The organism is Enterobacter sp. Res13-Sevr-PEC09-46, assembly GCF_015672585.1.
GTDB classification, from domain to species: domain Bacteria; phylum Pseudomonadota; class Gammaproteobacteria; order Enterobacterales; family Enterobacteriaceae; genus Enterobacter; species Enterobacter hormaechei_C.
In genome coordinates this window covers 1-56,923 of record NZ_JADABR010000018.1, presented here as the reverse complement: position 1 = coordinate 56,923, position 56,923 = coordinate 1, and the positions used below count along the sequence as shown (strand labels likewise).

53 protein-coding genes, 4 tRNA genes and 1 rRNA gene (1 of these 58 cut by a window edge) are annotated in these 56,923 nt (G+C 56.1%); 25 read left to right on the top strand and 33 right to left on the bottom strand.

All coding sequences use genetic code 11. The annotated features are described in order from the left end of the window. A protein-coding gene (locus IMQ56_RS11930; protein ID WP_063407832.1) for a methyl-accepting chemotaxis protein crosses the window boundary here: on the top strand, positions 1 to 1,828 show its 3' portion. It extends 104 nt beyond the left edge of the window; the window shows 1,828 of its 1,932 coding nt (coding positions 105-1,932); its start codon lies beyond the left edge, outside the window; it ends in the stop codon at positions 1,826 to 1,828. Here IMQ56_RS11930 and IMQ56_RS11925 read toward each other — a convergent pair. Then, positions 1,825 to 3,447 carry an isovaleryl-CoA dehydrogenase gene (locus IMQ56_RS11925; protein ID WP_032670721.1) on the bottom strand — a complete coding sequence of 541 codons (1,623 nt, stop codon included), beginning with the start codon at positions 3,445 to 3,447 and terminating at the stop codon, positions 1,825 to 1,827. The genes IMQ56_RS11930 and IMQ56_RS11925 overlap by 4 nt on opposite strands. 195 nt (positions 3,448 to 3,642) lie before the next feature. Here IMQ56_RS11925 and IMQ56_RS11920 point away from each other — a divergent pair, with 195 nt between their 5' ends. Next, on the top strand, positions 3,643 to 4,917 hold the full coding sequence (locus IMQ56_RS11920; RefSeq protein ID WP_015572471.1) for an MFS transporter: 1,275 nt from the start codon (positions 3,643 to 3,645) through the stop codon (positions 4,915 to 4,917). Positions 4,918 to 5,008: 91 nt separating this feature from the next. Here the strand turns inward: IMQ56_RS11920 and rlmB are convergent, their stop codons facing one another. The 14 genes from rlmB to nnr form a co-directional block, all read right to left on the bottom strand. Next, the gene (gene rlmB, locus IMQ56_RS11915; protein WP_015572470.1) at positions 5,009 to 5,740 is read right to left on the bottom strand and encodes a 23S rRNA (guanosine(2251)-2'-O)-methyltransferase RlmB; all 732 of its coding nucleotides are present in this window, start codon (positions 5,738 to 5,740) and stop codon (positions 5,009 to 5,011) included. A 63-nt stretch (positions 5,741 to 5,803) separates the two neighbouring features. Beyond that, positions 5,804 to 8,245, bottom strand: coding sequence for a ribonuclease R (gene rnr, locus IMQ56_RS11910; protein ID WP_063867030.1), 2,442 nt, complete (start codon positions 8,243 to 8,245; stop codon positions 5,804 to 5,806). Positions 8,246 to 8,283: 38 nt separating this feature from the next. Beyond that, positions 8,284 to 8,709, bottom strand: a complete 426-nt coding sequence (gene nsrR, locus IMQ56_RS11905; protein ID WP_003855998.1) for a nitric oxide-sensing transcriptional repressor NsrR — start codon at positions 8,707 to 8,709, stop codon at positions 8,284 to 8,286. Between the two features lie 192 nt (positions 8,710 to 8,901). After that, positions 8,902 to 10,200, bottom strand: a complete 1,299-nt coding sequence (locus tag IMQ56_RS11900) for an adenylosuccinate synthase (RefSeq protein WP_003855997.1) — start codon at positions 10,198 to 10,200, stop codon at positions 8,902 to 8,904. Between the two features lie 103 nt (positions 10,201 to 10,303). Continuing rightward, the gene (locus IMQ56_RS11895; RefSeq protein ID WP_003855996.1) at positions 10,304 to 10,501 is read right to left on the bottom strand and encodes a DUF2065 domain-containing protein; all 198 of its coding nucleotides are present in this window, start codon (positions 10,499 to 10,501) and stop codon (positions 10,304 to 10,306) included. A 71-nt stretch (positions 10,502 to 10,572) separates the two neighbouring features. Continuing rightward, a complete protein-coding gene (gene hflC / locus IMQ56_RS11890) occupies positions 10,573 to 11,577 on the bottom strand; it encodes a protease modulator HflC (RefSeq protein ID WP_003855994.1) in 1,005 nt (334 codons plus the stop codon). Between the two features lie 2 nt (positions 11,578 to 11,579). Next, a complete protein-coding gene (gene hflK, locus IMQ56_RS11885; RefSeq protein WP_003855992.1) occupies positions 11,580 to 12,839 on the bottom strand; it encodes an FtsH protease activity modulator HflK in 1,260 nt (419 codons plus the stop codon). Positions 12,840 to 12,895: 56 nt separating this feature from the next. After that, positions 12,896 to 14,176 (bottom strand): ribosome rescue GTPase HflX, encoded by a 1,281-nt coding sequence (gene hflX / locus IMQ56_RS11880; protein WP_003855991.1) that lies wholly within the window; start codon positions 14,174 to 14,176, stop codon positions 12,896 to 12,898. 74 nt (positions 14,177 to 14,250) lie between these two features. Next, entirely contained in the window at positions 14,251 to 14,562 is a 312-nt protein-coding gene (gene hfq, locus IMQ56_RS11875; protein WP_003855990.1) for an RNA chaperone Hfq, read from the bottom strand. 85 nt (positions 14,563 to 14,647) lie between these two features. Further along, positions 14,648 to 15,598, bottom strand: a complete 951-nt coding sequence (gene miaA / locus IMQ56_RS11870; protein ID WP_017694676.1) for a tRNA (adenosine(37)-N6)-dimethylallyltransferase MiaA — start codon at positions 15,596 to 15,598, stop codon at positions 14,648 to 14,650. Beyond that, complete coding sequence (mutL, locus tag IMQ56_RS11865) at positions 15,591 to 17,435, bottom strand: DNA mismatch repair endonuclease MutL (protein ID WP_196064025.1); 1,845 nt, start codon at positions 17,433 to 17,435, stop codon at positions 15,591 to 15,593. Before mutL ends, miaA begins: the two co-directional genes overlap by 8 nt. Positions 17,436 to 17,444: 9 nt before the next feature. Further along, positions 17,445 to 18,785, bottom strand: coding sequence for an N-acetylmuramoyl-L-alanine amidase AmiB (amiB, locus tag IMQ56_RS11860; RefSeq protein WP_023295800.1), 1,341 nt, complete (start codon positions 18,783 to 18,785; stop codon positions 17,445 to 17,447). Between the two features lie 16 nt (positions 18,786 to 18,801). After that, a complete protein-coding gene (tsaE, locus tag IMQ56_RS11855; protein ID WP_023295799.1) occupies positions 18,802 to 19,263 on the bottom strand; it encodes a tRNA (adenosine(37)-N6)-threonylcarbamoyltransferase complex ATPase subunit type 1 TsaE in 462 nt (153 codons plus the stop codon). Next, positions 19,256 to 20,779: a bifunctional ADP-dependent NAD(P)H-hydrate dehydratase/NAD(P)H-hydrate epimerase gene (gene nnr, locus IMQ56_RS11850; RefSeq protein WP_196064024.1), complete on the bottom strand. Its 1,524-nt coding sequence runs from the start codon at positions 20,777 to 20,779 to the stop codon at positions 19,256 to 19,258. The genes tsaE and nnr overlap by 8 nt, the downstream gene beginning before the upstream one ends. Here nnr and queG point away from each other — a divergent pair. Continuing rightward, positions 20,778 to 21,917, top strand: coding sequence for a tRNA epoxyqueuosine(34) reductase QueG (gene queG, locus IMQ56_RS11845; RefSeq protein ID WP_196064023.1), 1,140 nt, complete (start codon positions 20,778 to 20,780; stop codon positions 21,915 to 21,917). The two genes, nnr and queG, sit on opposite strands and share 2 nt — an antisense overlap. A 270-nt stretch (positions 21,918 to 22,187) precedes the next feature. On the opposite strand, the gene IMQ56_RS11840 is transcribed toward queG, so the two are convergent. From IMQ56_RS11840 to orn, 4 genes are all read right to left on the bottom strand, one after another. Then, positions 22,188 to 22,263, bottom strand: a tRNA-Gly gene (locus IMQ56_RS11840). 45 nt (positions 22,264 to 22,308) lie between these two features. After that, positions 22,309 to 22,384 (bottom strand) — tRNA-Gly (locus IMQ56_RS11835). A gap of 45 nt (positions 22,385 to 22,429) precedes the next feature. Continuing rightward, positions 22,430 to 22,505, bottom strand: a tRNA-Gly gene (locus IMQ56_RS11830). A gap of 196 nt (positions 22,506 to 22,701) precedes the next feature. Beyond that, the gene (orn, locus tag IMQ56_RS11825; RefSeq protein ID WP_015572462.1) at positions 22,702 to 23,247 is read right to left on the bottom strand and encodes an oligoribonuclease; all 546 of its coding nucleotides are present in this window, start codon (positions 23,245 to 23,247) and stop codon (positions 22,702 to 22,704) included. Between the two features lie 107 nt (positions 23,248 to 23,354). On the opposite strand from orn, the gene rsgA reads away from it, so the two are divergent. The 3 genes from rsgA to mscM all read left to right on the top strand — a co-directional run bounded on the left by rsgA (position 23,355) and on the right by mscM (position 28,816). Then, on the top strand, positions 23,355 to 24,407 hold the full coding sequence (gene rsgA, locus IMQ56_RS11820) for a small ribosomal subunit biogenesis GTPase RsgA (protein ID WP_003855964.1): 1,053 nt from the start codon (positions 23,355 to 23,357) through the stop codon (positions 24,405 to 24,407). A gap of 97 nt (positions 24,408 to 24,504) precedes the next feature. Then, positions 24,505 to 25,473 carry an archaetidylserine decarboxylase gene (gene asd, locus IMQ56_RS11815; RefSeq protein ID WP_026080660.1) on the top strand — a complete coding sequence of 323 codons (969 nt, stop codon included), beginning with the start codon at positions 24,505 to 24,507 and terminating at the stop codon, positions 25,471 to 25,473. A 19-nt stretch (positions 25,474 to 25,492) separates the two neighbouring features. Next, on the top strand, positions 25,493 to 28,816 hold the full coding sequence (mscM, locus tag IMQ56_RS11810; protein ID WP_017694680.1) for a miniconductance mechanosensitive channel MscM: 3,324 nt from the start codon (positions 25,493 to 25,495) through the stop codon (positions 28,814 to 28,816). Between the two features lie 36 nt (positions 28,817 to 28,852). On the opposite strand, the gene yjeM is transcribed toward mscM, so the two are convergent. Both yjeM and epmA read right to left on the bottom strand, forming a co-directional pair. After that, on the bottom strand, positions 28,853 to 30,352 hold the full coding sequence (yjeM, locus tag IMQ56_RS11805; protein ID WP_196064022.1) for a glutamate/gamma-aminobutyrate family transporter YjeM: 1,500 nt from the start codon (positions 30,350 to 30,352) through the stop codon (positions 28,853 to 28,855). Positions 30,353 to 30,529: 177 nt separating this feature from the next. After that, positions 30,530 to 31,507, bottom strand: coding sequence for an elongation factor P--(R)-beta-lysine ligase (epmA, locus tag IMQ56_RS11800; protein ID WP_015572459.1), 978 nt, complete (start codon positions 31,505 to 31,507; stop codon positions 30,530 to 30,532). A gap of 310 nt (positions 31,508 to 31,817) precedes the next feature. On the opposite strand from epmA, the gene frdA reads away from it, so the two are divergent. From frdA to frdD, 4 genes are read left to right on the top strand one after another with little or no spacing between them, the layout of a single operon-like run. After that, positions 31,818 to 33,608, top strand: a complete 1,791-nt coding sequence (gene frdA / locus IMQ56_RS11795; protein WP_063158500.1) for a fumarate reductase (quinol) flavoprotein subunit — start codon at positions 31,818 to 31,820, stop codon at positions 33,606 to 33,608. Next, positions 33,601 to 34,335 (top strand): fumarate reductase iron-sulfur protein, encoded by a 735-nt coding sequence (gene frdB / locus IMQ56_RS11790; RefSeq protein ID WP_006810403.1) that lies wholly within the window; start codon positions 33,601 to 33,603, stop codon positions 34,333 to 34,335. Before frdA ends, frdB begins: the two co-directional genes overlap by 8 nt. Positions 34,336 to 34,345: 10 nt before the next feature. Continuing rightward, positions 34,346 to 34,741: a fumarate reductase subunit FrdC gene (frdC, locus tag IMQ56_RS11785; protein ID WP_017383964.1), complete on the top strand. Its 396-nt coding sequence runs from the start codon at positions 34,346 to 34,348 to the stop codon at positions 34,739 to 34,741. Between the two features lie 10 nt (positions 34,742 to 34,751). After that, a complete protein-coding gene (gene frdD, locus IMQ56_RS11780; protein ID WP_023295793.1) occupies positions 34,752 to 35,111 on the top strand; it encodes a fumarate reductase subunit FrdD in 360 nt (119 codons plus the stop codon). Positions 35,112 to 35,140: 29 nt separating this feature from the next. Here frdD and ampR read toward each other — a convergent pair whose 3' ends face one another. Continuing rightward, positions 35,141 to 36,016, bottom strand: coding sequence for a LysR family transcriptional regulator AmpR (ampR, locus tag IMQ56_RS11775; RefSeq protein ID WP_003855952.1), 876 nt, complete (start codon positions 36,014 to 36,016; stop codon positions 35,141 to 35,143). A 132-nt stretch (positions 36,017 to 36,148) separates the two neighbouring features. Between ampR and blaACT the strand changes: the two genes are divergently transcribed. Continuing rightward, positions 36,149 to 37,294 (top strand): ACT family cephalosporin-hydrolyzing class C beta-lactamase, encoded by a 1,146-nt coding sequence (gene blaACT, locus IMQ56_RS11770; RefSeq protein ID WP_196064021.1) that lies wholly within the window; start codon positions 36,149 to 36,151, stop codon positions 37,292 to 37,294. 158 nt (positions 37,295 to 37,452) lie between these two features. Next, complete coding sequence (locus tag IMQ56_RS11765) at positions 37,453 to 37,983, top strand: lipocalin family protein (RefSeq protein ID WP_023295791.1); 531 nt, start codon at positions 37,453 to 37,455, stop codon at positions 37,981 to 37,983. Here the strand turns inward: IMQ56_RS11765 and sugE are convergent. Further along, positions 37,980 to 38,297, bottom strand: a complete 318-nt coding sequence (gene sugE / locus IMQ56_RS11760; RefSeq protein WP_015572453.1) for a quaternary ammonium compound efflux SMR transporter SugE — start codon at positions 38,295 to 38,297, stop codon at positions 37,980 to 37,982. The genes IMQ56_RS11765 and sugE overlap by 4 nt on opposite strands. A 262-nt stretch (positions 38,298 to 38,559) precedes the next feature. Between sugE and IMQ56_RS11755 the strand changes: the two genes are divergently transcribed. Next, positions 38,560 to 39,159, top strand: coding sequence for a LuxR C-terminal-related transcriptional regulator (locus IMQ56_RS11755; RefSeq protein WP_196064020.1), 600 nt, complete (start codon positions 38,560 to 38,562; stop codon positions 39,157 to 39,159). A 37-nt stretch (positions 39,160 to 39,196) separates the two neighbouring features. On the opposite strand, the gene ecnB is transcribed toward IMQ56_RS11755, so the two are convergent. The 3 genes from ecnB to efp all read right to left on the bottom strand — a co-directional run bounded on the left by ecnB (position 39,197) and on the right by efp (position 40,207). Then, a complete protein-coding gene (ecnB, locus tag IMQ56_RS11750; protein ID WP_003855942.1) occupies positions 39,197 to 39,343 on the bottom strand; it encodes a lipoprotein toxin entericidin B in 147 nt (48 codons plus the stop codon). A 108-nt stretch (positions 39,344 to 39,451) separates the two neighbouring features. Next, on the bottom strand, positions 39,452 to 39,583 hold the full coding sequence (locus tag IMQ56_RS11745) for an entericidin A/B family lipoprotein (protein ID WP_015572451.1): 132 nt from the start codon (positions 39,581 to 39,583) through the stop codon (positions 39,452 to 39,454). Positions 39,584 to 39,640: 57 nt separating this feature from the next. Next, complete coding sequence (gene efp / locus IMQ56_RS11740) at positions 39,641 to 40,207, bottom strand: elongation factor P (protein WP_003855940.1); 567 nt, start codon at positions 40,205 to 40,207, stop codon at positions 39,641 to 39,643. Between the two features lie 40 nt (positions 40,208 to 40,247). On the opposite strand from efp, the gene epmB reads away from it, so the two are divergent. Next, entirely contained in the window at positions 40,248 to 41,276 is a 1,029-nt protein-coding gene (epmB, locus tag IMQ56_RS11735) for an EF-P beta-lysylation protein EpmB (RefSeq protein ID WP_032652269.1), read from the top strand. Between the two features lie 65 nt (positions 41,277 to 41,341). Here the strand turns inward: epmB and IMQ56_RS11730 are convergent, their stop codons facing one another. Beyond that, entirely contained in the window at positions 41,342 to 41,695 is a 354-nt protein-coding gene (locus IMQ56_RS11730) for a DUF4156 domain-containing protein (protein WP_003855938.1), read from the bottom strand. A 233-nt stretch (positions 41,696 to 41,928) separates the two neighbouring features. On the opposite strand from IMQ56_RS11730, the gene IMQ56_RS11725 reads away from it, so the two are divergent. The 3 genes from IMQ56_RS11725 to iadA are packed head-to-tail and all read left to right on the top strand — an operon-like array spanning position 41,929 to position 44,208. After that, entirely contained in the window at positions 41,929 to 42,576 is a 648-nt protein-coding gene (locus tag IMQ56_RS11725; RefSeq protein ID WP_015572449.1) for a nucleoside recognition domain-containing protein, read from the top strand. Beyond that, positions 42,573 to 43,034: a YjiG family protein gene (locus IMQ56_RS11720; RefSeq protein WP_015572448.1), complete on the top strand. Its 462-nt coding sequence runs from the start codon at positions 42,573 to 42,575 to the stop codon at positions 43,032 to 43,034. The genes IMQ56_RS11725 and IMQ56_RS11720 overlap by 4 nt, the downstream gene beginning before the upstream one ends. A 10-nt stretch (positions 43,035 to 43,044) precedes the next feature. After that, complete coding sequence (gene iadA / locus IMQ56_RS11715; protein WP_047728104.1) at positions 43,045 to 44,208, top strand: beta-aspartyl-peptidase; 1,164 nt, start codon at positions 43,045 to 43,047, stop codon at positions 44,206 to 44,208. A gap of 65 nt (positions 44,209 to 44,273) precedes the next feature. On the opposite strand, the gene groL is transcribed toward iadA, so the two are convergent. Beyond that, on the bottom strand, positions 44,274 to 45,920 hold the full coding sequence (gene groL, locus IMQ56_RS11710) for a chaperonin GroEL (RefSeq protein ID WP_015572446.1): 1,647 nt from the start codon (positions 45,918 to 45,920) through the stop codon (positions 44,274 to 44,276). Between the two features lie 39 nt (positions 45,921 to 45,959). Then, the gene (locus IMQ56_RS11705; RefSeq protein ID WP_003855929.1) at positions 45,960 to 46,253 is read right to left on the bottom strand and encodes a co-chaperone GroES; all 294 of its coding nucleotides are present in this window, start codon (positions 46,251 to 46,253) and stop codon (positions 45,960 to 45,962) included. Positions 46,254 to 46,431: 178 nt separating this feature from the next. On the opposite strand from IMQ56_RS11705, the gene yjeH reads away from it, so the two are divergent. Then, entirely contained in the window at positions 46,432 to 47,679 is a 1,248-nt protein-coding gene (gene yjeH / locus IMQ56_RS11700; RefSeq protein WP_196064019.1) for an L-methionine/branched-chain amino acid transporter, read from the top strand. 23 nt (positions 47,680 to 47,702) lie between these two features. Here the strand turns inward: yjeH and IMQ56_RS11695 are convergent, their stop codons facing one another. Continuing rightward, positions 47,703 to 48,167, bottom strand: a complete 465-nt coding sequence (locus IMQ56_RS11695; protein WP_003855925.1) for an FxsA family protein — start codon at positions 48,165 to 48,167, stop codon at positions 47,703 to 47,705. Between the two features lie 335 nt (positions 48,168 to 48,502). On the opposite strand from IMQ56_RS11695, the gene aspA reads away from it, so the two are divergent. The 5 genes from aspA to IMQ56_RS11670 all read left to right on the top strand — a co-directional run bounded on the left by aspA (position 48,503) and on the right by IMQ56_RS11670 (position 54,098). Then, complete coding sequence (gene aspA / locus IMQ56_RS11690) at positions 48,503 to 49,939, top strand: aspartate ammonia-lyase (RefSeq protein WP_015572444.1); 1,437 nt, start codon at positions 48,503 to 48,505, stop codon at positions 49,937 to 49,939. A 116-nt stretch (positions 49,940 to 50,055) separates the two neighbouring features. Next, positions 50,056 to 51,357 carry an anaerobic C4-dicarboxylate transporter gene (locus IMQ56_RS11685; RefSeq protein WP_032670729.1) on the top strand — a complete coding sequence of 434 codons (1,302 nt, stop codon included), beginning with the start codon at positions 50,056 to 50,058 and terminating at the stop codon, positions 51,355 to 51,357. Positions 51,358 to 51,470: 113 nt separating this feature from the next. Next, positions 51,471 to 51,794: a divalent cation tolerance protein CutA gene (gene cutA / locus IMQ56_RS11680; protein ID WP_003855908.1), complete on the top strand. Its 324-nt coding sequence runs from the start codon at positions 51,471 to 51,473 to the stop codon at positions 51,792 to 51,794. Further along, positions 51,770 to 53,473, top strand: coding sequence for a protein-disulfide reductase DsbD (locus IMQ56_RS11675; protein ID WP_196064018.1), 1,704 nt, complete (start codon positions 51,770 to 51,772; stop codon positions 53,471 to 53,473). Before cutA ends, IMQ56_RS11675 begins: the two co-directional genes overlap by 25 nt. A 49-nt stretch (positions 53,474 to 53,522) precedes the next feature. Further along, positions 53,523 to 54,098, top strand: coding sequence for a transcriptional regulator (locus IMQ56_RS11670; protein WP_017383972.1), 576 nt, complete (start codon positions 53,523 to 53,525; stop codon positions 54,096 to 54,098). On the opposite strand, the gene IMQ56_RS11665 is transcribed toward IMQ56_RS11670, so the two are convergent. Then, the gene (locus IMQ56_RS11665; protein WP_196064017.1) at positions 54,095 to 54,685 is read right to left on the bottom strand and encodes a LysE family translocator; all 591 of its coding nucleotides are present in this window, start codon (positions 54,683 to 54,685) and stop codon (positions 54,095 to 54,097) included. The genes IMQ56_RS11670 and IMQ56_RS11665 overlap by 4 nt on opposite strands. A gap of 37 nt (positions 54,686 to 54,722) precedes the next feature. Continuing rightward, positions 54,723 to 55,568 (bottom strand): AraC family transcriptional regulator, encoded by an 846-nt coding sequence (locus IMQ56_RS11660; protein ID WP_017383974.1) that lies wholly within the window; start codon positions 55,566 to 55,568, stop codon positions 54,723 to 54,725. 169 nt (positions 55,569 to 55,737) lie between these two features. Between IMQ56_RS11660 and IMQ56_RS11655 the strand changes: the two genes are divergently transcribed. Together IMQ56_RS11655 and IMQ56_RS11650 are read left to right on the top strand one after the other, a co-directional pair. Beyond that, positions 55,738 to 55,813: transfer RNA gene (locus IMQ56_RS11655), tRNA-Phe, on the top strand. Positions 55,814 to 55,926: 113 nt separating this feature from the next. After that, on the top strand, positions 55,927 to 56,544 hold the full coding sequence (locus IMQ56_RS11650; RefSeq protein WP_196064016.1) for a DUF2238 domain-containing protein: 618 nt from the start codon (positions 55,927 to 55,929) through the stop codon (positions 56,542 to 56,544). A 107-nt stretch (positions 56,545 to 56,651) separates the two neighbouring features. Here IMQ56_RS11650 and rrf read toward each other — a convergent pair. Then, positions 56,652 to 56,767: ribosomal RNA gene (rrf, locus tag IMQ56_RS11645) — 5S ribosomal RNA — on the bottom strand. Between the last annotated feature and the right edge of the window lie 156 nt (positions 56,768 to 56,923).

Here is a 56,923-nt window from a genome sequence, read left to right as displayed (position 1 = left end):
CAACGCCAGCCAGCAGCTTGAAGATCTTGCGGTTGAAGACCTGCACAACCAATCCACCGGCATGGTGGATATGGTTGAGATGTTCAACACCAGCCTGAGCGAAGAGGTTGAAAGCTATACCCGTCTGTTCACGACCTTTTTGCCACAGCCGCTGAACAGCGACAACAGCCAGAGCCGGACCATAAACGGGCTTACCGTTCCTCTGCTGAAAGGCGGCGAAACGGAGTTGCATGAAAACAATACGCTTTCTGATGACTTCCTGAGCCGAACGGGAGCCATCTCGACGCTGTTTGTCCGCAGCGGTAACGATTTTATCCGCGTGGCCACGTCGCTGCGCAAAGAGAATGGCGACCGCGCCATTGGAACCGTTCTTGATACCACCAGCCCGGCATTTGCGGCTGTCACCAAAGGGGAGGTCTATCGCGGCCTCGCGCTGCTGTTCGGCAAGCGCTATATCACGCAGTACCAGCCTGTTAAAAATGCGGAAGGCCAGGTTATCGGGATTATCTTTGTCGGCGTGGACATCACCCATTCGTGGAACGTCATGCGCGAGAAAATCCTTAACCGTCGTCTGGGCGAGAGCGGTCACTTCTTTGTACTGGATCGCAGCAGCGGCAAAACGCGCGGACAGTATCTGTTCCATGCCAGCGAAGAGGGCAAACTGCCCAACTGGGGCACGGCGACACAGCAGCAGCTTCTGAGTGATAAAGCCGGCACGCTGGAGCGCGTGAGCGCGGATGGCCGTACGCTCAAAGTCGCCTACACGCCGCTGCCGGGCTGGAACTGGACCATCGTGGGTGAAGTGGATAAAGCCGTACTGCTTTCAAGCGTCACCACGTTGCGCGATCGCTTCCTGATGGCGGGCGTGGTGCTATCCGCACTCTTCGCGGGCCTGTTCGTTATCCTCATTCGCCGGATGCTAACCCGCCCACTGCGCGCAGTGATCGCGCTTGCCCGGCAGTATGCCGCAGGCGATCTGCGCGCCAGCCTGCCGGTAACCCGCCAGGATGAGGTCGGCCAGCTGATTGATGCCATCAACGGGATCGGGGGCGGCCTGCAAAAAATTGTGTTGCAGGTCCGCGAGGCCGCAAGCGAAATCCATCTGGGGACTAACGCGCTGGCTTCAGATACCGGCGAGATCTCTGAACAGATCAACAAGCAGGCCAGCAGCGTTGAGGAGACCTCCGCCAGCATGGAGCAATTAGCCGCCACCGTGCAGCAAAATGCCGCCAACATGGAGCAAACGCAGCAGCTGGTGGGGGAAACCTCGCGCGCGGTGCATCAGGGTGGAGAGACGGTGACCCACGCTGTTTCCACCATGGATGATATTCGTGATGCATCGAAACGCATTGAAGACATTACCCGCGTGATTGAGTCCATCGCTTTCCAGACCAATATCCTGGCGCTCAATGCGGCGGTTGAAGCGGCGCGGGCGGGCGAGCACGGGAAAGGTTTCGCAGTGGTGGCGCAAGAGGTGCGCGCCCTGGCCGCACGCAGCGCCAACGCGGTAAAAGAGATTGAACAGCTGATTGGCGACACGCTGAACAAGGTGAGCGAAGGCCATGCGCTGTCTGAGCAGACGCGTCTGGCGATGGATGCCATCATTGTTCATATCGATAACATCAGCCAGCTTGTCACCGAAATCAACCACGCCTCCCGCGAGCAGTCTGCGGGGATTGGTCAGGTGAATCTGGCGATGACGCACATCGGTGAGGCATCGCACATCAATGCCGATCGCATCTCGCGCAGCGAGCAGACGGCACAGACGCTGCGCGAGAAGGGTTCACATCTCACCCGGCTGGTGAGCCTGTTCCAGCTGAAGGCTTAACCGACCCGGCCCGTGGCGCGCAGAAGCAGGTCGGTTTGCACCTGTTCGCTCATCAGCGTGCCGCCTCGGGTATCCAGCATCATGCGGCACCACGCCTGCGCCACGGGCGGCGATGCGTGCCGCAGCATCTGGCTTCCGGCCCCGAGTAAAAAGAGCTGCCGCGCGATCTCCCTGCCCTGCGCTTCCTGCGGTTTACGCAGCTTCTGCTGTAGCTGCCGCCAGCTGCGATCGAAGTGCCTGTCCTGACCTTTGACCTGCACGAAATCATCGGCGAGCAGGTCGAGAATGCCCGACTGCTTCGCCAGCACGCGCAGTACATCCAGGCACATAATATTGCCAGAGCCTTCCCAGATGCTGTTGACGGGCATTTCACGGTACAACCGCGGAAGTTCACTCTCTTCGCAATAGCCTGCACCGCCCAGCACCTCCATTGCCTCTGCCACAAACGGTATGCCCGCTTTGCAGACGCTGTATTTTGCCGCCGGAGTGAAAAGCCGCGCCCATGCGGCCTCCTGCGGGTCGGTGCGGTTGTCCCACGCCCGGGCGAGTCGGAACAGCAGTGCCGTGTGTCCCTCCAGCACCAGCGCCATACGGCTTAGCACGTCGCGCATTAACGGCTGGTCGATCAGATTTTTGCCGAAGGTCTGCCGCTGATGGGCATGATAAAGCGCCACCGAGAGCGCACGGCGCATCAATCCGTGGCTGCCAAGCGCACAGTCAAAGCGCGTCAGCCCGCCCATCTTCAGAATTTGCCGGACACCTTCACCCTCTTCGCCCAGCAGCCAGCCGTAAGCATCAAGGAACTCAGCCTCACTGCTGGCATTTGAACGGTTACCGAGCTTGTCCTTCAGACGCTCAAGGCGCACGGCATTACGTTGCCCGTCGGGTAAAAAACGCGGAACAAAAAAGCAGGAAAGCCCGCCCTTCGCCTGCGCCAGCACCAGATGCGCATCGCTCTGCGGCACGGAGAAAAACCATTTGTGCCCCACCAGCCGGTAACTGCCATCACTGCATTTCTCTGCTTTGGTGGTATTACTGAGTACGTCCGAACCGCCCTGCTTTTCCGTCATCCCCATGCCGATCAGCAGGCCGCGCTTTTGCGCCCCCGGCGCGAGATGGGGATCGTAGCGATCGCTCATCAGCGGCGTTAACCAGTTGTCAAACGGTTTGGGCAGCGACTGTAGCAACAGCGGCGTGGCGGCGAAGGTCATGGTCACCGGGCATAGCGTTCCCGCCTCCACCTGAGCATGCAGCACAAAACGCGCGGCCCGGGCGACGAACGATCCTTTCCGCGCCTCCTCCTCCCACGCCAGGTTGTGCACCCGGTTGGCGCAAAGCCCCTGCATCAGAAGATGCCATGCCGGATGAAAGCGGACGTCATCCAGCCTCGCTCCCGTGGCGTCATAACGCAGCAGCTCCGGCGGATTAACGTTCGCCAGCCTGCCCAGCTCCAGCGACTCCGCCGTACCCAACTGCTGTCCGATGCTGGCAAGAAGATCCACATCCCACTCAGCCCCTTCGCGCGCTACCGCATCGCGCAGGGCGCAATCAGAGAGAAAAAGGTTGCTGTTCGATAGCGGTGCAGGTTGATTAAAAACGGTATGTGTCTGCCAGTGCATGCTGTCTCCCTCCTTTCATTGGCAATAAAGGTAAGTATGGACAGAGGGCATGCACGCTGCATGGGAGGGGGGTCACACGATGACGATCGTGTTGATATCATTCGTGAAATAGCTCACAGAACATAAGAATAAACTATTTCATTACTTCACTAATGCTGAATAATTTATTCTTACCCCGTTTTTGTGAGGATCGTTATGCAACAGGATGCGCACAAGCGTGCATTAATTGCAGGCTCCATCGGTAATTTCATCGAGTGGTATGAATTTGCGGTCTACGGTTTTCTGGCAACGGTGATTGCCAGAAACTTCTTCCAGCTTGAGGGGGAAGCGGAGCTCACCAGCCTGATCCTCACCTGGGCCTCGTTCGCCATCGCTTTCTTCTTCCGTCCGCTGGGTGCGGTGGTCTTTGGCCGCATTGGCGACAGGATTGGCCGCAAACCGACGCTGATTATAGTGCTGGTATTGATGACGCTCGCCACCGCTGCCATCGGTATTGTGCCGGTCTACGCCAGTATCGGGATTGCCGCGCCGCTGATCGTTACGCTCCTGCGTATTCTGCAAGGACTGTTCGCGGGCGGTGAGTATGGCGGTGCAGTCTCATTGATGACGGAGTTCGCCCCGCGCGGCAAGCGCGGTCTTTACGGGGCATGGCAGTCCTTCACCGTGGCGCTCGGGCTGTTAGCGGGCGCAGGCATTGTCGCGTTGCTCTCTGCCCTGCTCTCCCCTGAAGCCTTGCACGACTGGGGCTGGCGCATTCCGTTCTTCCTGGCGCTGCCGATGGGTGCGGTCGCGCTATGGCTGCGGGTGAGCATGGAAGAGACGCCGAGCTTTGTGCAGCAACGGGAAAAACCGGTTGTTACTCAGGCCAGCACCGCCGCCACGTTCAAAACCATCCTGATGGGCATTGGCCGCGTGATGGTCTGGTCTGCGGCGGGTTATACCTATCTGGTGATTATGCCGACCTATCTGCAATCTGCGCTGCACACCGGTTTTAACCAGGCGTTACTGATTGCGGTGATTTCTAACATTGGGTTTGCGCTCACGATCATTCCGTCGGGCATGCTGAGCGACAGGATCGGGCGGCGCACGGTGATGATTATCGCCACCGTGCTCCTGCTGATCCTCGCCCTGCCGCTGCTGAAAATTTTGCAGGCGGAATCCAGTACGCTGGCAGTCAAAGCGATTGTGGTGCTGATTGCGGGGGGTCTGGTTGGGATGCTGGCAGGGCCGGGGCCGGCAATGCTGTCTGAGATGTTCCCGACGCGCGTGCGTTATACCGGGCTGGGGCTGGCCTATTCTCTGTCGAATGCGATCTTCTCGGGCTGTGCGGGGCTGATCATTACCGGGCTGATTAAAGAGACGGGCAATCTGGATATTCCGGCGTACTACGTGATGGCAACGGCGGTGGTGAGTATTTTCGCGCTGATGACGCTGAGAAAGGATGACCATTTACGGTCGTTAGAGGAGTGAGATTGTTGCCCGGTGACGCTACGCTTACCGGGCCTACGGTACCATGCTTTTGTAGGCCGGGTAAGGCGAAGCCGCCACCCGGCACAACAGGCTACCCGCGCTGACGCACCGCTTCAAACAGGCAGATACCCGTCGCAACAGAAACGTTCAGGGACGATACGCTGCCCGCCATTGGGATGCTGATCAGCTCATCGCAGTGCTCGCGCGTCAGACGACGCATACCTTCGCCTTCCGCTCCCATCACCAGCGCCATACGGCCGGTCATTTTGCTCTGGTACAGGGTGTGATCCGCTTCACCGGCTGTTCCTACGATCCAGATATTTTCTTCCTGCAACAGACGCATGGTGCGCGCCAGGTTAGTCACGCGGATTAACGGGACGTTTTCCGCCGCGCCGCAGGCGACTTTTTTAGCGGTAGCGTTAAGCTGCGCGGAGCGATCTTTTGGCACAATCACCGCATGCACGCCTGCTGCATCGGCGCTACGCAGGCACGCGCCCAGGTTATGTGGGTCGGTTACGCCATCGAGGATCAGGAAGAACGGGTTCTCCAGCCCGGCGATCAGATCCGGCAGATCGTTCTCCTGATACTGACGGCCTGGCTTCACGCGCGCGATAATGCCCTGGTGTACAGCACCTTCGCTTTTTTCATCCAGATACTGGCGGTTCGCCAGCTGGATCACTACGCCCTGCGCTTCCAGCGCGTGGATCAGCGGCATCAGACGTTTGTCTTCACGCCCTTTCAGAATAAAAACTTCCTGAAAACGCTCCGGCGCGCGCTCCAGCAGGGCCTGCACCGCGTGGATGCCGTAAATCATTTCACTCATTGATGGTTCTCGTAATAAATATTTTCCCTCTCCCGTTGGGGAGAGGGTCAGGGTGAGGGGAAATTACTCCGCCTGCTGTTTCTTCGCCGCGCGCTTCGCTTTGGTCGCGGCCGCTATTTTTTGGGTCTTGGTCGACGGTTTTTTCGCTTTACGAGCGTCTTTTTTCGCCGCCTTGGGCTTCTGTTTCTTCTCGCCACGGAAAGCACTGTCTGGCTCAAAGTTTACTCTTTTACCTGCCTGACGTCGCTTACCGCCCGCTTTACCGTTACCGCCTTTTTTCGCTTTCTCACGCTCGGTTTTGCCGACGTTACGCGGAGCACGCTCGCTGGAGATGAGGCTGAAGTCGATTTTACGGTCGTCCATATTCACGGCTTCAACCTTCACTTCCACCCGATCGCCCAGACGGTAGGTCTGACCACCGGATTCGCCGATCAGACGTTGTCCGATCTGGTCGAAGCGGTAGTAATCGTTATCGAGGCTGGAAACGTGCACCAGACCGTCGATAAACAGCTCATCCAGACGCACGAAGAAGCCAAAGCCGGTGACGCTGGCAATCACGCCTTTAAAGACGTTACCCACCTGATCCAGCATAAAGTCACACTTCAGCCAGTCCGCCACGTCGCGCGTCGCTTCATCCGCACGACGCTCGGTCATGGAACAATGCTGGCCCAGTTGCAGCATCTCTTCCATGGAGTAGTGATACCCTCCGGTTTCGGTCGTGTTGCCTTTATGACCCTGCTCGTGCGCCAGCAGATACTTGATCGCACGGTGCAGGGACAGATCCGGATAACGGCGGATCGGCGAGGTAAAGTGCGCGTACGACTGTAACGCCAGACCAAAGTGGCCCCGGTTTTCAGGATCGTAAATCGCCTGCTTCATGGAGCGCAGCAGCATGGTTTGCAGCATTTCCGCGTCAGGACGATCGCTGATGGATTCCAGCAGCTCGGCGTAATCGCGTGGCTCAGGCTTATTACCGCCAGGCAGCTCCAGGCCGAGTTCAGCCAGCACGGAGCGGAACGAGGTTACGGCTTCCGTGGTTGGCTTGTCGTGAATACGGAACAACGCAGGCTCTTTGGCTTTCTCAACGAAACGTGCCGCCGAGATGTTCGCCAGGATCATACACTCTTCAATCAGCTTGTGCGCATCGTTACGCTGAGTCTGTTCGATACGCTCGATACGACGCTCAGCGTTAAAGATAAACTTCGCCTCTTCACTCTCAAACGAGATCCCACCGCGCTCTTCGCGCGCCTGATCCAGCGTTTTGTAGAGGTTGTGCAGCTCTTCGATGTGTTTGACCAGCGGCGCGTACTGTTCGCGAAGATCCTGATCGCCCTGCAACATATGCCAGACCTTGGTATAGGTCAGGCGCGCATGAGAACTCATCACCGCTTCGTAGAACTTATAGCCCGTCAGACGTCCCTTGCTGGAGATGGTCATTTCGCAGACCATACACAGGCGGTCCACCTGCGGGTTGAGGGAACACAGGCCGTTGGAGAGCACTTCTGGCAGCATCGGTACAACCTGCGACGGGAAGTAGACCGACGTACCGCGGCTGCGCGCTTCGTTATCCAGCGGCGTGTGCGGACGCACGTAATAGCTCACATCCGCGATAGCCACCCACAGACGCCAGCCGCCACCGCGTTTTTTCTCGCAATATACGGCATCATCGAAGTCACGGGCGTCTTCACCATCAATGGTGACCAGCGGCAGATCGCGCAGATCCACGCGGCCTGCTTTGGACTCTTCCGGCACTTCTTCACGCAGGTTTTCAATCTGATCTTCAACCGCTTTCGGCCAGACATACGGAATTTCATGGGTACGCAGCGCCATATCGACGGCCATGCCGGTGCCCATGTTATCGCCCAGCACTTCGACGATTTTACCCACCGCTTTGGTGCGACGGGTTGGGCGCTGGGTGAGTTCCACCACCACCACAAAGCCCATGCGTGCGCCCATCACCTCTTCAGGCGGGATGAGAATGTCGAAGCTCAGACGGCTGTCATCCGGCACCACAAAGCCTACGCCCGCATCGGTAAAGTAACGGCCAACGATCTGGCTGGTTTTCGGCACCAGCACGCGGACCACGCGCGCTTCGCGGCGGCCTTTACGGTCTGCACCCAGCGGCTGCGCCAGGATCTGGTCGCCGTGAATACACATCTTCATCTGTTCGGATGAGAGGTACAGGTCGTCTTTACGGCCTTCCACGCGCAGGAAGCCGAAGCCATCGCGATGACCAATAACGGTGCCTTTCAGCAGGTCGAGGCGTTCTGGCAGCGCGTAGCACTGGCGACGAGTAAAGACCAGTTGCCCGTCACGTTCCATGGCGCGCAGGCGGCGGCGAAGGGCTTCAATTTGCTCTTCACCTTCAATGTTCAGTTCAACGGCAAGTTCTTCACGATTGGCGGGTTTTTCGCGTTTTGTTAAGTGTTCAATGATGAACTCGCGGCTGGGGATAGGATTCGCGTATTTTTCGGCTTCGCGTTCCTGGAAAGGATCTTGTGACATGTCGGTTCCTCCGTTGTCAGCTCCGGTGGAAATTTTCTTCATTCCACCAGCAATAATTTATAAAGCGGTTGATTCTCTTCAACCAAATCGGCCAGCGTGTAGTTATCCAGTTCCTTGAGAAAACTTTGCACGGCCTTTGAAAGCGCCTGTTTCAGGCGGCAAGCGGGCGTAATGTGGCAGAACGCGCTGCTACAGTTCACCAGAGAGAGCGGCTCCAGTTCACGTACCACATCGCCAATACGGATACTCTGCGCCGGTTTACCGAGACGGATCCCTCCATTCTTCCCGCGGACGGCAGCAACGTATCCGGCACGACTAAGTTGATTGATTATTTTGACCATATGATTACGGGACACACCGTACACCTCTGTGACTTCAGAGATGCTGGTCATCTTCCCATCGGGTAACGACGCCATGTAAATCAGCGCGCGTAAGCCGTAATCGGTGAAACTTGTTAACTGCACATCAACCTCAGGAAAAAGGGAAAACGCGGTCAAACCGCAGAGATATTCATTAATGATGATAAACCAGCCAGATAGTTAGCGGCTAATTTATTTGACAGACGGGGCGAAAAAGCGGAGATCCAGGAGCGGTCGCCGGATGGCGCTGCGCTTATCCGGCCTACGGGTTTCCCCGCAGGCCAGCAGTCACGAAGATTATGCGTCGAACGGGTCGCGCAGGATCATCGTTTCAGTACGATCCGGGCCGGTAGAAATAATATCGATCGGCACTTCGGTCAGTTCTTCAATGCGCTTGATGTAGTCCAGCGCGGCTTTTGGCAGGCCACTACGCTCTTTCACACCAAATGTGGTCTCAGACCAGCCCGGCATAGTTTCGTAGATTGGCTCAATGCCTTCCCAGTCGTCAGCAGCCAGCGGAGTGGTGGTCACTTCGCGGCCATCAGGCATACGGTAGCCTACGCAGATTTTTACTTCTTTCAGGCCGTCCAGTACGTCCAGCTTGGTCAGGCAGAAGCCAGACAGGGAGTTGATCTGCACTGCGCGACGTACGGCAACGGCGTCCAGCCAGCCGGTACGACGACGACGACCGGTGGTCGCGCCAAACTCGTTACCCTGCTTGCACAGGAACTCGCCGGTCTCATCAAACAGTTCGGTCGGGAATGGACCTGCACCCACGCGAGTGGAGTACGCTTTAATGATGCCCAGAACGTAATCGACATAACGCGGGCCCAGGCCGGAGCCAGTTGCCACGCCACCCGCGGTGGTGTTAGAGGACGTTACGTACGGATAGGTACCGTGGTCGATGTCCAGCAGCGTACCCTGCGCACCTTCAAACATGACGAAATCGCCACGCTTGCGCGCCTGGTCCAGCAGATCGGACACATCAACAACCATACCGGTCAGAATGTCAGCAATCGCCATGACGTCATCCAGCACTTTCTGGTAGTCAACGGCTTCGGCTTTGTAGAAGTTCACCAGCTGGAAGTTGTGATATTCCATCACTTCTTTCAGTTTTTCAGCGAAGGTCGCTTTGTCGAAGAGGTCGCCCACGCGCAGACCGCGACGAGCCACTTTATCTTCGTAAGCCGGGCCGATACCACGACCGGTGGTGCCGATCGCTTTCGCGCCACGCGCTTTTTCACGCGCCACGTCCAGCGCCACGTGATAATCCAGGATCAGCGGGCAGGCTTCGGAGAGCAGCAGACGCTCACGAACAGGGATACCACGGTCTTCCAGACCTTTCATCTCTTTCATCAGCGCAGCGGGAGACAGCACAACGCCGTTACCGATGATGCTGGTGACGTTTTCGCGAAGAATGCCTGATGGAATAAGATGGAGGACGGTTTTTTCACCGTTGATTACGAGAGTATGGCCCGCGTTGTGACCGCCCTGGTAGCGTACAACATATTTGGCCCGTTCAGTCAGAAGATCAACAATCTTCCCTTTACCTTCGTCACCCCATTGGGTGCCCAGTACGACGACGTTGTTACCCATTTTTTCAAAATCACCGTTTGCTTAAAAATGGATTCTACCATCGCTTTTTCAGATATACAGCACTTTTTGACCCTAAAATATGCCAATTGCGGTTAGTTTTTGATCAGCCAATCGTTTTCCTCAACATGTAGTAGATAACGATACCGGCAACCACAAGACCACCGCCAAAACGACGCAAAATATTGTCCGGGAGTTGGCTCATTGTCGCGATCATCCGGCGCCATGCGCGCGGATAGAGCATCGGGCCGAGGCCTTCCAGCACCAAAACCAGGGCCAGTGCGAGCCAGATCGTGGAGTTCATTTTTCATCCTTATAAAAGAAAACCACCGCTCCGTGAAGAGCGGTGGTTTGAATACTCAAACGAGCCTGAGTTTATCGCGTTGCGTTGGTCGGCGTCTTCATATAACGGAAGAAATCGCTGTCCGGGCTGAGCACCATCACATCCTGGTTGCTCTTGAAGCTATTCTCGTAAGCGCGAAGGCTACGGATGAAGGCATAGAAGTCTGGATCCTGGCTGAATGCATCAGCAAACAGTTTCGCCGCTTCGGCATCACCTTCACCGCGCAGGATACGACCCTGGCGCTCAGATTCCGCCAGCGTCTTGGTGACTTCATAGTCCGCTGCCGCGCGCAGTTTTTCCGCTTCTTCCTGACCCTGTGAACGGTGACGACGGGCTACCGCTTCACGCTCGGCGCGCATACGGTTGTAGATCGCCTCGGACACTTCCGCTGGCAGGTTGATCTGCTTGATGCGCACATCAACCACTTCGATGCCCAGCGCCGCCATACTGTTCGGGTTGATCACCGGCACTTTACCGTTGGTTTCAGCCTGAACACGTTCAGCCGCTTTGGCAATCGCATCGTCTGCCGCCGGGGTTTCAACTTCATCCTCGGTGCCCGCAGAGCCGGAGTTCAGCGCATCACGCACTTCCAGCGTCAGACGACCACGGGAGTCGGTCACAATGTCTTTCACATCCAGACGACCAATTTCAGAACGCAGACGGTCAGAGAACTTACGTTTCAGCAGCACTTCTGCCTGAGAAACGTCGCCACCCCCGGTTGCCAGGAAGTAGCGGCTGAAATCGCTAATGCGCCATTTGATATAGGAATCAACGATCAGGTCTTTCTTCTCTTTGGTCACGAAACGATCGGCCTGGTTATCCATGGTCTGGATACGCGCATCGAGCGTTTTCACTGACTGAATGAACGGGATCTTAAAGTGCAGACCCGGCTCATAAATCACCGGACGCTTGTCGCCATCACGCACGACGCTGCTGAACTGGAACTTGATCCCACGCTCGCCCTCTTTCACCACAAAGATGGAGGTGTAGAGCACGACCAGTACGATGATGATGATCGCAATAACTGACTTACGCATCCTTATTCCCCCTGACGCTGGTAGTCGTTACGCTGCGCGTTAGCACGGCGTTGGTCCATAATGTCACCATCGTTCGAAGAAGGCGTTGTGTTCGCGCTGGCGCTGCCAGACGAGGCCGGTGGCAGACGCAGCAGGTTGTTCGCACCGCTGTTGTCTTTTGCTGCCGGTGCAGAACCGCCTTTCAGCATCTGATCCAGCGGCAGGACCATCAGGTTTCCGCCTTTGTTGTCGTTAACCAGCACTTTACGCGTATGGCTCAGCACTTTTTCCATGGTCTCGATATAGAGACGCTCACGGGTAATTTCCGGCGCGGCTTTATATTCCGGCAGGATCTTCGCAAAGCGAGCCACTTCACCCTGTGCTTCCAGGATGGTCTGGGTCTTATACGCACGCGCTTCTTCCAGAATACGCTGCGCCTGACCGTTTGCACGCGGCTGAACTTCGTTGGTGTACGCTTCCGCTTCACGGATGTACTGCTGTTCGTTTTCACGCGCGGCAATCGCATCGTCAAACGCGGCTTTCACCTCTTCCGGCGGACGTGCAGCCTGGAAGTTGACGTCCAGCAGGGTGATACCCATGTTGTACGGACGGATGGTCTCTTCCAGCTCACGCTGGGTATCGCTACGAATAACGGTACGACCTTCGGTCAGGATACGGTCCATGGTGTATTTGCCGATCACGCCACGCAGGGCGCTGTCGGTTGCCTGACGCAGGCTGTCATCGGCGCTGGTCACGCTAAACAGATAACGTTCCGGATCGGTCACGCGGTACTGTACGTTCATCTCAACGCGCACCACGTTCTCGTCAGAGGTCAACATCACGCCAGAGGCGGCCAGTTCACGGACGGACTCCACGTTAACCGCGGTCACGTCATCAATGAAGGTTGGCTTCCAGTTCAGGCCCGGTTCAACCAGATGGCTGAACTTACCGAAACGGGTGACCACGCCGCGTTCTGCTTCTTTAATGGTGTAGAACCCGCTGGCTGCCCAGATGATTACCACCGCAGCGGCGACAATGCCCACCACGCGGCCACCCATTGGCGGGCGCGGACTCTGAGTGGAATTGCCACCCGAGCCAGAACCTTTTCCTCCGCCAAGGCCACCAAGCTTTTTGCTCAGTTTGCGGAAGATATCATCCAGATCCGGCGGCCCCTGCTCGCGACCACCTTTGTTGCCATTTCCCCCAGAGTTGCCGCCTTGATTATTGCTGCTTCCCCACGGGTCGCGGTCTTGTCCGTTATTACCGGGCTGATTCCACGCCATGTATATGCTCCATATTTGTTATGCAAGGGCGAATTTTTCAGGCTTCCCCTTTCTGATCAGACGATATAGTCCGCCAGCGCAGGTTCTTGTTTACAGAGGCGACGCCAGTCAACGATCGGCATACGCACCTGCATCCCCACGCTGCCGTCATCCTCCATCCACTCTTTTTCTATCGCCTGAAGCTGATAAAACCGGCTGCGCAGCCTGCCTTCCTGTGGCGGCAGTCGCAGCGTGTGCTGAGCTACCTCACCGGAAAGACGTTCTGTCAAAGCCTGGAAAAGCAGTGGCACACCAATCCCGGCCTGAGCAGACAGCCAGACCCGAATCGGTTTGTTCTCTTCGTCTCGGTCAATACGCGGTTCGAAATCGTCCAGCATATCGATCTTGTTCATCACCAACAGGGTGGGAATTTCGTGGGCGTCGATCTCTTCGAGCACCACGTTCACCGCGTCGATGTTCTCCTGCACGCGTACGTCAGCCGCATCAATCACATGCAGCAGCAGGGTCGCCTGACGCGTCTCCTGCAACGTCGCTTTAAACGCCGCGACCAGATCGTGCGGCAGATGGCGGATAAACCCTACGGTATCCGCCAGCACCGTTTCACCCACGTCTGCGACGTCAATACGGCGCAGGGTTGGGTCCAGGGTCGCAAACAGCTGGTCTGCGGCATACACCTGGGCCTCGGTTATCTGGTTAAACAGGGTGGATTTACCGGCGTTGGTATAACCCACCAGCGACACCGTTGGGATATCGGCTTTCGTTCGCGCCCGACGCCCCTGTTCGCGCTGTTTCTCTACACGTTCCAGACGTGAAAGGATCTGAGTTATACGCCCACGCAGCAAACGGCGGTCGGTTTCGAGCTGGGTTTCACCCGGGCCGCGCAAACCAATCCCGCCTTTTTGTCTTTCAAGGTGTGTCCAGCCACGCACCAGACGCGTCGCCAGATGGCGCAACTGCGCCAGCTCAACCTGCAACTTACCCTCGTGGGTACGCGCACGCTGAGCAAAAATATCTAAGATCAACCCCGTGCGATCGATTACACGGCATTCGCAGAGAGCTTCCAGGTTACGTTCCTGAGCCGGAGACAGCGCATGATCAAACAGCACAACGGATGCGCCGGTTGCTTTTACGGCATCCGCAATTTCAACTGCTTTACCTTCACCAACAAAGTACTTCGGGTGCGGCGCTTTACGGCTACCGGTAATCACCTGCATTGCTTCGACACCGGCGGAAGAGACCAGAGATTCAAACTCCTGGAGGTCTTCCATATCTTTGTCTTGCGAAAAATAGATGTGTACCAGCACCGCCTGCTCACCGGCGTCATAACGGTCAAACAAGCGTAAACCTCTCTAAAAAGATCAGCGGGGAACGCAGGATCCCTGGCTCCCCGTGTGGATAACAGCCCAAAACCTTATTCGGTTTCTTCGCTGTCCTGCGCTGGTGTTGAAGAACCCTGCGCGTTGCTGCCGTGATGGTAGTTACTGCCAGTGCCGCCGCCAGCGTTATTGCTGTGATGAGATACCGGACGGGACGGAACAACAGTAGAAATCGCGTGCTTATAGACCATCTGGCTGACCGTGTTTTTCAACAGGATCACGAACTGATCGAAAGACTCAATCTGACCTTGCAGCTTAATACCATTCACCAAATAAATAGAAACTGGAACACGCTCCCGACGCAATGCGTTCAGGAACGGATCTTGTAAAGATTGCCCCTTAGCCATTCTATCTTTTCCTTATATGCTTGTTTTGTACTTAGAACCTTGCGATTCTGAAAAATTGCGCACGATACGGCTTAATTGTACACATTCAGTCAGCGATATCACCAATAACCTCAATCACTTCGTTTAACGCCTGTTGTGGTTTTTCACTGTCTAACCAGTGAACCCCCTCCCAACTGCGTAACCAGGTGATCTGGCGCTTCGCTAACTGTCTCGTGGCGCAAACACCTCGATAAACCATTTCATCGTATGAAATCTCACCTTCAAGATACGACCACATCTGGCGGTATCCCACACAACGAATGGAAGGCATGTCCGTATGCAAATCTCCACGGGCAAAAAGCGCCCGCACTTCTGCTTCAAAATCTGAAGCCAACATCTGATGAAAACGCTGCTCAATTCGTTGATGGAGCAGTTCACGGCTCGCCGGGGCGATGGCGAACTGATGCACCTGATACGGCAGAGCGTCTCCTGACGTTTGCGTCAGTTCCGTTAAAGTTTTACCCGAAATGAAAAAAACTTCCAGTGCCCGGGAAAGCCTTTGCGGATCGTTTGGGTGGATCCGCGCTGCGGCAACCGGGTCAATCTCTTCCAGTTGCCTGTGCAAAGCGTCCCACCCCTGCTCTGCCGCCTGCCGCTCAATCTTCGCTCTCACTTCCGGATCGGCCGATGGCAGAGGCGATAACCCCTCCAGCAGCGCCTTAAAGTAGAGCATCGTGCCGCCAACTAACAGCGGTATGCGTCCCGCGGCGGTAATCTCGGCCATCTCGGCTAAGGCGTCGCGGCGAAAATCTGCCGCGGAGTAAGCCTGTGCCGGGTCGAGAATATCCAGTAAACGGTGCGGTGCCGCACGCAGTTCGTCTGCGTTGGGCTTCGCCGTGCCGATGTCCATCCCTCGGTAGATGAGGGCTGAATCAACGCTAATCAACTCTACTGGCAAAACTTTACGTAACTCAATGGCTAACGCCGTTTTACCGGAGGCCGTTGGCCCCATTAAAAAAATCGCCTTTGGCAGGCTCGCCTTACTTACATCAGTCATGTTTCAGGGCGGTCATCGCCGTTTGTAAATCAACAGGTTGTAACAAACCACCTGGAGGCGCTTTCACCAGCTGTGGACAGAGGCGCTCCACCTCCGCCAGAACGGTAATCGCCTGCGCCATACTCCACGGTGCATGCTCGCTGGCCAGATGGCGGGCGATCCACTGCGCGGTATCGGCGGCATCAAACGTCGTTTGCTGCGCCTGGTAGCCTATCAGTTCAGGAATCAAGTTTTGTAAATTTTGTTGGCGTAAGGGTAAAGGCACTGCGCGAATTGTCACATGCTGCGCGTCCAGTACGATTTCAATCCCCATTTCGGCCAGTTGCGTCTGTACGCGCCGCAAAACTCCTGTTTCTTCAGGGGATATTTTCAGGCGAACGGGGATCAACAGCGGCTGCGCGCAGGCGGCATTCACCCCCGGGGTTAACTGCGCCTGTTTGAGCCAGCGCTCCGCCACGGAAAGCGCCAGCAACAGCAGTTTACCTTCGCGTTCAAGCAACGCCATGTCGGGAGCAATAATGGTCAATACCCGACCAAAACTCTGGCTATGCCCATCCAGAGAGGGGGTTGAAACCGTGATGTGCTCTTTATGCTCCACCGCCGGCGTATCCAGCAGTTTGCGGTACAGCGCCCCCTGCTGTTTGTGGTAGCCCGGCTGAGCGTTGGGATAGTTGGCACCGGTTGGTCGCGGCGCGTTGCCCGCCGGGGATAAACGTGGAGCAGCCGGCTCGCGCGCTACCGCCGGTTCGGCAAAATGGTTACGCCCGGCCGCCACGCGGTTTTCCGGAAGTGGGCGCGGCGCGGGCTCTTCTTTTGCCAGCGGCAACTCTGGCTTTGCCTGCTGCTGCAATACAGCGGCAACGCCCTGGTAGATGAAATCATGCACCAGGCGCGACTGGTGGAAACGCACCTCGTGCTTGGCGGGGTGCACGTTAACGTCAACCTGGTGCGGGTCGATCTCCAGATAAAGCACAAAGGCGGGCTGTTGATCGGCGCCGAGCTTATCTTCGCAGGCCTGTCGAATAGCGTGGTTAATCAGGCGGTCGCGCATCATGCGGCCGTTGACGTAGCAATACTGGATTTCTGCGAACGCGGCGCTGCTGGCGTTCGGATCGGCAACCCAGCCGCGCAGGGCCAGATCGCCATGCTGCCACTCAATGGCCAGTGCTTTTTCCAGAAACGGTGTGCCGCAGATGGCGCCCAACCGACGCTCCTTTTGTCCACCCTCCGCCACTGCGCGGTACTGGCGCATCACCTTACCGTTATGGCTGAGGTTGAGGGTGACATCAAAGCGCGCCAGCGCGATGCGGCGGATGATCTCGTCGATATGTCCGAATTCGGTCTTCTCGGTTCGCATAAACTTGCGCCGGGCGGGCGTGTTATAGAAGAGATCCAGCACTTCAAGCGTGGTGCCTACCGGGTGCGCCGCAGGTTTAACCGTGACGTCCATATCACGCCCTTCGGCGTAGGCCTGCCAGGCTTCCTGCTGGTCGGCCGTGCGGGAGGTCAACGTTAAGCGGGAAACGGAGCTGATACTGGCCAGCGCTTCGCCGCGAAAACCCAGGCTGATAATCGCTTCCAGATCGTCAAGTGAGGCAATTTTACTGGTGGCATGACGCGCCAGCGCCAGCGCCAGCTCGTCCTTTTTGATGCCACAGCCGTTATCACGAATGCGGATAAGCTTTGCGCCCCCGCGTTCGATATCAATATCGATGCGGGTCGCGCCCGCGTCGAGGCTGTTTTCCACCAGTTCCTTCACCACCGACGCAGGGCGTTCCACCACCTCACCGGCGGCGATTTGGTTCGCGAGCTGCGGCGGTAGAACCTGAATCGGCATGAACTCTCCTTAATTAGTCGCGGTCATCTCACCCGGCAGCGCGGCGCTTGCCGTCTGGGCGGCCCCGCCCTGCGGCGCAGACTGAAGCGGATGCGCGTCAAAGTATTTACGCAGACCGTTATAAATCGCTTCGGCAATTTGCTGCTGATAGCTGTCGCTGCCCAACAGGCGCTCTTCGCCGTTGTTACTGATAAAGCCCGTCTCTACCAGAATCGACGGAATATCCGGCGAACGCAGGACACCGAGGCTTGCATGCTCAGGGCGACGCTTATGCAGCGATCCAATGCTTTGCAGCTGGCTCAGTACGTTAGTGGCGACATCATACCCGACGCGCTGAGAATGACCGAACTGTAAATCCAGCACCGCCTGGCTGAGATACGGATCGGCCTGGCTGTTTGCCAGCACATCGCCTGCCCCGCCTAATAGTTCAGACTGCTTCTCGTGCTCTTCAAGCCAGTTCGCCATTTCACTGTTGGCGCGACGGTTCGACAGCACCCATACCGACGCGCCGGTGGCGTTACGGTTCGGCGCAGCATCCGCGTGAATCGACACCAGGAAGTTGGCGTTTTGCTTACGCGCCACATCCGAGCGTCCCATCACTGAAATAAAGTAATCTCCGTCGCGGGTCATGACCCCTTTAAACATCGGATCGTCATTCAGAAGCGCACGCAGCTTACGGGCAATGGCGATAGTGACGTTTTTCTCCCGCGTGCCGCCCGGGCCAATCGCGCCAGGATCTTGCCCGCCGTGTCCGGCGTCGATGGCGATAATCACTTTGTCGCCACTGACCGGCGTACGCCGCGCGCTGACCGCCGGACGCGTCACCGTGTTGCTGCTGGTCACGGCGGTAAGTCGGTCATTTTGTGATTTAAACGGATTACGGGCTGGCTCAGACGGCCTTGGGGTATAAACCGGCGCCTCCACGCGTTTTGCTACAACAGGTGCAGGCGGTGGCGGGGGCGGAACATCAGCATTAATGGTAAAGACCACCGTATAATTGGCGCCGTTTTGCTGCTTAACCGCCTTCGTCTTGCCCTTTTCGGTGAGATCGACCACCAGACGCAGAGACTGCGCATCCTTCGGCGTCCCCGAACGGATGCTTTTCACCAGATTGTTGCCGCTGAACTGGAGCGGCAGCCCCTGGATCACCCCGGTCTGTTTAATATCGAGCGCCACGCTGCGGCTGTCGATTTGTGAGAAAGCATATTCAGGATCGCCCATAAAGCTGAACGTAATACGGGCCTGGCTATCGCCATTCGACACCTGAATATCCGAGAGGCTGGCCGCCCCGGCCTGCGCGCACAGCAGGACCGTGGCAGCCAGCACCCAACCTTTAACGCGATTAATCATCCCGTTATCCCTACGCTCAACCGGCTAAACGCGCCAGTAAGGAACAGCCTGATGAGGAAACCGCACTGATGCGCGCCTCACGCCCTTGTGCCTGGTAATCTAAGTGAATTTCGACATCCGGGTCAGGCAGCACACCCGCACCTTGTTGCGGCCACTCCACCAGGCAGATGGCGTCGTTGGCAAAGTAATCGCGGATCCCCATAAATTCCAGCTCCTCAGGATCCGCAAGACGATATAAATCAAAGTGGTACACCATGATATTTTCAAGCGTGTACGGTTCTACCAGCGTATAGGTCGGGCTTTTTACGTTCCCGTTATGGCCTAACGCCTGCAAAAAGCCACGGCTGAAGGTTGTTTTACCCGCGCCTAAATTACCATACAGATAAATGACGGTCGCCCCCTGACAGGCCTGCGCCACGCGCTTGCCGAGATCTAAAGTGGCTTGTTCATCAGGTAAAGGAATCGCTCGATTAGTCATTTTCTACGTCAATCACATCCGGGTTAACAACACGCCGCAGCGTGCAAAAAAGATCGGTGGCCAGCATACCGCGCGTTCCGTAACAAGCAGCCAGCCTGTCAGCCGCCGCACCGTGGGCCACGCAGCCGGCACAGGCTGCATCATAAAGGGGAAGTTTCTGTCCGAGCAATGCGCCAATGATGCCAGAGAGCACATCGCCCATGCCGCCGCTCGCCATGCCTGCATTACCGGCATCAACGATGCCCATCGCACCATCGCTGGCGATAACGGTCCCCGCCCCTTTCAAAACGGCAACACCTCCGTAACGTTTTACCAGACGTTGGGCTGAAAGTAAGCGATCGCTTTCAATTTCTGCCACGCTACAGTTAAGCAGCCGTGCGGCTTCGCCGGGGTGCGGCGTCAGAATGCGATTGTGACGCTTATCCGGGTTTATTGCCAGAAGGTTAAGCGCGTCGGCATCCCAGAGCATCGGTTTACGAAAATTCTCGGCCTTTTGCAGGGCCTGTTTACCCCACTCCTGCTGACCCAGGCCCGGACCAATGACCACCACGTCCGCCCACTCAAGACCCTCTTCAATCGCCTGCGGGGTAAGCTCGTGGACCATCAGCTCCGGCCGCGCGGTAATAATGGGCGGGATGTTTTCGCTGCGGGTCAGCACGCGTATTAATCCGGCGCCGCTGCGCAACGCGGCCTCTCCGGTCATACGAATCGCACCTGCCGTGCCGCGATCGCCGCCGATAATCAGCAGTCGGCCATGGTCGCCCTTATGGGACGTGGGACGGCGCGGCGGCAGCCACTGTGCAAGCAGGGAGGCATCAAAGCGGGTGATGTGGGTATCCTGTCCGGCCAGCCAGTTTTCCAGCCCCAGGGCGTTGTGGTGTAACGTGCCCACGACATCCCGCGCTTTACCGGTAAGCAAACCCGGCTTCAGGGCGATAAAAGTCACGGTGCGCGCCGCCTCAATCGACACGCCCGGCGTCACGCCGGTTTGTGCCATCAGGCCGGAGGGGATATCCAGCGCTACCACCGGGGCGGGGTGCGCATTAGCGCGCGTAATCAGCGCGGCGACGTGATCGCGAGGCGCGCGCATCAGTCCCGTCCCCAGCAGACCGTCAACAATCACGTCGACATCCTCGGGCCAGACGATATCAGGCGCATGAATAATGCCCCCCGCATTCAGCCAGGCCTCTCTCGCCATGCCCGCTTCTTCCGGTAACGGCTTGTCGCTCTCCAGCGCCAGCAGGGTGACGCGCAGCCCCGCCGCCACCGCAAGACGAGCCACCACATAACCATCGCCACCGTTATTGCCGTGTCCGCACAGGACTAGATAGTGCGAGGCATCCGGATAAGCCGTGCGCGCCACGTTAAACGCCGCCTCGCCCGCGCGCTGCATCAATTCGTAAAGGGTAATGCCCAGGCTATCTGCGGCCTCTTTCTCGGCCCGACGGAGGTCATCCGCATGCCAGATGGAATGTGGTATACTTGCGGGGTTTTTCTTCACAGTATGGTCCGTCATGTCACAGCCCCTCGATCTCAATGAATTAGCGCAAAAAATAAAACAGTGGGGTGCTGAACTGGGCTTCCAGAAGGTCGGTATTACTGACACCGACCTCTCTGCCAGCGAGCCTAAGCTCCAGGCATGGCTGGATAAACAATACCACGGCGAGATGGAGTGGATGGCGCGTCACGGTATGATGCGTGCCCGCCCCCACGAGCTGTTGCCGGGTACGCTGCGCGTTATTAGCGTACGCATGAACTATCTGCCTGCTAACGCGGCCTTTGCGCGCACGCTAAAAAATCCTTCGCTGGGTTACGTCAGCCGATACGCTCTGGGACGTGACTACCATAAACTTCTGCGCAACCGTCTAAAAAAGCTCGGGGAAACCATTCAGCAGCACTGTGTTTCGCTGAATTTTAGACCCTTTGTCGATTCTGCGCCTATTCTTGAGCGCCCGATCGCCGAAAAAGCCGGGCTCGGCTGGACAGGTAAGCACTCACTTATCTTAAGCCGCGACGCGGGCTCATTCTTTTTCCTGGGTGAACTGCTGATTGATTTACCCCTGCCGGTAGACGGTCCGGTGGAAGAAGACTGTGGTCGCTGTGTGGCCTGTATGACCATCTGCCCAACGGGCGCTATTGTCGAACCGTATACCGTTGATGCGCGCCGCTGTATCTCTTATCTCACTATCGAGCTGGAAGGCGCCATTCCAGAGGAATTTCGTCCGCTTATCGGCAACCGCATCTACGGCTGTGATGACTGTCAGCTGATTTGTCCGTGGAACCGTTATTCACAGTTGACGGACGAAGAAGACTTCAGTCCGCGCAAGGCGTTACATGCCCCGCAGTTGATCGAACTGTTCGCCTGGAGCGAAGCCTGGTTCCTGAAGGTGACGGAGGGTTCCGCCATACGTCGTATCGGCCACCTGCGCTGGCTGCGTAATGTGGCCGTTGCGCTGGGGAATGCCCCGTGGGATGAAGCAAATCTTCAGGCGCTCGAAAGCCGTAGAGGTGAGCACCCACTTCTTGATGAGCACATAGAATGGGCGATTGCGCAGCAAATTGAGAAGCGAAATGCCGGCGTGGTTGAAGTGCAGTTACCGAAGAAACAGCGTCTGGTCAGGGTGATTGAAAAAGGGCTGCCGCGGGATGTGTGATATATTCACAGGCTGTGAATAAAAATAAGAATTCAGGCGCCATCAGCTCTGGCAAACAGGTCAAGTGATCTCAATAACATTTTGAAATCAAATTTTCTTCATAAATTACAGGGAATTACGAAGATATTATTCACCCTGCTAACATTTCGTACAGACTGGTTTTAACACGGTTTCTGTGGATAACTCTGTTCACAAGAGTATTTCAGACATAATAGAAAACGTCCCCAACGAAGCACTTCGCTGTGGATAATCTGGAGATGAAGAAGAATTTGGAGCGGGAAACGAGACTCGAACTCGCGACCCCGACCTTGGCAAGGTCGTGCTCTACCAACTGAGCTATTCCCGCTTGGGTGTTCTGGTGCTATGCGTATCTTGCGATACTTTCAAATTTTGGAGCGGGAAACGAGACTCGAACTCGCGACCCCGACCTTGGCAAGGTCGTGCTCTACCAACTGAGCTATTCCCGCTTGGGTGTTCTGGTGCTGGCGTACCTTGCGATACTTTTCAAATTTTGGAGCGGGAAACGAGACTCGAACTCGCGACCCCGACCTTGGCAAGGTCGTGCTCTACCAACTGAGCTATTCCCGCAAATCTGTACTGCTTTTGTTGCTGTCGTAACGTGTAATTCTCTGTCGTTACGGGAGGCGCATTATACGAGAAATCCGTTTAGCTGCAACCCCCCTCAAAGCGATTTTTTTGAAATTCAGTTCAAGTGCTTATTTAATCGGCAAGCTGAACAATTTAGCGACAAAAACCCGGCCACGCAAGGCGCCGGATCGCAAAATCAGAGCTTAATAAAGTTTTCGCGATAGTACGCCAGCTCCGCAACAGACTCACGGATGTCGTCCATCGCCTGGTGCGTCCCCTGCTTTGTAAAGCCGTCGAGAATTTCCGGTTTCCAGCGGCGGGCCAGCTCTTTCAGGGTGCTCACATCCAGATAGCGGTAGTGGAAGTAGGACTCCAGCTCCGGCATGTACTTAAACAGGAAACGACGATCCTGACCAATGCTGTTGCCACAGATAGGCGATTTTCCTGCCGGCACCCACTGCTTCAGAAATTCAAGCGTCGCCAGCTCCGCTTCGCGGTCGCCCAGGGAGCTGGCCTTCACGCGTTCTACCAGCCCGCTGCCGGTATGAGTACGCACGTTCCACTCATCCATCAGCGCAAGCTGGTCATCGGACTGGTGCACGGCAATCGTTGGGCCTTCCGCCAGAATATTGAGATTGGCATCGGTGACCAGTGTGGCGATCTCAATAATGCGATCGCGCTCGGGATCCAGGCCGGTCATCTCCAGATCGATCCAAATCAGGTTGTTTTCGTCCGCGCTCATGTTATTTTCCACCCTTCTCGCATAACCGGCAGTAGCAGGTTAACTAGTATTAATTAGAGTGTATCATAGAGGTTTTGCCCGCTACGGGCGACCAGGAGCCAGCGCGATTGAGTAAAAATAAACTCTCCAAAGGGCAGCAGCGCCGCGTGAATGCAAATCACCAGCGCCGTCTTAAAACCACTACGGAGAAGCCCGATTACGACGACAACCTGTTTGGCGAAGCGACAGAAGGCGTTGTGATTAGCCGCTTCGGCATGCACGCCGATGTCGAATCCGCCGACGGGGATATCCACCGTTGCAATATCCGTCGCACCATCCGTTCCCTGGTGACCGGTGACCGCGTGGTCTGGCGTCCAGGTAAAGAGGCGGCGGAAGGGGTAACGGTTAAAGGCATCGTAGAAGCCGTGCATGAACGCACGTCGGTTCTGACCCGTCCAGATTTCTACGACGGCGTGAAGCCCATTGCCGCCAACATTAACCAGATCGTGATCGTTTCGGCGATTTTGCCTGAGCTTTCGCTCAATATTATTGACCGTTATCTGGTGGCCTGCGAAACGCTACAGGTTGAGCCGCTCATCGTGCTGAATAAAATCGATCTGCTGGATGACGAGGCCATGGCCTTTGTAAATGAGCAGATGGATATTTACCGCAACATTGGCTATCGCGTGTTGATGGTTTCCAGCCGCACCAAAGATGGCCTGAAGCCGTTAGAAGATGCGCTGACCGACCGCATCAGCATCTTTGCGGGGCAGTCCGGCGTAGGTAAATCGAGCCTGCTTAACAACCTGCTCGGCCTTCAGCAGGAGATCCTGACCAACGATGTGTCTGACGTCTCGGGCCTGGGCCAGCACACCACCACCGCCTCACGTCTCTATCACTTCCCGCACGGCGGCGATGTGATTGACTCCCCGGGCGTGCGTGAGTTTGGTCTCTGGCACCTCGAGCCGGAACAAATCTTTAACGGATTTGTCGAATTCCATGACTATTTAGGCGCTTGCAAATACCGCGACTGTAAACATGACAACGATCCGGGCTGCGCCATCCGCGAAGCAGTAGAGAACGGAGAAATTGCGGAAACCCGTTTCGAAAATTACCACCGTATTCTCGAAAGCATGGACCAGGTAAAAACGCGTAAAAACTTTTCTGATTCTGATAACTGACAACTAAGCTAAGCGTCGCTAAAATCGTCCCCTTTTTTCAGGTTCCGGCAGCGTAATGCCGGATCAGGAACGACAAAACAATGGCCTGGAGGCTACCTTGTTAAACTCATTTAAACTTTCGCTTCAATACATTCTGCCGAAACTGTGGCTCACTCGCCTGGCGGGCTGGGGCGCGAGCAAACGAGCGGGCTGGCTGACCAAACTGGTCATCGACCTGTTCGTGAAATACTACAAGGTCGACATGAAAGAAGCGCAGAAGCCGGATACGGCAAGCTACCGCACCTTCAACGAATTTTTTGTGCGTCCGCTGCGCGACGAAGTGCGCCCGCTGAATACCGACCCGAACGTGCTTGTGATGCCAGCGGACGGCGTGATCAGCCAGCTGGGTAAAATTGAAGACGACAAAATTTTGCAGGCGAAAGGCCATAACTACAGCCTGGAAGCGCTGCTGGCCGGTAACTACATAATGGCCGATCTGTTCCGTAACGGGACTTTCGCGACCACCTATCTCTCCCCACGCGACTACCACCGCGTGCATATGCCGTGTAACGGTATTCTGCGCGAGATGATCTACGTGCCGGGGGATCTGTTCTCCGTAAACCACCTGACGGCGCAAAACGTTCCTAACCTGTTTGCCCGTAACGAGCGCGTCATCTGCCTGTTTGATACTGAATTTGGCCCAATGGCGCAGATTCTGGTGGGTGCTACCATTGTAGGAAGCATCGAAACCGTCTGGGCGGGCACCATTACGCCGCCGCGCGAAGGCGTGATCAAGCGCTGGACCTGGCCTGCCGGCGAAGAAGAAGGTTCTGTGGCCCTGCTGAAAGGTCAGGAAATGGGCCGCTTCAAGCTGGGCTCAACGGTCATCAACCTGTTCGCACCGGGCAAAGTTAACCTGGTCGACGAGCTGGAAAGCCTGTCCGTGACCAAACTCGGCCAGCCTCTGGCAGTATCGACGGAGGTCTTTGTGACGCCAGAGGTTGCGCCTGCCCCGTTGCCGGAAGAAGAGATCAAAGCCGAGCACGACGCCAGCCCGCTGGTTGACGACAAAAAAGACGAAGGCTAACAACAGAAGGATCGCTGACGTGCGCCCGATTATCGTATTACTGATGGCCTGGTGCCTCAGCATGGGGGCGTACGCAGCGACGGCCCCCGACGCCAAACAGATAACCCAGGAGCTGGAGCAGGCAAAAGCGGCGAAACCCGCTCAGCCGGAGACCGTTGAGTCGCTCCAGTCTGCACTGAACGCGCTTGAGGAACGAAAGGGTTCCCTTGAGCGCGCGCAACAGTACCAGCAGGTTATCGACAACTTCCCCAAACTCTCTCAGACCCTGCGCTCGCAGCTAAACAACCTGCGCGATGAACCACGCCAGGTCCCCGCGGGGATGACGTCCGAGGCGCTGAATCAGGAGATCCTGCAAGTCAGCAGCCAACTGCTGGAAAAAAGCCGTCTGGCGCAGCAGGAGCAGGAACGGGCGCGTGAAATTGCCGATTCCCTCAGCCAGCTTCCACAGCAGCAAACCGATGCCCGCCGTCAGTTAAATGAGGTGGAACGTCGCATCGGGACGCAGACAGGCAGCACACCGCAGAATCAGGCGCAAAATCTTGGGTTGCAGGCGGAATCCGCCAGACTAAAAGCGCTGGTTGATGAACTGGAGCTGGCGCAGCTTTCCGCTAACAACCGCCAGGAGCTGTCGCGGATGCGTTCCGAGCTGGCGCAGAAGCAGAGCCAGCAGCTGGATGCATATCTCCAGGCGCTGAGAAATCAACTCAACAGCCAGCGTCAGCGTGAAGCTGAACGTGCGCTGGAAAGCACCGAGTTACTGGCCGAAAACAGTGCTAACCTGCCCGACAGCATCGTCGCCCAGTTTAAGGTTAACCGCGAGCTTTCTGCCGCGCTGAATCAGCAGGCGCAGCGCATGGATTTGGTGGCCTCGCAGCAGCGTCAGGCCACCAATCAAACCCTCCAGGTTCGTCAGGCGCTCAACACGCTGCGTGAACAGTCCCAGTGGCTTGGCTCGTCTAACCTGTTGGGCGAAGCGTTACGCGCCCAGGTGGCTCGTCTGCCAGAGATGCCAAAACCGCAGCAGCTTGATACGGAGATGGCGCAGCTGCGCGTTCAGCGTCTTCATTATGAAGATCTCCTCAACAAGCAGCCGCAAATCCGCCAGATCCGTCAGGCTGACGGACAGCCGCTCACCGGCGAGCAAAGTCGTATTCTGGAAGCGCAACTGCGCACCCAGCGCGAACTGCTCAATTCCCTGTTGCAGGGAGGCGATACGCTGATCCTTGAGCTGACTAAGCTGAAAGTCTCGAATAGCCAGCTGGAGGATGCGCTGAAAGAGGTCAACGAAGCCACGCACCGTTACCTTTTCTGGACGTCCGACGTGCGGCCGATGACCTTCGCCTGGCCGATTGAGATTGTGCAGGATCTGCGCCGCCTCATTTCATTGGACACCTTCAGCCAGCTGGGCCTCGCCAGCGTAATGATGATAACCAGCAAGGAGACCATCTTCCCGCTGCTGGGGGCGCTGATTCTGGTGGGCTTCAGTATTTATTCCCGTCGTCACTTCACCCGTTTCCTTGAGCGCTCCAGCGCCCGAGTGGGAAAAGTAACCCAGGATCACTTCTGGCTGACGTTGCGTACGGTGTTCTGGTCAATTCTGGTCGCGTCTCCGCTGCCGGTGCTGTGGATGACGCTCGGATACGGCCTGCGTGAAGCCTGGCCCTACCCGCTTGCCGTCGCGATTGGCGATGGCGTGACCGCCACCGTTCCGCTGCTGTGGGTGGTGATGATTTGCGCCACGTTTGCGCGGCCAAATGGTCTGTTCATCGCTCACTTTGGCTGGCCGCGTAATCGCGTTGCGCGGGCGATGCGTTACTACCTGATGAGTATCGGGCTGATTGTGCCGCTGATTATGGCGTTGATCATGTTCGATAATCTCAATGACCGTGAGTTCTCCGGCTCGCTGGGACGGTTGTGCTTTATGCTGATCTGCGGGGCGTTAGCGGTAGTGACGCTCAGCCTGAAACGCGCCGGGATCCCGCTCTATCTCGACAAGACCGGCAGCGGCGATAACATGTTTAACCGTCTGCTGTGGAACCTGCTGCTCAGCGCGCCGCTGGCGGCGATGCTGGCGGCAGCGGTCGGTTATCTCGCCACGGCGCAGGCGCTGCTCGCCCGACTGGAAACGTCGGTGGCTATCTGGTTTCTGCTGCTGGTGGTCTACCATGTTATTCGCCGCGGCATGCTGATCCAGCGTCGTCGTCTGGCGTTTGACCGTGCCAAACACCGTCGCGCAGAAATTCTGGCCCAGCGCGCGCGGGGTGAAGAAGAGCCGAACCACGTCAACAGCACCGAAGGGACCACAGACGCCGATGACGTCGAACTGGATCTGGATGCGATCAGTACCCAGTCCCTGCGGCTGGTACGCTCAATTCTGATGCTGGTTGCCCTGCTGTCGGTGATCTTCCTGTGGTCGGAAATCCACTCCGCGTTTGGCTTCCTGGAGAACATCTCTTTATGGGATGTGACGTCCACGGTGCAGGGGGTCGAAAGTCTGGAGCCCATAACCTTAGGGGCCGTGCTGATTGCGATTCTGGTGCTGATCATCACCACGCAGCTGATCCGTAACTTCCCTGCCCTGCTGGAGCTGGCGCTGTTGCAGCATCTGGATTTAACCCCCGGCACAGGCTATGCGATCACCACCATCACCAAGTATTTAATCATGCTGTTTGGTGGGCTGGTTGGCTTCTCGATGATTGGTATCGAATGGTCAAAACTGCAATGGCTGGTTGCCGCCCTGACCGTAGGCCTGGGCTTTGGTTTACAGGAGATTTTTGCCAACTTCGTTTCTGGTCTGATCATTCTGTTTGAAAAGCCGATTCGAATTGGCGATACGGTGACCATCCGCGATCTCACCGGCAGCGTCACCAGGATCAACACCCGCGCCACCACCATCAGCGACTGGGACCGTAAAGAGATCATCGTCCCGAACAAGGCGTTTATTACCGAGCAGTTTATCAACTGGTCGCTGTCCGACTCCGTCACGCGTGTGGTGCTGACCGTACCCGCTCCGTCGGATGCCAACAGCGAAGAGGTGACGCAGATCCTCTATACGGCTGCTGAACGCTGTTCGCTGGTAATCGACAACCCGCCGCCGGAAGTGTTCCTGGTTGATTTGCAGCAGGGGATCCAGATTTTCGAGCTGCGTATCTACGCCGCCGAGATGGGACACCGTATGCCGCTGCGCCATGAGATCCACCAGTTGATTCTGGCTGGCTTCCGCGAGCACGGAATTGATATGCCGTTCCCACCGTTCCAGATGCGTCTGGAAACGCTGGACGGACGTAAGACGGGAAGAACGTTGACGTCAGCGGCGCGTACGCGCCCGGCGGGAAGTTTGTAATCCTTTCCCCCTCCCCGTCGGGAGGGGGTCAATCCTTTACGCCACTTCTGCTACACAGGCCGTCGAGCGACGACGGTAATGCTCATAAATCCCCATTGCCAGCAGCGAGAAGAAGATCGGTCCGCCAACCATCCACAGCGTGCTGTTCCAGTCATTTGCCTCAACCACGGGCTGAATGACGGTAAAGATGTTGGCGAACGCGACGACCAGCACCACAACAGTGGTCGCCAGCAGCGTCGCCGCGCGGGTTTTGAAGATCACAAACGGCCGCTCCAGATCCCGCTTCGCCTTAAAGAACGGGAACGCCAGGGTCAGGAACAGATACGGAAGCGTCATCGATACGTTCGCCATCAGGGTCAGCTTGTTATAGAACGCCGACGCGGTATCACCGCCGAAGGACACCAGCAGAATGAACACGCACACCAGCAGGCACTGCATCCACATCGCGTTGGCAGGCATACCGGCAGCGTTCAGCTGCGTCATACGTGCGGGCCACAGCGCCTTTGGCGTCCCCTGAATAATCGCTTTCAGCGGCGAGTAGATCAGCGTGAAGAATGCGCCAGTATAGGCGAGGAACATCGACAAGCCAGTAATCCGCGCAAACCAGATCCCCAGGGTGGCCGACGTTTCCGGCGCGAGATCCATGGCGTTGCCCAGCGTCACCCCCAGGCTTTTCATCAGCACGTAGGTAATGTTGCCGAGGTTGGTGGTGTTATTACTTAACATCTGCTGCCAGTTGGTGCTGACGCCCCAGAGGAAAATCGCCAGTGAGTAGCCAATAGAAATGACGATGGCGGCAAAGATAATACCTTTGGCGAAGTTCTTTTCCGGATTTTCGGTTTTGTCGACCAGCCCGCCCACGGCTTCAATTCCACCGTAAGCAAAGATGGCAAACACCACAAAGGAGAGCATGGCCAGCCCGGACTGGTAACCCGGATTAGGCGATGAAACGAAGTTGACTTCCTGTGCGAAATGCCCGCCGTTCAGGCACAGAATAGCGATGCTGACCAGCAGCAGCACCAGGTTCAGGTACATCACGGAAATGCCGCCAACGGCAGTGATACGGGCAATTTTGTTGATGCCTTTCGAGGCCACCAGGGTGACCACCACCATCCAGCACACTGCCAGAATACCGACCACCTGCGTGGAGCTCAGCCCCGCCAGAGACCAGACCTGCGTTTTATCCGCACCGAAGAGAAACGTTGAGAACGGCACCCAAACCTTGGCCGCCGTGCTGACCATCCAGACGACGTAGGATGAAAACCACATGAACGTACCGATAAACGCGTAACGCGGACCGACGCTGTTGTTCATCCACGAATAGATGCCGCCTTCTTCTTTCCTATACGCCGAGCCCATCTCCGCCATCATCAGCGCAAACGGGATAAAGAAGAACAGAGCGGAAACGATATAAAACGGCGTCGCGCTGTAGCCCATCAGATAAAACGCGGACGGGCTATTGGCAAAGCCAAAGACTGACGTAAAAATCATCAGAATGAGCCCGGTAAGGGTCATTTTTTTGAGTGAGTGAGACATATAACCATCCGAAACGGAATTAAACTGCGCGGATGGTAGCAGATGACCAGACAAACAATGTGGCTATCCGAGTCAAATTAAGAAAAAGACCCGTATAGAGAGAAATGAGCAGTTTTTAATGTGGCAGAGTTAAATGACCGAGTAGGCCGGGTAAGCGCAGCGCCACCCGGCATTTTTTCAGGCGCGATCGACCGTAAAGGCAATCACATCGCCCAGGTGCTCGGCACCCAGCGCCAGCATGACCAGGCGATCCACACCCAGCGCCACGCCGGAGCAGTCCGGCAGACCGGCTTTAAGCGCTTCCAGCAGATGAGTATCAATCGGCTGCTGCGGCAGACCGCGCGCGTTGCGCTTGCGGTTATCCTGCTCGAAACGCTGCTGCTGTTCGCGCGCGTCGGTCAGCTCGTGGAAACCGTTCGCCAGCTCGATGCCTTTGAAATACACCTCAAAACGCTCCGCCACGCGGTGATCTTCGGTGCTGATCTGCGCCAGTGAGGCCTGGCTGGCCGGGAAGTGATAGACAAACGTCGGACGATCTTTGCCAATCTGCGGTTCAACACCAAAGGTGAACAGCAGTTGCAGCAGCGTGTCGCGATCCTCTTCGTTATCCGCCACGTTGCTCAGATCCAGTTTTGCCGCCACTTCACGCAGCTGTGTTTTATCAGCCGACAGTGGATCGATTTCCAGATGGCGCTGGAAGGCCTGCTGATAGGAGAGCGTTTCAGCTTCCGCGCAATCCAGCACCTGTTGCAGCAGATCGTCAACTTCGTTCATCAGACGATACATGTCGTAGTGCGGGCGGTACCACTCCAGCATGGTGAATTCCGGATTATGGTGTCGGCCCATCTCTTCATTACGGAAGCTACGGCACAGCTGATAGACCGGACCACACCCGGCCGCCAGCAGACGCTTCATATGGTATTCCGGGCTGGTCATCAGATACAGATTCATGCCCTGAGAGTGGCCTGGGCCAACAAAACGGGTTTCAAACGGGACCAGATGAATATCCGTGACCGTCGCCTGACTCATGCACGGCGTTTCCACCTCCAGGACGCCGCGGTCGGCAAAGAAACGGCGGATCTCCGCCATAATTGCTGCGCGCTTTAGCAGGTTTGGAATGGATGCGCTCGGCTGCCAGGTGGCCGTTTCGCTCATGAGTTATTTCTCCGTTTTCAGACAAGGGCACGAAGTCTACTCGTAAGCCGGGGCAGAGACAAATTTTGCACAGTAAAAGTCCCTTTTCATTGCAGAGAGAAATACTGTGACGCCATTCATTAATCACGATGATAAATCACCGCACAGAACAGCAAAAAAATCGAACACGTCAAATTTCCCTCACTTCTACGCGGTTATACTGTTTTACCCATAAAGGAGCAGTGGAATCGCTTCCGCAATCGCCCGTTCGGGCAGGTGAACGTCCTTTAGTTCATCCCGTTGCGGGAAAACAATAATCTGGAGGAATGTCGTGCAAACTTTTCAAGCCGATCTTGCCGTAATAGGCGCTGGCGGGGCTGGATTACGCGCTGCAATTGCTGCGGCACAAGCCAATCCGAACGCTAAAATCGCATTGATTTCAAAAGTCTATCCGATGCGCAGCCACACGGTAGCCGCAGAAGGAGGATCCGCCGCCGTCGCGCAGGATCATGACAGCTTCGAATACCATTTCCACGACACGGTTGCAGGGGGCGACTGGCTTTGCGAACAGGATGTCGTTGATTACTTCGTGCACCATTGCCCAACGGAAATGACCCAGCTGGAACAGTGGGGATGCCCGTGGAGCCGCCGTCCGGACGGGAGCGTCAACGTCCGCCGCTTCGGTGGCATGAAGATCGAACGCACCTGGTTTGCCGCCGATAAAACCGGCTTCCACATGCTGCACACCCTGTTCCAGACCTCCCTCCAGTTCCCACAAATCCAGCGCTTTGACGAACATTTCGTTCTCGACATTCTGGTCGACGACGGTCATGCGCGCGGACTGGTGGCAATGAACATGATGGAAGGCACGCTTGTCCAGATCCGCGCGAATGCGGTGGTGATGGCAACGGGCGGTGCGGGTCGCGTATACCGCTACAACACCAACGGCGGCATCGTCACCGGTGACGGTATGGGCATGGCACTCAGCCACGGCGTCCCGCTGCGTGATATGGAGTTCGTCCAGTATCACCCAACCGGCCTGCCGGGCTCCGGCATACTGATGACGGAAGGCTGCCGCGGTGAAGGCGGTATTCTGGTCAACAAAAACGGCTATCGCTATTTGCAGGATTACGGCATGGGTCCGGAAACCCCGCTTGGCGAGCCGAAAAACAAATACATGGAACTCGGCCCACGCGACAAAGTTTCTCAGGCTTTCTGGCACGAGTGGCGCAAAGGCAACACCATCTCAACGCCGCGCGGCGACGTGGTGCATCTCGACCTGCGTCATCTCGGCGAGAAGAAACTGCTGGAGCGTCTGCCGTTTATCTGCGAGCTGGCGAAAGCCTATGTGGGCGTCGATCCGGTGAAAGAGCCGATCCCGGTGCGTCCAACCGCGCACTACACCATGGGCGGTATCGAAACCGACCAGCAGTGCGAAACCCGCATCGAAGGGCTGTTTGCGGTGGGCGAGTGTTCCTCCGTCGGTCTGCACGGCGCAAACCGTCTGGGCTCGAACTCGCTGGCTGAGCTGGTGGTCTTTGGTCGCATGGCGGGCGAACGTGCGATGGAGCGTGCCGCAACGGCAGGTGAAGCTAACAGCGCGGCGCTGGATGCGCAGGTTGCAGATGTCGAAAAACGCCTGAAAGACCTGGTGAACCAGGAAGGTAACGAAAACTGGTCGAAGATCCGCGACGAAATGGGGCTGTCGATGGAAGAAGGCTGCGGGATCTACCGTACGCCAGAGCTGATGCAGAAAACCGTCGACAAGCTGGCCGAGTTGCAGGAGCGCTTCAAACGCGTGCGCATCACCGACACCTCCAGCGTCTTCAATACCGATCTGCTTTATACCATTGAACTGGGCCACGGCCTGAACGTCGCAGAATGTATGGCCCATTCCGCCCTGGCGCGTAAAGAGTCCCGCGGCGCGCACCAGCGCCTGGATGAGGGCTGCACCGAACGTGACGACGTCAATTTCCTTAAACACACTCTCGCCTGGCGCGATGCGGATGGCACTACGCGACTGGACTACAGCGACGTGAAAATCACCACGCTGCCACCGGCGAAACGCGTGTACGGTGCAGAAGCAGAAGCCGCCGATAAGAAGGAGAAGGCGAATGGCTGAGATGCAAAAACTGAAAATTGAAGTGGTGCGCTACAATCCGGAAGTGGACGCCGCGCCGCACAGCGCTTTCTATGAAGTCCCTTACGACGAGCAAACCTCCCTGCTGGATGCGCTCGGCTATATCAAAGATAACCTGGCCCCAGACCTGAGCTACCGCTGGTCCTGCCGCATGGCAATTTGCGGCTCCTGCGGCATGATGGTCAACAAGGTGCCAAAGCTGGCGTGTAAAACCTTCCTGCGTGATTACACCAAAGGTATCAAGGTTGAAGCGCTGGGCAACTTCCCGATTGAGCGCGATCTGGTGGTCGACATGACCCACTTTATCGAAAGCCTCGAAGCGATTAAGCCGTACATCATCGGCAACCCGCGCACGCCGGATCAGGGGCCAAACACCCAGACGCCCGCGCAGATGGCGAAATACCATCAGTTCTCCGGCTGCATCAACTGCGGCCTGTGCTACGCCGCCTGTCCGCAGTTTGGCCTGAACCCTGAGTTTATCGGCCCGGCCGCCATTACCCTGGCGCACCGCTATAACGAAGACAGCCGCGACCACGGCAAAAAAGAACGTATGGCCCAGCTGAACAGCCAGAACGGGGTCTGGACCTGCACGTTTGTCGGTTACTGCTCCGAAGTCTGTCCGAAGCATGTCGACCCGGCCGCCGCTATTCAGCAGGGGAAAGTGGAAAGCTCGAAAGACTTTCTTATCGCTACCCTGAAACCACGCTAAGGAGTGCATGATGACGACTAAACGCAAAGCCTACGTGCGGCCAATGCCGTCCACCTGGTGGAAAAAACTGCCGTTTTATCGCTTCTATATGCTGCGTGAAGGCACGGCTGTTCCCGCGGTCTGGTTCAGCCTCGAACTGCTGTACGGGGTTTATGCCCTCAAGCACGGCCCGGAAGCCTGGGCCAGTTTTGTGGGCTTCCTGCAAAACCCAATCATCGTTGTGCTGAACCTGATTGTGCTCGCCGCCGCGCTGCTTCATACCAAAACCTGGTTTGAACTGGCGCCAAAAGCAGCGAACATCATTGTAAAAGGCGAAAAAATGGGGCCAGAGCCGGTCATTAAAGGGCTCTGGGCAGTGACGGCAGTTGTCTCTGTGGTCATTCTGTTTGTCGCACTGTTCTGGTAAGGAGACTACTGTGATCAATCCAAGTCCAAAACGTTCAGACGAGCCGGTCTTCTGGGGGCTGTTTGGCGCAGGCGGCATGTGGAGCGCCATTATTGCCCCGGTCATTATCCTGCTGGTCGGGATCATGCTGCCGCTGGGGCTGTTCCCGGGCGATGCGCTGAGCTATGAGCGCGTACTGGCCTTTGCGAGCAGCTTTATTGGCCGCGTGTTCATCTTCCTGATGATCGTCCTGCCGCTGTGGTGTGGTCTGCACCGTATCCACCATGCGATGCACGATCTGAAAATCCATGTGCCAAGCGGTAAATGGGTCTTCTACGGTCTGGCGACCATTCTGACGGTCGTCACGTTGATTGCCGTGGTCACCATCTGACTGAACAGGCCCGCCATCCGGCGGGCTTTTTACTTTTTCATCTTCTCCACCAGCCACCGGGAAAATTCGCGCATGGCTGGCGTTTCTGCCCGGGACTGCAATCGGGTCAGCCAGTAACTGCCGAGCTCAATCTGCGTCGCAAAGGGCTGCACAATGCGCTCGCTGGCTAACAGATGGGTAAACATATCGACAGGCGCAATAGCAATACCCACCCCTGCCTGAGCGGCCTCCAGCATGGTCACGGACGAATCAAATACCATCACGCGGTGCGTTGGCGAAGGGGGATGCTCGCCGGCCGCCTGCATCCACGCGGTCCACTCGTCGCGTCGGTAGGAGCGCAGCAGCGTAAACCTGAGGATGTCGGCCGGACTGTGCAGACTGGCGGCGATATCAGGTGTACACAGCGGCGCGAGCGGCGCATGACAAAGAAATTCAGCCTCGGTACCGTGCCACGCCCCGCCACCGTAGCGGATCGTATAGTCAAGCCCTTCGGCAGCCGGATCAACGCGGTTGTTATGGGTGGAAAGCTGAAGATCGATGTGTGGGTAGCCACGGCGAAAATCCTCCAGCTGCGAGAATAAGACCCCGGTGGCAAACGTACCCACCACGCCGATTTTCAGCTTCTCCTGCGCACGATGGTTAGCGAAGCGATCCAGCATTCCGGCTATACGATCGAACGAATCATTCAGCACCGGCAGTAAATTTTCGCCCTCGGTAGTCAACATCAGCCCGCGCGACACGCGAACGAACAGCTGACAGTTCAGGTGCTGCTCCAGCGTTTTCACATGCTGGCTAATAGCCGAATGCGTCACGTTCAGTTCAATGGCCGCATGCGTAAAGCTGAGATGTCTTGCGGCGGCCTCAAAAGCCCGAAGCGAATTGAGGGGTAGATAGCTTCGCGTCATGGTCGCTTCCGTTAGAAAAATTAACAGCTAATGCTAAATTTAACCGTTTGTCAGGCACTGTCAAATCCAACAGACTACGCCTGTCTGACGGGCCCGGACATCCCCTTGACTCGCTATTACGGAAGATTACTGATGATGAAAAAATCCCTTTGCTGCGCCCTACTGCTCGGCATCTCTTGCTCTGCTCTCGCCACGCCAGTGTCAGAAAAACAGCTGGCGGAGGTGGTTGCGAATACGGTTACCCCGCTGATGAAAGCCCAGTCTGTTCCAGGCATGGCGGTGGCCGTTATTTATCAGGGAAAACCGCACTATTACACGTTTGGCAAGGCCGATATCGCGGCGAATAAATCCGTTACGCCTCAGACCCTGTTCGAGCTGGGTTCTATAAGTAAAACCTTCACCGGCGTTTTAGGTGGGGATGCCATTGCTCGCGGTGAAATTTCGCTGGACGATCCGGTGACCAGATACTGGCCACAGCTGACGGGCAAGCAGTGGCAGGGTATTCGTATGCTGGATCTCGCCACCTACACCGCTGGCGGCCTGCCGCTACAGGTACCGGATGAGGTCACGGATAACGCCTCCCTGCTGCGCTTTTATCAAAACTGGCAGCCGCAGTGGAAGTCTGGCACAACGCGTCTTTACGCCAACGCCAGCATCGGTCTTTTTGGTGCGCTGGCGGTCAAACCTTCTGGCATGCCCTATGAGCAGGCCATGACGACGCGGGTCCTTAAGCCGCTCAAGCTGGACCATACCTGGATTAACGTGCCGAAAGCGGAAGAGGCGCATTACGCCTGGGGCTATCGTGACGGTAAAGCGGTGCGCGTTTCGCCGGGTATGCTGGATGCACAAGCCTATGGCGTGAAAACCAACGTGCAGGATATGGCGAACTGGGTCATGGCAAACATGGCGCCGGAGAACGTTGCTGATGCCTCACTTAAGCAGGGCATCGCGCTGGCGCAGTCGCGCTACTGGCGTATCGGGTCAATGTATCAGGGTCTGGGCTGGGAGATGCTCAACTGGCCCGTGGAGGCCAACACGGTGGTCGAGGGCAGCGACAGTAAGGTAGCGCTGGCGCCGTTGCCCGTGGTAGAAGTGAATCCACCGGCTCCCCCGGTCAAAGCGTCCTGGGTCCATAAAACGGGCTCTACTGGCGGGTTTGGCAGCTACGTGGCCTTTATTCCTGAAAAGCAGATCGGTATTGTGATGCTCGCGAATAAAAGCTATCCGAATCCGGCACGCGTTGAGGCGGCATACCATATCCTCGACGCACTACAGTAAAACATTGCCGGGTGGCGCTGCGCTTACCCGGCCTACACAACGCGTGAACTTTGTAGGCCGGGTAAGGCGAAGCCGTCACCCGGCAAAACACCCTGCACAATCTCCCGCATTTTCCTTGCTGTCATCTACACTTAACAAAAAACAGTAAGGAAACTCCTATGCGCATTCTGCCTGTTATTGCCGCAGTAACAGCCGCGTTTTTAGTGGTTGCTTGCAGTTCCCCTACTCCTCCGCCTGGCGTCACGGTAGTCAGTAATTTCGACGCACAGCGCTTCCTCGGCACCTGGTATGAAATCGCCCGAATGGACCATCAGTTCGAACGGGGCTTAGAAAAAGTCACGGTCAGCTACAGCGCGATGGATGACGGCGGGATCCGGGTCATTAACCGCGGCTATAACCCGGATCGCCAGATGTGGCAGCAGTCAGTTGGTCAGGCCTATTTCACCGGCGCGTCTAACCGCGCGGCCATGAAAGTCTCTTTCATCGGCCCATTCTACGGCGGGTATAACGTCATTGCGCTGGACAGAGAGTACCGCCATGCGCTGGTGTGTGGGCCGGATCGCAACTATCTGTGGCTCCTCTCCCGCACGCCAACGATCTCGACGGAAATGAAACAGCAGATGCTGGACATAGCGACCCGGCAAGGGTTTGACGTGACGAAATTAATCTGGGTAAAACAGCTGCATTAGTGCGTACTGAGTTTTAACCCGATGATACCCGCGACGATTAACGCGAGGCTGGCGATACGCGCCAGACTCGCAGACTCCCCCAGCAGCAGAATGCCGGTAATGGCAGCTCCTACCGCGCCAATTCCAGTCCAGACAGCGTAAGCCGTTCCGACTGGCAAGGTTCGCATCGCCCATGACAGCATGACGATACTGACAATCATTGCGGCGATAGTGATGACGCTGGGCGTCAGGCGGGTAAAACCGTGGGTATATTTCAGGCCAATTGCCCATACCACTTCGAGCAAACCGGCAATAACAAGAACGATCCAGGACATATCAGGCTCCTTAACTTAACGACAAGTTGGGGCCGTCCCCGATGAATGAAGCGCTTACGGGTCGTCCCGCAAGGCTGAGGTTGCGCCTTATATTTTGGTTAGCATGGAATTTTTTTTCAAACTTTTTCTGCTGAACACGTTAAGGCAAGAAATAGCCTCAGTAAGGCACGGAGTTCAGGCATTTATGACTCATCCGACTTCTCTATGATGATAGGCTTTCTGATGGCAGGAAGCCAAACCACTAGCCGACTGCGAAAATTATATGTTCAAAATTCTTTTGATTGACCGTTGTCACTTCACCCGCACGGGATTTGAAGCCTGGCTCAATCATTCAGACCTGTTTTCGGGTCATTTCGTCGTAACCGGGGTAAATAATCTTTTCCTCGCCAGAGAGCATATTCTGCAATGGAAACCTGCGCTGGTCATCGCTGATTTATCGGGCTTCCGGCAGGATTTACACCATTTTAAGCAGCTATCTTCCCTGCTTATTGCCAGCGAAACATTGCCTTTTATTATGCTGCAATCGGGGCAGGAGCAGGAGATGACAGATTATCTGGCGCAGTTCCCGATATGGTCTTCACTTTCCAAAAATACCGATCTGGAAAAACTGGCGGCGGTGATAAACGACGCGCTAACGACATGCGTAAGCGCGGAGCTTCCGGAAATGGCGGCACCGTTACTGACGCGTCAGGAAGAGAGAGTATTGACCCTGTGGATGGATGGTGCGAGCAACCAGAAAATTGCCAGCAATCTGCGCATTAACGGAAAAACGGTGTATACGTACAAACGCAATATCCGCATGAAGCTGCATATGGATACGCGTTACTCCCCGTTTTTATCGCTACAGGAAGTGGAAAATTGACGGTACGGTGAAGTTTGCTGCCGTACCGTCGCTTTCATTAGTTCTGAGCTTTAGTTGCTGCGCCAGAAATCGCGTTACCACCGTCGGAGATATCTTCCCCTACGCCACGGGTGGTGTTACATGCAGTCAGTACCGAAGAAAGCACCAGAACAGAAAAGATCGCTGCAATTGTTTTCTTAACCATAATATCTTCCTTTTATAGCCAAAGTTATTTTGTGTATAGCAACTTAAGAATAGACAAGATCTTGTCGTTTGACGGAAAAGGAAGAATTTTTAGGAAAATTAGACGGAATTAGCTGGCCGCATGGGAAATGATATGGCCGAGATCCTGAATATCTTCGCCCACGCCACGCGCGGTGTTGCAACCGGAGAGAATTGCGCTGGAGAACGCTAACAGAAGCAGAATTTTAACGGTACGTTTCATCTTCCCTGCCTGCAAAATCAGGCGCAGCGGGCGCTGCGCCTTTAATCATGACGTAAATTACTTCACGCGGGATACGTATTCGCCGGAGCGGGTATCCACTTTGATCACTTCACCGATCTGTACGAACAGTGGCACTTTAACCACCGCGCCGGTAGACAGGGTGGCAGGCTTGCCGCCAGTACCTGCGGTATCACCTTTCAGACCTGGATCGGTTTCAACGATTTCCAGCTCAACGAAGTTCGGAGGCGTAACCGCGATAGGCTGACCGTTCCACAGGGTAACGATGCACTCAGCCTGATCCAGCAGCCACTTGGCGTTGTCGCCAATCGCTTTCGCGTCCGCAGACAGCTGCTCGAAGGTTTCGTTGTTCATGAAGTGCCAGAACTCACCGTCGTTGTACAGGTAAGTCAGGTTCATATCGACAACATCAGCGCCTTCAGCGGAGTCAGTAGATTTGAAGGTTTTCTCAACACGGGTACCGGTCAGCAGGCGGCGCAGCTTAACGCGTGCGAATGCCTGGCCTTTACCTGGTTTAACGAATTCGCTGGCTTCAACCGCGTACGGTTCGCCGTCCATCATGATTTTAAGACCAGCACGAAAATCGTTGCTATAGTACGTTGCCATAAGGCCCTCTAAATTTGTTAACTGGTAGCTAAGCCACAAAATGGCGCATATTGTAACCCTAAACACCCCGTCCAGAGAAGATTGGTTATCGCAACTTGCCGATGTAATCACCAGTCCTGATGAATTGCTGCGTCTTTTAGACCTCGAACAGCACGAAGCGTTGCGTGCAGGTCGTGAGGCGAAGCGCCTTTTCGCCCTGCGCGTTCCCCGCGCGTTTGTTGCCCGAATGGAAAAGGGTAACCCTGATGATCCATTATTAAAACAGACGCTTACCTCTCAGGATGAGTTTATTACCGCCCCCGGATACAGCACCGATCCGCTGGAAGAGCAAAACAGTGTCGTACCGGGTTTGCTGCATAAATACCGTAATCGCGCCCTGCTGCTGGTTAAGGGTGGTTGCGCGGTAAATTGCCGCTATTGCTTCCGTCGCCACTTCCCGTACGCCGAAAATCAGGGCAATAAACGCAACTGGCAGGTGGCACTGGACTACATCGCGGCGCACCCGGAGCTGGATGAAATCATCTTTTCCGGCGGCGACCCGCTGATGGCAAAAGATCATGAGCTGGACTGGCTGCTGACTCAGCTTGAGACCATCCCGCACATTAAGCGTCTGCGCATTCACAGCCGTTTACCGATCGTCATCCCGGCGCGTATCACCGACGCCCTGGTCACGCGCCTGGATCAGTCTCGTTTGCAGGTGCTGCTGGTGAACCATATCAACCACGCGAATGAAATTGACGCGGACTTTCGTGCGGCGATGGCGCGTATGCGAAAGGCAGGCGTGACGCTGCTCAACCAGAGCGTATTACTGCGCGGCGTGAACGACAGCGCCCGCGTGCTGGCCGATCTCAGCAATGCCTTATTTGATGCGGGCGTAATGCCCTATTACCTGCATGTTCTGGATCGCGTCCAGGGCGCGGCGCACTTCATGGTGACAGATGAAGAGGCCCGGAAGATTATGCGCGAGCTGTTAACGCTGGTTTCGGGTTATATGGTGCCGAAGCTGGCACGTGAGATTGGCGGAGAGCCGAGTAAGACGCCGCTGGATTTGCAGCTGCGGCAGCAGTAAAAAGTCAGGTGGCGCTACGCTTACCTGCCCTGGAGATAAAGCGGCAGCGCCATCAAAAAGTTATATCAGTTCGGGCACTTATAGACCTGGCCGTTCATCTGGCTGGCGGTTGGCACAAAGCTGGACAGCATCCCCTGCGTCGGGCTGCTCACCCCGTAAATGACGTTGCCGCCCATTGCCGCAGCCTGATTACGCAGGGCATTGGCCGCACCGCGCATAGAGCCGCCCTCTTCGCCGTGCTGCCCCGACATCCAGTTGCTTTGCTCGCCAGTGGCGGTGCCTAACAGCTGGCATTCGCTGCCCGGCTTATCTTCCACAAAGCGAACGCTCTGGCCCGCTGCCGTCAGCTCATTGCTGGTGCTACAACCCGCCAGCAGCAATGCTGCACCTACAATCCCTGCACAGACTTTTATGCGCATGTTATTCCTCGTTTTCAATAAGCTGGACAGTAGTTGTCCGCGTGTAAACCTTATACTAAAAAGATGACCAAAAGAAAAATGCTGAGCATTTCTGCGAGCCAGATTCCGCTCGCACTCCTCCGACATCTTAAATGAATTCTGATAATAACCTTTGGGATATCGTGTTTTAGCCCCCGATCGTTTTTAGTGATGCGACGTACAACTTTTGTACGCGACTCAAAAAAGGGGGTTTCATGAGTGCATCATCCTCAGGAGAGGAAAAAGTAACCTGGGTGGGCTATCTGGCGTTCGTGCTCACCATCGTATTTTTCTCAGGTTTTTTCGCCAAAAGTACCGAATGGTGGCGCGTGCTGGATTTCACCGTGCTGAACGGCAGCTTTGGACCGGTGAACGGCGCGCTAACGTTTCGCGGTGAGGGCGGCACAGGAGCGAAAGATGGGTTTTTGTTTGCCCTTGAACTGGCGCCCTCGGTCATTTTATCGCTCGGGATCATTGCCGTTACCGAGGGGCTGGGCGGGCTGCGCGCCGCACAACAGCTCATGACGCCCATTCTGCGCCCGCTGCTCGGCGTGCCGGGCATCTGCTCTCTGGCGCTTATCGCCAACCTGCAAAATACCGATGCAGCCGCAGGGATGACCAAAGAGTTGACTGACGAAGGGGCGATTACTGACCATGAACGCGCCATTTTTGCCACCTTCCAGACCAGCGGTAGCGCCATTATTACCAACTATTTTTCTTCTGGTGCCGCACTCTTTACCTTTATTACCGTCCCGGTGATCACGCCGCTTGCCGTCATTCTGGTGTTCAAATTTGTTGGCGCGAACTTCCTGCGACTGTGGATCGCCCACATGGAAGTTCGCCGCGTTCAGGAGGAAAGATGATCGCCCAGCCGCGTAAAAATATCATGGACCTGTTTATCGATGGCGCCCGCCGCGGCTTTACCATCGCCACCACCAGCCTGCTGCCGAACGTGGTCATGGCGTTTGTCATCATTCAGGCGCTCAAGGTAACCGGCCTGCTGGATATTGTCGGCAGGGTATGCGAGCCCATCATGGCCCTGTGGGGGCTTCCGGGTGCGGCGGCAACGGTTCTTCTGGCCTCGGTAATGAGCATGGGCGGCGGTGTGGGGGTCTGCGCCAGTCTGGTCGCTGCCGGCACGCTCAACGGTCACGATGCCACCATCCTGCTGCCCGCCATCTATCTGATGGGTAATCCGGTGCAAAACACGGGCCGTTGCCTTGGCACCGCAGGCGTCAACCCGAAGTATTATCCGCACATCATCACTATCTGCGTCATTAACGCCCTGCTCTCAATGTGGGTGATGCAGCTACTCTTCTGAGGAGATAAAAATGGATTTTTCAGTGCTGGAACCGCACCTTTTCCGCAATGCGCAGCTTTACGCTCCCGAGGATCTTGGGCATTGCGATCTGCTGATTGCCGGAGGAAAAATCGTCGCAGTCGAAAAAGCGGGCCACGCCACAACGAGGCCAGACTGTCCTGAAAGCGATCTCGCCGGAGCGGTGGTTTGTCCGGGGTTTATCGATCAGCATGTACACCTGATTGGCGGCGGCGGTGAAGCCGGTCCCCACACCCGGACGCCAGAGGTGCGATTGTCTGCGCTGGTGGCGGCTGGCATCACCTCCGTTGTTGGCCTGCTGGGCACCGACGGCGTGACCCGCCATCCCGAGTCGCTGCTGGCGAAAACGCGGGCGCTTGAGCATGAAGGGATCAGCACGTGGATGCTGACAGGCGCGTATGGCCTGCCTTCTCCGACGATTACCGGCAGTATCGAAAAGGATGTGGCGCTGATTGATAAAATCATTGGCGTGAAATGCGCGATTTCCGACCATCGCTCTTCCGCGCCGGCAGATGACCAGCTCGCGAATATGGCCGCCCAGTCACGCGTCGGCGGGCTGCTGGGTGCCAAAGCGGGGATATCCGTGTTTCACCTCGGCAACAGCCCGAAACTGCTGGAGCCGCTGCTTAACATCCTGAATAACGCCGACGTGCCCCGCACGAAGCTGCTGCCAACTCACGTCAACCGCGCCCAGGCACTGTTCCACGCCGCACTGGACTATGCCCGCGAAGGGGGGTACATCGACATCACCACCAGCATCAGCGAGCCTGTTGATGCCGCCACCGCTATCGCGACGGCCCGTGAAGCACAGGTGCCGTTTAACCGGCTCACGCTCAGCTCGGATGGCAACGGCAGCCAGCCGAATTTTGACGCAAATGGTAATCTTGTTGGCATTGGCGTGGCGGGATTTGAGTCCCTGCTTGAGACGCTACAGCAGCTGGTCGGCCGGTATCACCTGCCGCTGGAGGAGGCGCTTCTGCCGTTTACGCGTAACGTGGCGGAGTTTCTCGGCCTGGAGCATAAAGGGCGGATCGCGCCCGGATGCGATGCCGACGTCCTGGTGCTGACCGATGATCTGAAGATCCGCGAGGTCTGGGCGAAAGGCCGCCAGATGGTGCGTGGAGGCGTTGTATGCGTGAAAGGCACGTTTGAGTAGAAGACAATAAAAAACCCCGGGCATTGCTGCCCGGGGTTCGTTTTGAGAGGTTCAGAACAACATGATTACATCATGCCGCCCATGCCACCCATGCCGCCCATACCACCAGCAGCACCTAAGTCAGGCGCGTCGCCTTTAGGCAGGTCGGTCACCATGCACTCGGTCGTGATCATCAGACCAGCTACAGATGCCGCGTATTGCAGTGCAGAACGGGTCACTTTAGTTGGATCCAGGATACCGAAGTCGATCATGTTGCCGTATTCTTCAGTTGCCGCGTTGTAACCGTAGTTACCTTCACCCGCTTTCACGTTGTTCGCAACCACAGACGGCTCTTCACCGGCGTTGGACACGATCTGACGCAGAGGAGCTTCCATCGCGCGCAGCGCAACTTTGATACCCACGTTCTGGTCTTCGTTCTGAGCAGTCAGGCCAGCCAGTTTAGCGGCTACACGCACCAGCGCGACACCACCACCAGCAACCACGCCTTCTTCTACCGCAGCACGGGTCGCGTGCAGGGCGTCGTCAACGCGTGCTTTCTTCTCTTTCATTTCAACTTCGGTAGCCGCACCGACTTTGATTACCGCTACGCCGCCTGCCAGTTTCGCTACGCGCTCCTGGAGTTTTTCACGGTCGTAATCGGAAGTTGCTTCTTCGATCTGCTTACGGATCTGACCAACACGGCCCTGAATAGCAGCTTCTTCACCCACACCGTCGATGATGGTGGTGGTGTCTTTGTTGATCACAACGCGTTTCGCCTGGCCCAGGTCTTCCAGGGTCGCTTTTTCCAGCTCCATACCGATCTCTTCGGAGATCACGGTACCGCCAGTCAGGGTAGCGATATCCTGAAGCATCGCTTTACGACGATCGCCGAAGCCAGGTGCTTTAACCGCTGCCACTTTCACGATGCCACGCATGGTGTTAACCACCAGAGTCGCCAGCGCTTCGCCTTCAACGTCTTCAGCAATGATTACCAGCGGCTTGCCTGCTTTCGCAACGGCTTCCAGCACTGGCAGCATTTCGCGGATGTTGGAGATTTTCTTGTCAGCCAGCAGGATGAACGGGCTTTCCAGCTCAACAGCGCCAGTTTCTGGCTTGTTGATGAAGTATGGAGACAGGTAACCGCGATCGAACTGCATACCTTCAACCACGTCCAGTTCGTCTTCCAGACCAGTACCGTCTTCAACGGTGATCACGCCTTCTTTACCGACTTTATCCATCGCTTCAGCGATCAGTTTACCTACGGTTTCGTCGGAGTTAGCGGAGATAGTACCAACCTGAGCAATGGCTTTAGAGTCAGAGCACGGTACGGACAGCGCTTTCAGTTCTTCAACAGCAGAGGCGACAGCTTTGTCGATACCACGTTTCAGATCCATTGGGTTCATGCCCGCAGCAACGGCTTTCAGGCCTTCGGTGATGATCGCCTGCGCCAGTACGGTCGCGGTGGTGGTGCCGTCACCGGCAGCGTCGTTCGCTTTAGAGGCAACTTCTTTCACCATCTGTGCGCCCATGTTTTCGAACTTGTCTTCCAGCTCGATTTCACGTGCAACAGAAACACCATCTTTGGTGATGGTTGGCGCGCCGAAGGATTTGTCCAGCACTACGTTACGGCCTTTCGGGCCCAGAGTGACTTTCACTGCGTCTGCCAGTACGTTTACGCCGCGGAGCATTTTTACACGAGCGTCGTTACCGAATTTTACGTCTTTAGCTGCCATGTTCTTATTTCCTCAAATTCGTACAGTTTCGTGCGTTAATTACGCTTCAACAATTGCCAGAATGTCGCTCTCGGACATGATCAACACTTCTTCATTGTCGATCTTCTCGGATTTCACGCCGTAGCCATCGTTGAAAATGACGATGTCACCAACTTTAACGTCCAGTGGCTGCACAGTTCCGTTTTCCAGGATGCGGCCCTTACCGACAGCGATGATTTCGCCACGCGTTGATTTTGCTGCTGCTGAACCGGTCAGAACGATGCCGCCAGCAGACTTGGTTTCAACTTCTTTACGTTTGACGATCACACGATCATGTAACGGACGAATACTCATTGATAGCTCTCCTTTGAGAAAGTCATTATCAGTTATGGATGACGCCGGTCCGCATGCGGTTTTCCGGCTAGTGCCCTGAGAGATGGGGATAGCTTTTTACCCCTTCAAGGGGTAATCGAAAAAAAATTTGCGAAAGTGTTACCATCCACTCTCTTTTGATGGTCGCGGGACGAGGTAAATGAGTGGACTCAGGCAGGAGTTGGGGCTGGCGCAGGGCATTGGCTTACTCTCAACGTCTTTATTAGGCACGGGGGTATTTGCGGTTCCCGCGCTGGCGGCATTGGTTGCCGGCAATAACAGTCTTTGGGCATGGCCGGTGCTGATCGTGCTGGTGTTTCCGGTGGCGATTGTCTTTGCCATACTCGGGCGGCACTTCCCGAGCGCAGGCGGCGTAGCGCATTTTGTCGGCATGGCGTTTGGGCCGCGGATGGAGCGCGTCACCGGCTGGCTATTTTTGTCGGTGATACCCGTTGGCCTTCCGGCAGCCCTGCATATCGCAACCGGCTTCGGACAGGCGCTGTTTGGCTGGCACGATGAACAACTGCTGCTGGCTGAACTCGGTACGCTGGCCATTGTCTGGTGGGTTGGCTCACGCGGGGCCAGTTCCAGCGCCAATCTGCAAACGCTGGTCGCCATGTTAATTGTCGCGCTGATCGTCGCCATCTGGTTTGCGGGTGACATTACGGTGGCGGATATTCCTTTCCCCGCGATTAACGACATCGACCACGCACAGCTTTTCGCTGCACTATCCGTCATGTTCTGGTGTTTCGTCGGTCTGGAGGCGTTCGCTCATCTGGCATCCGAGTTTAAACAGCCCGAGCGTGATTTCCCCCGCGCCCTGATGATTGGCCTGCTGCTGGCGGGTACCGTGTACTGGGCCTGTACCGTACTGGTGCTGCACTTCAATGCGTTCGGTGAAGAGAAAGCCGCCGCCGCGTCGCTGCCGGGCATCGTGGTGCAGCTGTTTGGCGTTAAGGCCCTGTGGGTAGCCTGCGTGATTGGCTATCTCGCCTGCTTTGCCAGCCTCAACATCTATATTCAGAGCTTCGCCCGGCTGGTGTGGTCTCAGGCACTTTATAAACCGGATAGCCCCCTCTCACGCCTGTCAAAGCGTCAGCTTCCGGTGAATGCGCTGAATAGCGTACTGGGCTGCTGCGTGGTGAGTTCCCTGGCCATTTATCTCCTCGACATCAACCTTGACGCGCTGATTGTCTACGCCAACGGTATTTTCATCATGATCTACCTGCTGTGCATGCTGGCGGGCTGTCGGCTACTGAAAGGACGCTTTAAGGCGCTGGCGGCTGTCGGGTGTGTCCTGTGCCTGATGCTGCTGGCGATGGTGGGATGGAAGAGTGTGTACGCCATCGTCATGCTGGCGGGGCTGTGGGTGTTTTTACCGAAGCGGCAAAAGCCGCAGGCCCGGTGAGCGAGCGCCACCGGGCCACAAACTCACCGATCGTCTTTATGATCTAACCGGTCGCGCTGCTCATCCTTACGCTGATATTCCCCTTCAAAGGTATCCCCCGGGCCGGTGCTGAAACCACCGCCTGGCATACGGCTGAAACGCAGGTGCGGCAGCAGCTTCATGGTCAGATGCTTCTGCACCGGCGGCAACAGCAACAGCAGGCCGAGGAAGTCGGTGAAGAAACCAGGCAGGATCAGCAGCAAACCAGCAATAATCAGCGACACGCTTTTGATCATCTCGGCGGCCGGGCTTTCGCCTGCGGCCATCTTCTGCTGCATTAACAGGAAATTTTTGAAACCCTGATTGCGCACCAGCGACATGCCGATGACGGAGGTGAAGATCACCAGAATCAGCGTCAGCAGGACGCCCAGCACATGGGCAACCTGGATGAAAATCGAAATCTCAATGTAAACATAAAGAAAGAAAGCAATAAATGGTATCCAGCGCACTGGCATCTCCTGTGTGGCAGGTGCCTTCAGGCCCCTGACTGAATGTGTTCGCGAAGCGCGTAGATAAGAAATGGTGACGGTTAGCCAAAATTCAATCGGTTTGCACGGATATTTTTTCTGGAAATATTAAAGCGGTGACATATTTCACAGATTAATAATTATCATGAAATCGGGTCGATAATAAGTGATCCAGCTTACGGCAATTCGCTATCATCAGCATATGATCTCGAACATCTGGCCGATTGAGGGAATAATCGTCGGTCATAAAATATTCAAAACCACATATATACTGTGTGTTTAGTACAATCCATCGGCAGCTTGAAAAGAAGGTTCACATGTTAAACAACATTCGTATCGAAGAAGATTTGTTGGGTACCAGGGAAGTTCCAGCGGATGCCTACTATGGTGTTCACACTCTGAGAGCGATTGAAAACTTCTACATCAGCAACAGCAAAATCAGCGACATCCCTGAATTTGTGCGTGGCATGGTGATGGTAAAAAAAGCCGCGGCTCTGGCGAACAAAGAGCTGCAAACCATTCCTAAAAGCGCTGCAAATGCGATTATCGCCGCGTGCGATGAGGTGCTGAACAACGGCAAATGCATGGATCAGTTCCCGGTCGACGTCTATCAGGGCGGCGCGGGCACCTCCGTCAACATGAACACCAACGAAGTGCTGGCAAACATCGGCCTGGAGCTGATGGGTCATCAGAAAGGTGAATACCAGTACCTGAACCCGAACGACCACGTTAACAAATGTCAGTCCACCAACGACGCCTACCCAACCGGCTTCCGCATCGCGGTGTATGCCTCTATCGTCAAACTGGTCGACGCGATTAATCAGCTGGGCGATGGCTTCCAGCGTAAAGCCGTTGAGTTCCAGGACATCCTGAAAATGGGCCGTACCCAGTTGCAGGACGCGGTGCCAATGACCCTCGGACAGGAATTCCACGCGTTTAACGTGCTGCTGAATGAAGAGACCAAAAACCTGCTGCGCACGTCCGAACTGCTGCTGGAAGTGAACCTGGGCGCAACCGCCATCGGTACACGCCTGAACACGCCAGATGGCTATCAGCAGCTGGCGGTACAGAAGCTGGCTGAAGTGTCCAACTTGCCGGTTGTGCCTGCGGAAGACCTGATTGAAGCTACCTCAGACTGCGGCGCCTACGTGATGGTGCACAGCGCACTGAAACGTCTGGCGGTGAAACTGTCCAAAATCTGTAACGACCTGCGCCTGCTCTCCTCCGGTCCGCGCGCTGGCCTGAATGAAATCAACCTGCCAGAGTTGCAGGCGGGTTCATCCATCATGCCAGCTAAAGTGAACCCGGTGGTGCCAGAGGTGGTGAACCAGGTTTGCTTCAAGGTTATTGGTAACGATACGACCGTCACCATGGCATCCGAAGCCGGTCAGCTCCAGTTGAACGTGATGGAGCCGGTGATTGGCCAGGCGATGTTTGAATCTATCCATATTCTGACCAACGCCTGCTACAACCTGCTGGAAAAATGCATCAACGGCATCACCGCGAATAAAGAAGTGTGTGAAGGCTACGTCTATAACTCCATCGGCATCGTCACCTACCTCAACCCGTTCATCGGCCACCACAACGGCGATATCGTCGGGAAGATTTGTGCCGAAACCGGTAAGAGCGTGCGTGAGGTGGTTCTCGAGCGAGGATTGTTGACCGAAGCCGAACTGGACGATATCTTCTCCGCCCAGAACCTGATGCACCCGGCATATAAAGCGAAACGATATACCGATGAAAGCGAACAGTAACCGTTCAGGCTAAGCTTCCGAAAGGCACGTCACTTGTGACGTGCCTTTTTTCTTTATGGGCGTTACCAAAACACAACAATTCAATATCAACTTGTTAATGAGCAAGGCAGGTCTTTATGTTTGGAGCAGAACTCGTCATCGTCCTGTTGGCGATTTATTTGGGCGCACGACTCGGGGGTATCGGCATCGGTTTTGCCGGCGGTCTCGGGGTGCTTGTACTTACCCTGATCTTTCAGATTAAACCCGGCGCAATCCCTTTTGACGTTATCGAAATCATCATGGCGGTTATTGCTGCTATCGCGGCTATGCAGGTCGCAGGCGGTATGGACTACCTGGTGAGCCTGGCGGAGCGAATGCTGCGTCGCCATCCGAAATACATCACCTTCCTTGCCCCACTGGTGACCTGGTTTATGACCATTCTCGCCGGTACCGGCCATACCGCTTTCTCCACGCTGCCGGTAATCACCGAAGTGGCGAAAGAGCAGGGTATTCGCCCGTCTCGCCCTCTTTCTATTGCCGTGGTCGCCTCCCAGATTGCGATTACCGCCTCGCCTATTTCCGCGGCGGTGGTCTTCTTCGCGGGTATCCTTGAGCCGATGGGCGTAAGTTACCTGACGCTGCTGGCAATCTGTATTCCGGTCACGCTGATGGCGGTAATGATCACTGCCGTACTGTGTAACTTCCTTGGCGCCGAGCTGAAAGACGATCCGGTTTACCAGGAGCGTCTGGCAAAAGGTGAAGTGAGCCTGCGCGGTAGTCAGGTCTTCGAGCTGAAGCCGCATGCAAAACGCTCCGTGCTGCTGTTCCTGATTGGTATCGTCGCCGTGATGTTCTACGCCACCGCCATCAGCGACACGGTAGGTCTGATCCAGAACCCGGTTCTGCCGCGTAACGAAGCCATTGTGGTATTTATGCTGACCATCGCGACGTTGATCAGCATCACCTGTAAAATCGACACCAGCGAAGTGCTGAACGCCAGCACCTTCAAATCCGGTATGAGCGCCTGCGTGTGCGTGCTGGGCGTGGCGTGGCTCGGTGATACCTTTGTGAAAGCGCACATTAGCGATATCCAGACCGTTGCAGGCGACCTGCTGCACAACTATCCGTGGCTGCTGGCGGTAGTGCTGTTCTTTGCCGCGACGTTGCTGTACTCCCAGGCTGCGACCACCAAAGCGCTGATGCCTGCGGCACTGATGCTGGGCGTGACGCCGCTGACGGCGATTGCCTCTTTTGCAGCGGTTTCCGCCCTGTTCGTTCTGCCCACCTACCCAACCCTGCTGGCCGCGGTTGAGATGGATGACACCGGCTCAACCCGTATTGGTAAATACGTGTTTAACCACGCGTTCCTGATCCCGGGCGTGGTGGCGATTACGCTCTGCGTGATCCTCGGCTTTATCATCGGCGGCATTGTGCTGTAAACGATTAGCCGTTGTAAAAATAGTTAAAATCGGGCCGCTCTGCGGCCCGTTTCATTAATGACCAACCGCCTTGCGTGATATAGTGAAGACTTTCGTGATGAGGAGGTCGACTTGTGAACACGCCTGATGCTGTTGTTGTACTGTGCACCGCCCCTGATGAAGCTTCTGCCCAGGATCTGGCCGCCAAAGTGTTGGCCGAAAAACTGGCTGCCTGTGTCACACTTCTTCCCGGCGCCACCTCCCTTTATTACTGGGAAGGTAAGCTGGAGCAAGAGTACGAAGTCCAGATGTTGCTCAAAACCAACCTGACAAACCAGCAGGCGCTCCTCGACTGCCTCAAGTCTCATCATCCATACCAAACCCCGGAGCTGCTGGTTCTGCCAGTGGTCCACGGCGATAACGATTATCTCTCATGGCTCAACGCTTCATTACGCTGATCCTGCTGCTGTGCAGCACGTCAGCTTTTGCCGGATTGTTTGACGCACCCGGCCGTTCGAACTTTATTCCTGCCGACCAGGCGTTCGTTTTCGACTTTCAGCAAAACCAGCACGATCTCAGTCTCACCTGGCAGGTGAAAGAGGGTTACTACCTCTATCGCAAGCAGGTCAGCATCACGCCGGCAAAGGCGAACGTCGGCGCATTGCAGATGCCCGCTGGCGAGTGGCACGAGGACGAGTTCTACGGTAAGAGTGAAATTTATCGTCAGCGCTTAAGCGTGCCCGTCACGGTGAATCAGGCGGATAAAGGCGCTACCCTGACGGTGACGTATCAGGGCTGCGCCGATGCGGGCTTCTGCTATCCCCCTGAAACAAAGGTCGTTCCGCTTAGCGAAGTGAAAGCGGCGGCCTCCCCTCTCCCCTCAGGGGAGAGGGCCAGGGTGAGGGGTGAAGGCAAAGCCGCTTCAGACCTTCCGTTCTCAGCGCTTTGGGCGTTATTGATTGGTATCGGCATCGCCTTTACGCCCTGCGTGCTGCCCATGTACCCGCTTATCTCTGGCATCGTGCTGGGCGGTAAACAACGCCTTTCCACTACCCGCGCGCTGTTGCTGGCCTTTATCTATGTGCAGGGCATGGCGTTAACCTATACGGCGCTCGGCCTCGTGGTCGCCGCTGCCGGGTTGCAGTTCAAGGCCGCCCTTCAGCACCCTTATGTGCTTATCGGTCTGTCAGCGGTGTTTATTCTGCTGGCGCTGTCGATGTTTGGCCTGTTCACCCTGCAACTGCCCTCTTCCCTGCAAACCCGTCTGACGCTAATGAGCAACCGTCAGCAGGGTGGCTCTGCGGGCGGCGTGTTCGCCATGGGTGCCATCGCCGGGCTGATTTGCTCCCCCTGCACCACCGCGCCGTTGAGCGCCATCCTGTTATACATTGCTCAGAGCGGCAACCTGTGGCTCGGCGGCGGCACGCTGTACCTCTACGCGCTCGGCATGGGCCTGCCGCTGATCCTGGTGACGGTGTTTGGCAATCGTCTGCTGCCGAAGAGCGGACCGTGGATGGAGACGGTGAAAACCGCGTTTGGTTTTGTCATTCTGGCGCTACCGGTATTCCTGCTGGAGCGCATCATTGGTGATGTGTGGGGTACACGTCTGTGGGCGATGCTCGGCGTGGCCTTCTTCAGTTGGGCGTTTATCGTGAGTCTGGGGGCGAAGAAACCGTGGATGCGCCTGCTACAGATCCTTCTGCTGGCGGCCGCGCTGGTGAGCGTCCGTCCACTACAGGACTGGGCGTTTGGCACCCCGGCAGGTCAAACGCAGGCTCATCTGAATTTTATACAGATTAAGAACGTGGATGACCTTAACCGCGCCCTGGCGCAGGCGAAAGGCAAACCGGTCATGCTCGATCTCTACGCAGACTGGTGCGTGGCCTGCAAAGAGTTTGAAAAATACACCTTCAGCGATCCGCAGGTACAACACGCGCTGAGCGATACCGTTCTGCTCCAGGCGAACGTTACCGCCAACAGCGCGCAGGATAAGGCTCTGCTGAAGCAACTTAATGTGCTCGGGCTGCCTACCATCCTGTTCTTCAATGAACAGGGGGAAGAACAGCCGACGCAACGTGTAACCGGGTTTATGGACGCGACGGCATTCAACGCGCATTTGCGCAATCGCCAACCGTAAACAACACTTTAGACGGGACAAACCGTTGGGAATAGCGGAGGAGATAACCGTGCAACGCGAAGACGTACTGGGACAAGCCCTGCAATTGCTTGAGATTCAAGGGATCGCCAGCACCACGCTTGAGATGGTCGCCGACCGTATCGATTACCCTCTGGATGAACTTAAGCGCTTCTGGCCGGATAAAGAGGCGCTGCTGTATGATGCCCTGCGCTATCTCAGCCAGCAGGTGGATATCTGGCGCAGGCAGCTGATGCTGAATGAAGAGCTGACCACCGAGCAAAAGCTGCTGGCGCGCTATACCGCACTGACGGAGTGTGTAACCAACAACCGTTACCCAGGCTGTCTGTTTATCGCCGCCTGCACCTACTATCCGGATCCCGGACACCCCATCCATCAACTGGCAGATCAGCAAAAACGTGCCGCGCACGAGTTCACACACGAGCTGCTGACCACACTTGAAGTGGATGACCCGGCAATGGTCGCGAAGCAGATGGAGCTGGTGCTGGAAGGTTGCCTGAGCCGCATGCTGGTGAACCGTAGCCAGGCGGATGTGGATACGGCGCACCGTCTGGCGGAAGATATTTTGCGGTTCGCGCAGTGTCGTATGGGTGGTGCTCTGACCTAAGCCAGCATTCCCGTCCAGGCGGAAATAAACAAGCACAGCGCCATCGCGCGCTGAAATCGCACCATCGCCACGGTGGTGCGGAAAATCCGGTTCACCGCCTTCCCCAGCCACGCCCAGCACAACAAACAAGCCACGGAGATCGCCAGAAACCATAGCGCCATCAGCGCAACATCCCGAAATGCATGGTCGCTTGCCGGAGCAAACAGGCTGACAACTGCCAGCGCCATCATCCACGTTTTTGGGTTTACAACCTGTAATAACGCCGCCGCCCGCGCGGTAAACCGGACATGGCGTCTGGAGGAGAGGTTCGCGGCCGGGGCGCTAAACAGCTGCCAGCTCATCCAGGAAAGCCACAGCACGCCCGCCCAGCTCATTACCTGACGTATCAGCGGATACTGGCGTAACACTTCTCCTGCCCCAGCCCCCGAAACCAGAACAATAGCGCTGGCGGCAATACACCCGCTCAGGATCGCAGGAACCGTATTTTTTACGCCAAAGTGCTGACTGTTAGCCAGTACCAGAATATTGGTTGGCCCCGGCGTAATCGAGGCAACAAATGCAAACAGCAGGAAGGGTAATAAATTCACAGGTGACTCCTTTTTTATTAGAGCCACGAATGTGCCGTTATTTTCTGGAAACGTCTGGAAGGTTTGTGCACAACCGACGGTAGTGTGCCGGAGAAATACGGTATGCCCGCTGGAACCAGCGACCAAGATGGCTTTGATCGGCAAAACCCACTGCCGCCGCAACATCAACAGGCAGTTCCCCACACGCCAGCATCTGTCGGGCCTTTGCCAGGCGCAGCTGGATAAGCCAGGCGTGCGGTGCCAGGTGAAATTCGCGCTTAAAACAGCGGGTGAGCGTAAAGCGGTCCGTACCCGTCTCACGGGCAAGGTCTGACAGCCCCACGTTCTCGCCGATATGCGCATAGAGATAGTCGCGGGCACGATGCGCCACGGCGGAGCTTTGTAACTGCAACGGGAGTTTCTTACGCCAGTGGCAGTGGGCAGTGATCTGAGAGAGCAGGTTATCCATTGTGCTCTGTTGGACGATCTTCATTTCATCGTTATGCAACGAGGCAAATGTATCACCGATAGCGCGCACCAACTGAGGCTCTCGCGTCAGCGTTTGGGCAAAGTGGAGGGTGTAGCTCCCGGGAGTAGAGTCGTACAGCCCTTGAAGCGTACGGGTGAGCCAGTGTTCATCCAGATAAAAGGTCAGATAAGTAAAGCCCCCCTCTATCGGCGCATCACCGTCATGGATCTCCCCGGGCTCAAGTAAAAAAGCATCGCCCGGCTGGCTACGGTGGCGTTCACGGCGACAGTGGAACTGCTGGGTGCCGGAAAGGGTTATTCCGACCAGATAGCTATCATGCCAGTGGGGATCAAAGGCATGTCCTTCGAAATGCGCCTTAATTGTCTCAATACCTGTTTCTGCATGCTGACGCAGCTCAAGCCAGTCGTTTGCCATACTGCCCTCCTCTTTCCGTCAGCATTGTCACATCTTGCCTGAACTGTCTGGAAGATTTGTGCAATTCCAGGGCACAAACGGACAGATTGCCGCAAACTTAAGCAGTTGAACAGCTTTTCCCGAAATAATGTTGACGATCGCGCGCGATTGCGGTTTAATGCGCTCCGTTGCCCGGATAGCTCAGTCGGTAGAGCAGGGGATTGAAAATCCCCGTGTCCTTGGTTCGATTCCGAGTCCGGGCACCACTATTTAAAGAACCCAGCCTATGGCTGGGTTTTTGCTTTTCTGTATCTGCTACGCATTGAATTTTCCCTTCTGTCAGGTAATAGTGATTTTTTTCCCTGACAATGAAAATGATATGACCTTATCTGCTTTAAAAGTCGGGTCACTGCTCCTGCTGTTGATCCTGTTTTATACCGGCCTGTTCACGAGCGATCGCATCACCTGGCTGATGGAGGTGACGCCCGTCATTATCATCATCCCACTTCTGCTTGCCACGCATCGGCGATACCCCCTGACTCCCCTTCTCTATACCCTGGTTTTCTTCCACGCCATCATTCTGATGGTTGGTGGTATGTACACCTATGCAAAGGTTCCGGTTGGTTTTGAGGTTCAGGAGATGCTCGGGCTTAGCCGAAATCCGTATGACAAGCTCGGTCACTTCTTCCAGGGGCTGGTTCCCGCACTGGCAGCGCGAGAAATTCTGCTGCGCGGTGGGTATGTTCGTGGACATAAGATGACGGGATTTCTGGTGTGCTGTGTTGCTCTGGCCATTAGCGCCACCTATGAACTCATTGAGTGGTGGGCAGCTTTGGCAATGGGACAGGGTGCGGATGATTTTCTGGGGACGCAGGGCGATCCATGGGATACCCAGTCTGATATGTTTTGCGCGCTGCTTGGTGCGTTAACGACGGTGCTGATCCTTGGGCGTTTCCATCAGCGGCAATTGCTTCGTTTTAATGTTTGTCAGGGATAGTACGCTCTGAGTTGCCGGGTGGCGGCTTCGCCTTACCCGGCCTGCCGTTTTTCAGTAAACAAACGCAAAAAGGCCATCCTCCCGGATGGCCTCTTCACTTGTTTGATGCCTGGCAGTTCCCTACTCTCACATGGGGAGACCCCACACTACCATCGGCGCTACGGCGTTTCACTTCTGAGTTCGGCATGGGGTCAGGTGGGACCACCGCGCTACAGCCGCCAGGCAAATTCTTGTGCTCTGTCCTGTGTCTTTCGCACTGATACTGCGTTGGCTGCTCTCGTAAAGTCAGTCACATACCTCAGTATGCTCCTTCCTTTCCTTCGTTTGCCGCCTTGTCTCAGCGCAAAATCCTTCGGACTCTGAATCTAAGCTGAAAATC

Coding starts and splice junctions, on each gene's coding strand:
- IMQ56_RS11675 (WP_196064018.1), top strand. CDS start 51,770: ATGGCTCAACGCTTCATTACGCTGATCCTGCTGCTGTGCAGCACGTCA.
- IMQ56_RS11725 (WP_015572449.1), top strand. CDS start 41,929: ATGAGTGCATCATCCTCAGGAGAGGAAAAAGTAACCTGGGTGGGCTAT.
- blaACT (WP_196064021.1), top strand. CDS start 36,149: ATGATGAAAAAATCCCTTTGCTGCGCCCTACTGCTCGGCATCTCTTGC.
- amiB (WP_023295800.1), bottom strand. CDS start 18,785: ATGATTAATCGCGTTAAAGGTTGGGTGCTGGCTGCCACGGTCCTGCTG.
- miaA (WP_017694676.1), bottom strand. CDS start 15,598: ATGACTGATGTAAGTAAGGCGAGCCTGCCAAAGGCGATTTTTTTAATG.
- yjeM (WP_196064022.1), bottom strand. CDS start 30,352: ATGTCTCACTCACTCAAAAAAATGACCCTTACCGGGCTCATTCTGATG.
- rnr (WP_063867030.1), bottom strand. CDS start 8,245: ATGTCACAAGATCCTTTCCAGGAACGCGAAGCCGAAAAATACGCGAAT.
- IMQ56_RS11765 (WP_023295791.1), top strand. CDS start 37,453: ATGCGCATTCTGCCTGTTATTGCCGCAGTAACAGCCGCGTTTTTAGTG.
- IMQ56_RS11650 (WP_196064016.1), top strand. CDS start 55,927: ATGACCTTATCTGCTTTAAAAGTCGGGTCACTGCTCCTGCTGTTGATC.
- efp (WP_003855940.1), bottom strand. CDS start 40,207: ATGGCAACGTACTATAGCAACGATTTTCGTGCTGGTCTTAAAATCATG.
- iadA (WP_047728104.1), top strand. CDS start 43,045: ATGGATTTTTCAGTGCTGGAACCGCACCTTTTCCGCAATGCGCAGCTT.
- frdC (WP_017383964.1), top strand. CDS start 34,346: ATGACGACTAAACGCAAAGCCTACGTGCGGCCAATGCCGTCCACCTGG.
- epmB (WP_032652269.1), top strand. CDS start 40,248: ATGGCGCATATTGTAACCCTAAACACCCCGTCCAGAGAAGATTGGTTA.
- groL (WP_015572446.1), bottom strand. CDS start 45,920: ATGGCAGCTAAAGACGTAAAATTCGGTAACGACGCTCGTGTAAAAATG.
- hfq (WP_003855990.1), bottom strand. CDS start 14,562: ATGGCTAAGGGGCAATCTTTACAAGATCCGTTCCTGAACGCATTGCGT.
- mutL (WP_196064025.1), bottom strand. CDS start 17,435: ATGCCGATTCAGGTTCTACCGCCGCAGCTCGCGAACCAAATCGCCGCC.
- hflC (WP_003855994.1), bottom strand. CDS start 11,577: ATGCGTAAGTCAGTTATTGCGATCATCATCATCGTACTGGTCGTGCTC.
- IMQ56_RS11900 (WP_003855997.1), bottom strand. CDS start 10,200: ATGGGTAACAACGTCGTCGTACTGGGCACCCAATGGGGTGACGAAGGT.
- epmA (WP_015572459.1), bottom strand. CDS start 31,507: ATGAGCGAAACGGCCACCTGGCAGCCGAGCGCATCCATTCCAAACCTG.
- sugE (WP_015572453.1), bottom strand. CDS start 38,297: ATGTCCTGGATCGTTCTTGTTATTGCCGGTTTGCTCGAAGTGGTATGG.
- IMQ56_RS11685 (WP_032670729.1), top strand. CDS start 50,056: ATGTTTGGAGCAGAACTCGTCATCGTCCTGTTGGCGATTTATTTGGGC.
- IMQ56_RS11895 (WP_003855996.1), bottom strand. CDS start 10,501: ATGAACTCCACGATCTGGCTCGCACTGGCCCTGGTTTTGGTGCTGGAA.
- IMQ56_RS11720 (WP_015572448.1), top strand. CDS start 42,573: ATGATCGCCCAGCCGCGTAAAAATATCATGGACCTGTTTATCGATGGC.
- orn (WP_015572462.1), bottom strand. CDS start 23,247: ATGAGCGCGGACGAAAACAACCTGATTTGGATCGATCTGGAGATGACC.
- hflK (WP_003855992.1), bottom strand. CDS start 12,839: ATGGCGTGGAATCAGCCCGGTAATAACGGACAAGACCGCGACCCGTGG.
- IMQ56_RS11730 (WP_003855938.1), bottom strand. CDS start 41,695: ATGCGCATAAAAGTCTGTGCAGGGATTGTAGGTGCAGCATTGCTGCTG.
- IMQ56_RS11705 (WP_003855929.1), bottom strand. CDS start 46,253: ATGAGTATTCGTCCGTTACATGATCGTGTGATCGTCAAACGTAAAGAA.
- nnr (WP_196064024.1), bottom strand. CDS start 20,779: ATGACGGACCATACTGTGAAGAAAAACCCCGCAAGTATACCACATTCC.
- yjeH (WP_196064019.1), top strand. CDS start 46,432: ATGAGTGGACTCAGGCAGGAGTTGGGGCTGGCGCAGGGCATTGGCTTA.
- aspA (WP_015572444.1), top strand. CDS start 48,503: ATGTTAAACAACATTCGTATCGAAGAAGATTTGTTGGGTACCAGGGAA.
- tsaE (WP_023295799.1), bottom strand. CDS start 19,263: ATGACTAATCGAGCGATTCCTTTACCTGATGAACAAGCCACTTTAGAT.
- IMQ56_RS11755 (WP_196064020.1), top strand. CDS start 38,560: ATGTTCAAAATTCTTTTGATTGACCGTTGTCACTTCACCCGCACGGGA.
- ampR (WP_003855952.1), bottom strand. CDS start 36,016: ATGACGCGAAGCTATCTACCCCTCAATTCGCTTCGGGCTTTTGAGGCC.
- IMQ56_RS11660 (WP_017383974.1), bottom strand. CDS start 55,568: ATGGCAAACGACTGGCTTGAGCTGCGTCAGCATGCAGAAACAGGTATT.
- IMQ56_RS11925 (WP_032670721.1), bottom strand. CDS start 3,447: ATGCACTGGCAGACACATACCGTTTTTAATCAACCTGCACCGCTATCG.
- frdB (WP_006810403.1), top strand. CDS start 33,601: ATGGCTGAGATGCAAAAACTGAAAATTGAAGTGGTGCGCTACAATCCG.
- ecnB (WP_003855942.1), bottom strand. CDS start 39,343: ATGGTTAAGAAAACAATTGCAGCGATCTTTTCTGTTCTGGTGCTTTCT.
- IMQ56_RS11745 (WP_015572451.1), bottom strand. CDS start 39,583: ATGAAACGTACCGTTAAAATTCTGCTTCTGTTAGCGTTCTCCAGCGCA.
- IMQ56_RS11920 (WP_015572471.1), top strand. CDS start 3,643: ATGCAACAGGATGCGCACAAGCGTGCATTAATTGCAGGCTCCATCGGT.
- queG (WP_196064023.1), top strand. CDS start 20,778: ATGTCACAGCCCCTCGATCTCAATGAATTAGCGCAAAAAATAAAACAG.
- rlmB (WP_015572470.1), bottom strand. CDS start 5,740: ATGAGTGAAATGATTTACGGCATCCACGCGGTGCAGGCCCTGCTGGAG.